The sequence below is a fragment of the Micromonospora sp. NPDC004551 genome (genome assembly GCF_040609975.1).
In the GTDB taxonomy this organism is placed as follows: domain Bacteria; phylum Actinomycetota; class Actinomycetes; order Mycobacteriales; family Micromonosporaceae; genus Micromonospora.
On record NZ_JBEXLM010000001.1, the window covers coordinates 347075 to 402540 of the forward strand.

A 55466-nucleotide genomic window follows, 5' to 3' on the forward strand; every position below is an offset into this window, starting at 1 on the left:
CGGCCGGAGTCGCGGCGGGCTCGCGCGGTCCGGTCCTGGTGCTCGGCACGCGTCCGTTCCGGTGGGTCGGCGACCTGTCCTACTCCCTGTACCTGTGGCACTGGCCGATGCTCATCGTGGCCTCTGCGTACTGGGACGGCCTCTCGGTGAAGCGCGGGCTGGTGGTGGCGCTCGCCTCGGTGGTTCCCGCCTGGATCACCTTCCGGCTCGTGGAGAACCCGCTGCGATACTCGCGGGCGATCTCGAAGTCGCCGCGTCTCGCGCTGAGCCTCGGCGGCAACTTCACCTTGGCCGGGATCTGCGCCGGCCTGGCCCTGGTGCTGACGGCCGCGTGGGCGGCCAACGCGCAGCCGACCCGGAGCCAGTACGCACCCGGCGCGGCCCTGCTGTCGACCTCGCCCGGCACCGCCCCCATCGGCCCGGTCCCGGAGCGGTTCGACGTCATCACGCCGGACCCCCTCCAGATCCGGCAGGGATTCATGGACGTGCCGGTCACCAACCGCGACAAGTGCTTCCAGCAGGTCGTCGGATCCGAGTTGCTGTGGTGCACCTACGGCAACCCCACCGGGGCCACCACCGTCGCCCTCGTGGGCGACTCCAAGATGGACCAGTGGCTGCCGGCGTTCCAGGTGCTCGCCGAGCAGAACGACTGGAAGCTGGTGATCGCCGCCAAGGCGTCGTGCCCGTTCACCAGCGCCCCCGCCCTCAGGGCCGATGACCCCACCAAGCTCTACACCGACTGCATCGAGTGGAACAAGGCGCTGCTGCGCAGGCTGACGGAGGAGCGCCCCGACTACGTCGTCACCTCGCAGGGAGCGGCGCGCGCACTCGACGCCGCGTCCGGCAAGGGGACGGTCGAGGCGATGGTCGCGGGTGTGCGTTCGTCGTGGAAGGCGCTCGACGCCGTGGGGTCGAAGGTCGTCGTCCTCGCCAACAACCCCGGTCCCGGCCCGGCCGTGACGTGCGCCGACAAGAACCGGAACCACCTGTCGGCCTGCGCGTTCGACCGCAAGCGCCACGACCAGGACCCCGCCTATGTGATGCAGCGGAAGGCGGTGGCCGGGGCGCCGAAGGTCAAGATGATCGACCTGTTCGACGCCATCTGCCCGACCGAGAAGTGCCCGGTGGTGTTCGGCAACGTCCTCATCTACCGCGGCGGCTCGCACATCGGCGCGGCCTACGTGAAGACCACGGCCCCGCACCTCGCCCGGGCCCTGTCGGACGTCGGCGTGCCGGCGCGCTTCTTCCCGTCGAAGTGACCGCCGCCGCGCTGCGGCGCGGCGGCGCTCAGACGTAGAGGCGGCTGGCGTAGTCCGGGCCGTAGTGGCGTTCCAGGTCGGCGAGGTTCTCCGTCGGGGCCTCGACCTCCTTGACCAGCCGGGCGCGGGTGGGCAGCACGTCGGGCCGCCAGGTCTCCGGCTTCCACAGTTCCGAGCGGAAGAACGCCTTCGCGCAGTGGTAGAAGATCTGCTCGATGGCCACCTCGACGGCGAGCACCGGCCGGTGCCCCTGCACCACCATGTCGCCGAAGTACGGCGCGTCGCGCACCAGCCGGGCCCGGCCGTTGATCCGCAGCGTGTCGGTGCGACCGGGGATCAGGAAGATCAGCCCGACGTGGGGGTTGGCCAGGATGTTGCGGTAGCCGTCGGCCCGCCGGTTGCCGGGCCGCTCGGGGATGGCGATGGTGGTCTCGTCCAGGACCAGCGTGAAGCCGGCCGGGTCGCCCTTCGGGGAGACGTCGCAGCCGCCGTCCGCGCCGGCCGTGGCGACCAGGCAGAACGGTGAGGCGGCCAGCCACTCCCGGTCCCGCTGGTGCAGCACCGTGCGCTCCTTGTTCCGTGCCCGCTGCGTCGGTGCGCCCAGCAGTTCCGCCAGCTCCTCCGGGCTGGTGATCTCCTGTGTCGTCACGTCTGCCTCCCCCGTCCGTTGACCTTGACGGCGATTCCGGCCCGCGAACGGCTGGTTTCCGCCATGGTCAGCCTAGGAGAGCGCGTCGACGGCGAGGTTTGCCCCCGGACCTCGCGGGTACGGACTGAGCCGCAGCGCGCCCGGACGCGATCGATGGAGGCCCGAGATGGAGAGCCGACTGAAGGTGCTCGGCCATCCCGTGCACCCGATGCTGGTGATGTTCCCGGTGGCCCTCCTGGTGACCGCGGTGATCTTCGACGTGATCGACACCGTCGGCGGGCCGGACTTCCTCGGCGAGGTCGCGTACTGGAACCTCACGGTCGGGCTGATCGGCGGCCTGCTGGCCGCGGCGGCCGGCGCCTTCGACCTGCTGGCCCTGCCCACCGGCACCCGGGCCAAGCGCGTCGGGCTCACCCACGCCGCCGCCAACGTCGCGGTGATCCTGCTCTTCGCCGCGGTCTGGGCGGTCCGGCTCAACGCCGACTCCCGGGCCGCCGGTGGCGCCCTGATCGCCATCGAGGTGGTCGCCGTGGCCATCCTCGGCGTGAGCGCCTGGCTCGGCGGCGAACTGGTGGACCGGCTGGGCGTCGGCGTCGACCCGGAGCACGACCTGAACGCCCCGAGCTCGCTGCGACCCCCCTCGGCGACCCAGCGGATCGGAGACGTGCGATGACGGAACAGAGCGGTGGCGGTCGGGGCTGGCGGGGCCGCCAGCAGGGCTGGGACCCGATGGGTGAGCTCCAGTCGCTGCGGGCCGAGCTGAGCCGCCTGGTCGGTGGCCGCGGCGGCAGCCAGGACGTCGAGCTGACCGAGGCCGGCGACGGGTGGGAGGTGGTCGTCCGGCTGCCCGGCGTGGCCCCCGAGGAGGTGGCCGTCGAGCTCGACGACCGGGAGCTGTGCGTGCGGGCCCGGTCGGAGGCCGAGGTCAACGCCGACCAGGGCATCCCCGGCGGGTTCACCACCCGCGGCTTCGAGTACCGGGTGGACCTGCCGTCCCGGGTGGACCCGGACCGGATCGACGCGGTGATGGACCACGGCCTGCTCCGGGTGCGGCTGCCCCGGGCGGCCCGGCCCGCGCCGCGCACCATCACCGTCGGCCGCACCGGCCCGCACGCCACCTCCGGGGGTACGCGGACGATGGCCGATCCGGCCGCCGACCGGGAGATGCACCACCCGGACACCACGGTCGACGAGATCGACCGGCCGTAGGGGTCGCGTGGGCATCCACTCCAACGCGGCGCCTCTGTCGCCGCGCCGCGACCTGAAGCCGTCGCCGGTGCTCGGCCCGGTCGGCGAGCGCGTCCCCGACGTCCAGCGGATCGCCGTGCTGCGGGCGAACGCGCTCGGCGACTTCATCTTCGTGCTGCCGGCGCTGGAGGCGCTGCGGGCCGCGTACCCGGCGGCGGAGATCGTGCTGCTCGGCGCGCCGTGGCACGCGAAGCTCTGGCGCGACCGGCCCGGCCCGGTGGACCGGGTCCTGGTGGTGCCGCCGGCGCCCGGCATCCGCGAGCCCGGCCCCGACGAGGAGCCGGCCGAGCTGGCGGACTTCGTGGCGGCGGCCCGGAAGGAGCAGTTCGACCTGGCCCTGCAGCTGCACGGCGGTGGCGCCAACTCGAACCCGGTCATCGCCGGGCTGGGCGCCCGGGTCACCGCCGGCCTGCGGGCCGAGGACGCGCCGCCGCTGGACCGCTGGATCCGGTACGTCTACTACCAGCACGAGGTGATCCGCTACCTGGAGGCGGTGGCCCTGGTCGGCGCGGAGGCGGTGACGATCACCCCGGCGCTGGCGGTGACCGACGCCGACCGGGCCGAGGCCCGCGAGGTGCTGGGCGAGGCGGACCGGCCCCGGGTGGCGCTGCATCCCGGCGCCACCGACAGCCGGCGGCGCTGGCCGCCGGAGCGCTTCGGCGAGGTGGCCCGGGCGCTGGCCGGCGACGGCTACGAGGTGCTGGTCACCGGCACCCCCGCCGAGCGGGAGACGGTGGACGAGGTGGTCGCCGCGGCCGGTGTGCCGGTCCGCCCGCAGGTCGGCACGCTGAGCCTGGGCGGGTTGGCCGCCGCGTACGAGGGGTGTGCGCTGGTGGTCTCCAACGACAGCGGCCCGCTGCACCTGGCCGCCGCGGTGGGCGCCCCGACGGTCGGCATCTACTGGATCGGCAACCTCATCAACGGGGCGACGCCGCTGCGCGTCCGGCACCGGCCGATCGCCTCGTGGACCACCCACTGCCCGGTCTGCGGCATCGACTGCACGCGGGACATCTACCCCCACCGGCCGGGCGACGGGCAGTGCCCGCACCGCGACTCGTTCGTGGCCGACGTGCCGGCGGCCGAGGTGGTCGAGGCGGCCCGCGAGCTGCTGGCGGAGTGAGCGTCAGGCCGGCTGCGGGGTGTCGGAGGGCTCGGTCACCACGACCTCCCACGCCTCCACGTCCCGGTCGGTGACCGTGGTCGGCGACTCCAGGTGGTAGGCCCCGCTGGGCAGCACGCCCGCGCCGCCGTGCCGCTCCAGCACCGCGAGCTGCGCGGCGACGTCCTCGCCCTGGTGCCGCTCGTGCAGCCGGCGCCAGAACTCGAAGCCGCCGGCGTCGACCAGCTTGGCCCGGTCGTAGAGCACGCACCCGCCGATCCAGGAGATCTTGTACGCCCGCCACGCCCCGGCCGGCAGCCGGAGCTTCTCGGTGACGTGCAGCAGGTTGGCGGCCGGGTGGATGGACGCCCGCTGCCACTCCGGGGTGCCGGGGCGGATCCGCTCGGGCACCGGGCGGCCCTGCCACTCCTCGTAGTGCCCGTGCGTCTCGGGGCGGACGTCGTCGGCGTAGGAGAGGCCGTGCACGGCGTTGCCGACGAACCCGCAGCCCAGCTCCCGGATGGCGGTGACCAGCCGGGCCACCGTGCCGGGCTCCAGCCAGACGTCGTCGTCGAGGCAGAGCACGTACCGGGCCGCCGACCGGTCCAGCAGGTAGGCGCGGTGCTCGGCCAGCCCGCGCCGAGGCAGCCGCCGGGTCAGCAGCACCGGGTGGCCCCGGTGGCGCAGCGCCCGGACCATGGTGGCCGCGGCCGGGTGCGCGTACGCGGGGTCGCCGTCGGACTGGTCGCTCACCACCACCCCGAAGTCCCGTACGCCCTCCTGCGCGGCCAGCCCGGAGAGGGTGACCGCCAGTTCGGCGGGACGGTTGCGGGTGGGGATCAGCACGTCGAGCAGCCGGGGGCGGCGGAACTCCTCGGGCACGCCGAGGTCGAGCGGTCGGTTCACGCCGGCCTGCCCTCGCCCACGGGCGGGACGACCGGGTGCGCGCGGATCCGGTCGATGATCGCGGAGGTGGAGCGGTCCGGCACGTAACCGAGGGTGCGCACCTGGCCGCCCAGCCGGCGCACCAGCGGGGCCTCCGGCACCATCTCGGGCGGGTAGTCGCCGCCCTTGACGTAGACGTCCGGGCGGACCGCCTCGATGAGCTTCGCCGGGGAGTCCTCCTCGAAGACGACCACGTGGTCGACGCACTCCAGGGCCGCGAGCAGGGCCGTGCGGTCCTCGACCGGGTTGACCGGCCGGTCCGGGCCCTTGAGCCGCCGTACGCTGCCGTCGGAGTTGACCGCCACGACCAGCAGGTCGCCGAGCGCGCGGGCCTGGGTCAGGTAGCGGACGTGCCCGGGGTGCAGCACGTCGAAGCAGCCGTTGGTGAAGACGATCGACCGGCCGGCCCGGCGGTGTTCCGCGACGATCGCGGCCAGTTCCTCGGCGCCCACCTGGGTGGGGTGCCCGGCCTCCTCCGGCCCGCTGCCCAGCGCGTCGAGCAGGTCCTCCCGCCGGCACACGCACGTGCCGGTGTCGGAGACCGTGATGGTCGCGGCGAGCTGGGCGAGCTGCGCGGCGGTCGGCAGGCTCGCCTCCGCCGCCAGCGCCAGCGTCATGGCCGCCAGGTACGCGTCCCCGGCCCCCACGGCGTGGCTGGCCGGGACCGGCGTGCTGTGGCTGCGCCGGGGCTCGCCGTCGGCGCCACCGACGACCGCGCCCTCGGTGTCCAGGGTCACCGCCACGACGTCCGCGCCGGTGTGCTCGCGCAACTCGTCCAGGCGGGACTCGGCCAGCACGGCCCGGTCCACGCCCGCGCCGGCCGCCGCGTTGACGGTCACGCCCGTGCCGGTGACGCTGAGCCCGTCGCCGGTCAGCGCGACCCGCTCCTCACCGGGCGTCGGCTCGCCGGTCGGGCCGGCGAACCCGCCGCCGTGCTCGTCGGCGAGGGCGCCCGAGGTCGGGTGCGGGGTGCCGGGCTCCCGTTCGCCGGCCCCGCCGGGCGCCGCGCCGACGACCAGCTCGGAGGGGCCGTCGGCCGGGTCGGCCAGGTGGTCCAGGTGCAGGTCGGCGGCCGTGGCGCCGCGCGGCGCGCTCCGGTGCCCGGTGCCGAAGCCGGCGGCCGCCCGGGCCAGCAGCCGGGTCGCCTCGGCGAAGCTCGGGGTCACCACGGTCGGGTTGAGGCCGCGCCAGTCGGCCAGGTCGTGCGCGTCGAGCGCCACGGTGGCGTACCGGTCCCGGTTGGCGACCAGCCAGGCGCGCACGGCCGAGGGCAGCGCGCCCAGGCCGTAGTCGCAGACGACCAGGGTGAGCGGCTGCCCGGCGGCCGCCGCGCGCAGCTCCTCGGTGGCGCAGTGCAGCGCGGTCAGCAGGTGGGCCACGCCGTCGTCGTCGAGCGCGTCCTCCGGGTCGCCGGAGTCCTCGCGGAGCAGGATCTGGTTGCCGGCGAGCATCCGCCGCTTCACCGGCGTGGGGCGGCCGGGCTGGTTGACCGTACGGTCCCAGACGGCGGCCCGGTCGAGGCAGTCGTGCAGCTCGTCACCGGCCACGTCCGCGCCGACCGGGGCGACCAGGGCGGCCCGGCCGCCCAGCGCGGCCACGTTGACGGCGGTGTTCGCCGCCCCGCCGGCAGCGGAGATCCGCCGGCGCAGGGTCAGGACCGGCGCGGGCGCCTCCCGGCAGAGCCGCTCCGACTCGGCGAACCGCCACTCGTCCAGCATGGCGTCGCCGACGACCAGCACGGGACGCCCCTGCCAGCCGGCCACGACGGTGGCCAGCCGGCGCTCTTCCGCTGCTGCTCCTGCCATGTCCCTTCGGGTCCCCCGAGCGGGACCGGCCAAACCTGCGGCGCGGGCCACGGACGGCGTCCGGTTTCGGCCGGTCACGCCCGGGAACGGGTTCAGGCAGACCCCGGAGAGGAGAACCACCATGGCAGCGACACTTCAGGGCAAGCGGATCGCGTTCCTGGCCGCCGACGGCGTCGAGGAGGTCGAGTACGTCAAGCCCCGGGAGGCGGTGGAGAACGCAGGCGCACAGGTCGAGCTGGTCTCGATCGAGTCCGGTTCGATCCAGGCCTTCAACCACCTCGACCACGGCAAGCAGTACCCGGTCGACGTGACGACCAGGGAGGCGGACGCGGGGGCGTACGACGCGCTGGTGCTTCCCGGCGGCGTGGCGAACCCGGACTTCCTGCGGACCGACCCCGAGGCGGTGCGGTTCGTGAAGTCGTTCTTCGAGGCCGGCAAGCCGGTGGGCGTGATCTGCCACGGGCCGTGGACGCTGGTCGAGGCGGACGTGGTGCGCGGCCGCACGATCACCTCGTGGCCGAGCCTGCGCACCGATCTCACGAACGCCGGGGCGAACTGGGTCGACCAGGAGGTCGTCACCGACAAGGGCCTGGTGAGCAGCCGCAAGCCGGACGACCTGCCGGCCTTCTGCGACAAGATCGTCGAGGAGTTCGCCGAGGGGAAGCACTGACTTCTTCTCCCACCGGGGGCATGATCCGCCCCCGGTGGGAAAGGAAGCGGGATGACAGCCCAGGCCGCTCGTCCCGTGCTGCACGCCCGCCAGATCCGCCTGCTGATGCTCGGCCTGATGACCGGCATGCTCCTGGCGGCGCTCGACCAGACCATCGTCGGCACCGCCCTGCCCACCATCGTCGGTGAGCTGGGCGGGATCAACCACTACTCGTGGGTGGTCACCGCGTACCTGCTCGCCTCCACGGCCTCGACACCGCTGTACGGCAAGATGGCCGACCTCTACGGGCGCCGCCCGGTCTTCCTGTTCTCGATCGGCACGTTCCTGCTCGGCTCGCTGCTGGCCGGCCTGTCCCAGAACATGACCCAGCTGATCGTCACCCGGGGCGTGCAGGGCATCGGCGCGGGCGGCCTGCTGACGCTGGCGTTCACCATCATCTCGGACGTGGTCCCACCCCGGGAACGTGGCCGCTACCAGGGCCTGTTCGGGGCGGTCTTCGGCATCTCCTCGGTCGCCGGCCCGCTGGTCGGCGGCTACTTCGCGGAGACCAACTGGCGGTGGATCTTCTACATCAACGTGCCGCTGGCCATCCTCGCCATCGTGGTCTGCTACCACGTCATGCGGCTGGTCCCGTTCCAGCGCCGGGAGCACTCCGTCGACTGGATCGGCGCGGGGCTGCTGGTGGCCGGGGTGAGCTGCCTGCTGCTCGCGCTGAGCTGGGGCGGCAACGAGTACGCCTGGGGCTCCGGCGTGATCATCGGGCTGTTCGTGGCCGGGGCGGTGCTCGGCACGCTCTTCGTGCTCCAGGAAGCCCGCGTACGCGAGCCGATCCTGCCGCTGCGGCTGTTCCGCAGCCCCACCTTCGCGCTGGCCAACTCGGCGGGCTTCGTGCTCGGTCTGGTGATGTTCGGGTCCATCATCTTCATCCCGCTCTACCTCCAGCTCGTCAAGGGCGCCTCGCCGACCCGCAGCGGCCTGCTGATGCTGCCCATGATGGCCGGCATCATCGTCACCTCGATCATCACCGGGCGGGCCATGAGCCGGATCGGCCGGTACAAGTGGTTCCCGGTGGCCGGCGCGGCCGTGCTGGTCGCCGGCATGCTGCTGTTCCGGCAGCTCCAGGTGGCCACCTCGCTCTGGGTTGCCTTCGGCTTCATGGTGGTGATCGGCGTCGGGCTGGGCCTGTGCATGCAGTCGCTGATCCTGGGCGTGCAGAACGCGGTCGACCCGCGCGACCTGGGTGCGGGCACCTCCTCGGCGACGTTCTTCCGCTCGCTGGGCGGCTCGTTCGGCGTGGCGATCCTCGGCGCGGTGCTGTCGTCCCGGCTCAGCAGCGAGCTGGCCGGCCGGCTGCCGGCGGCGCTCGCCCAGCTCCCGCCGGACCAGCGGGCGGCCGTTGCGGCCAGCGGCGGCGGGAACGTCTCGATCAACGACCCGGCGACCGTCCTGGCGCTGCCCGGGCCGGTGCGGGCGGCCATCCAGGCCTCGTTCGTGGAGTCGCTGCACCTGGTCTTCCTGACCACCGGGCTGATCGCCATCGTGGCCGTGCTGGTCACCCTGGTCATGCCGAACGAGCAGCTGCGCGGCGCCGGCCCGCAGGGCTCGACCGGCGGCGCGGACCCGCTCGGCGGCCCGGCGGCCGCCCCCGGCGGCAAGCCCCTCCCCAAGGAGTCGAAGGAGGAGGCCGCCGCCGACATGGAGTCCAAGTCGCAGACGATGCTCTGACCGGTCACTCCTACGGGTGGGTGGCGAGCAGGTCGAGGATCAGTGCCAGCGGTGGCCAGGCCGCCCGGCCGCGCCGGGTCACGGCGTACGCGCGCAGCAGGGCCTGCGGCGCGGTCAGCGGCAGCAGGCCGACGCCGGTCACGGTGGGCTGGTCGCCGGGGAGCAGGCCGACGCCCAGCCCGGCGACGATGAGGTCCTGGACCAGGTCGAGGCTGTCGGCCCGGTGCACGATCCGGGGCTCGAAGCCGGCCATCGAGGCGATGGTCCGCACCACCACCTCGTCGGCCGTGTTGCGCGAGTTGACGATCCAGTCCGCGTCGCGGAACCGGTCGAAGACCGCCGGCGCGTCCGCGGCCGGGGTGGGCGCCGCGCCGGACGGGACGCCGTCGGCTGCCGCGCCGGACGGGACGCCGAGGTGCCAGGCCGCCGACCACAGCGGCGTGGCGTCCAGCGTGGGATCCGGCGCGAGCGGGGCCAGGTTGTAGTCGTAGGTCAGCGCGAGGTCGACGTCATCGGCGGCGAGTGCCGCGTACGCCTCGGCCGGCTCGTGCTCGTCGATGCGGAGGCGCACCCGGGGATGGTGCGCCGCGAGCCGGGCGGTGAGCGGCAGCAGCGAGCGCCGGACGGCGGTGGCGAAGCCGGCGACGCGGACCGTGCCGGCCGGCTCGGCGCGTGGGTCCAGGTCGAGCCGGGCGGCGTCGACCGCGGCGAGGATCGTCACGGCGTGGTCGGCCAGCCGGCGCCCCGCCGGGGTGAGCCGGACCCGCCGGCCGTGGGGCTCGACCAGCTCGGTGCCGACCTCCCGGGCCAGCACGGCGAGCTGCTGCGACACGGTCGACGTGGTGACGTGCAGCTCGTCGGCGACCTGGCGCATCGAGCCGAGCCGGGCCAGCTCCCGCAGCAGGCGCAGGCGACGCAGGTCCATGGAACGATTGTTCAGGAAGATCGAATGTTTCGTCCATGAATGGCACGTGGACGCGAAGGGTCCGGACCGGCTCTACTGGCCGTATGAGCACAACCCCGGCCCGCGCGGGCACCGCCATGGCCGTCGCCTCCATGACCTGCGTCCAGCTCGGGCTGGCCGCCTCGGTCGGGCTGTTCGACCGGGTCGGCCCGGAGGGCGCCGCCTGGCTCCGCCTGGCCTGGGCCGGAGTGCTGCTGGCGGTCGTGGTCCGGCCCCGCCCGTCGGCCTTCACCCGCTCCGCCCTGCGGGCCTGCGTGGCGCTCGGCGTGGTGACGGCCGGCGTCACCATCCTGTTCATGGCGGCCGTGGCCCGGCTGCCCCTGGGCACGGCCAGCGCGCTGGAGTTCCTCGGGCCGCTGGGCGTGGCCGTGGCGCGCGGCCGGGGCGGCGCCAAGCTCTGGCCGGCGCTCGCGGCGGTCGGGGTGCTGCTGCTCACCGAGCCGTGGCACGGCGGCGCGGATCCGGCCGGGGTGGCGTACGCGCTCGGGGCGGGGGCCTGCTGGGCCGCGTACATCCTGCTCACACAGCGGGTGGGCGACGAGGTCTCGGGCGTGCGCGGCCTGGCGGTCTCCATGCCGGTGGCCGCCGTGGTCGCCACCGTGGTGGTCGGTCCCTCGGTGTTCGGCGACCTGACCTGGCCGGTGCTCCTGGCCGGCCTGGGGCTGGCCGTGCTGCTGCCCGTCGTGCCGTTCGTGCTGGAACTGCTGGCGCTGCGCCGGCTCACCACGGCCGCGTTCGGCACGCTGATGAGCCTGGAACCCGCGATCGCCCTGGTGGTGGGCCTCGTCGCACTGGGTCAGGTGCCCGGCGTGGGTGCGGTGGCGGGCATCGCCTTCGTGGTGGCGGCTGGGATCGGCGCGGAACGGTCCGGGGCCCGGACTGGCGGCCACACCGGGGCGGCCGGCGACGAGCGGCCCGTGGCGGCCGGCGCCGTCACTTGAGGATGAGGCGGTTGGTCTGCTCGAAGACGTCCAGGTCGGCCAGGGTCTCGATGACGCTGCCGGAGAGCGGGGCGGGCAGCTCCTCCGGGTGGAAGAAGCCGGCGTCGGTGGTCTCGTCGGTCATGCGGGCCAGCTCGCCGTCCCACTCCTCGACCCGGAACGCCGTGGTAAAGACCTGGTAGGTGTGCCCGTACATGTTGGTGTTGGTGAAGTCGGGGCCGGTGTAGAGGGCGAACGCGCACACCCGCAGCGCGCGCAGGCCGGTCTCCTCGCGCACCTCCCGGACGGCGCAGTCGGCGATCGACTCGCCCAGCTCCATGGCGCCGGCCGGGAGCGCCCACTGGCCGTTGTCGGAGCGCTGGATGAGCAGCACCCGCGCGGCGTTGTCCCGGACCACGGCGCGGGCGCCGACGAACATCAGGGTGCGGTCACCGGCCAGGGCCCGGAGCTGGCCCACGTACGAGTCGGCCCACGAGATGCTCACCCGGACAATCTACGCAGCTTCGCGGGCCGGGTCGGCCGTTCCGGGGGTTCCGCTGGTGTGACCGGCGACACTACGTTGCTACCCATGCGTAGCACGATGATGGACGCCCCCCTCCAGGTCGCCCGGATCCTCGAACACGGCGCCACCGTGCACGGCGCGGCCGAGGTCGTCACCTGGACCGGCGCCGAGCCCCGCCGGATGACGTACGCCGAGGTCGGCAGGCAGGCCGCAAGGCTGGCCCACGCGCTGCGCGACGAGTGCGGGGTGACCGGCGACGAGCGGGTCGCCACCTTCATGTGGAACAACAACGAGCACCTGGTGGCCTACTTCGCCGTGCCGAGCATGGGCGCGGTGCTGCACACCCTCAACATCCGGCTCTTCCCGGACCAGGTCGCCTACATCGCCAACCACGCCGAGGACCGGGTGGTGCTGGTCGACACCACGCTGATCCCGCTGCTCGCCCGGGTGATCGGCGAGATGACCACGGTGCGGCACGTGGTGGTGGTCGGCGGCGGCGACCCGGCCCCGCTGCTGGCCGCAGCCGGCGACCGGATCGCCGTGCACCACTGGGAGGCCCTGCTGGCCGGTCGGCCGGACACCTACGACTGGCCCGAGGTGGACGAGCGCGACGCCGCCGCCCTCTGCTACACGTCCGGGACCACCGGCAACCCCAAGGGGGTCGCCTACTCGCACCGCTCGATCTACCTGCACTCGCTCCAGGTGTGCATGCCGGAGGGCTTCGGCCTCGGCCCGAAGGACCGCGAGCTGGCCATCGTGCCGATGTTCCACGCCATGTCCTGGGGTCTGCCCTACGCGGCGTTCCTCTCCGGCGCGTCGCTGATCATGCCGGACCGGTTCCTCCAGGCCGAGCCGATCGCCGCGATGATCGCCGCCGAGCGCCCCACCCTGGCCGGCGCGGTGCCGACCATCTGGACCGACCTGCTGGCCTATCTGGACAGTCACGACGTAGACACCACCTCGTTGCAGGAGGTGATCGTCGGTGGCTCGGCCTGCCCGCCGTCGCTCATGCACGCCTTCCAGGAGCGGCACCACATCGAGGTCATCCACGCCTGGGGCATGACCGAGATGTCCCCGCTGGGCTCGGTCTCCCGGCCGCCGGCCGGCGCGACCGGCGAGGCGGCGTGGCGCTACCGCTACACCCAGGGGCGGGTGCCGGCCGGGGTCGCCGCCCGGATCGTCGGCCCGCTGGGCGAGCCGCTGCCCGCCGACGGGACGTCCGTGGGCGAGCTGGAGGTCCGCGGGCCGTGGGTGACCGCCCGGTACGTCGGCGACGACACCCCGGACGAGGAGAAGTTCCGCGACGGCTGGCTGCGGACCGGGGACGTCGGGACGCTGTCGCCGGACGGCTTCATCACCCTCACCGACCGGGCCAAGGACGTCATCAAGTCGGGCGGGGAGTGGATCTCCTCGGTCGAGCTGGAGAACGCCCTGATGGCGCACCCGGCCGTGCTGGAGGCGTGCGTGGTGGGCGTTCCGGACGAGCGCTGGGACGAGCGGCCCCTCGCCACGGTGGTGGTCCGGGAGGGCGCCACGGTCACCGCGGAGGAGTTGCGGGAGTTCCTGGCGACGTCCGTGGCGCGCTGGCAGCTGCCGGAGCGCTGGGCGTTCATCGACGCGGTCCCGAAGACCAGCGTCGGCAAATTCGACAAGAAGGTGGTGCGTTCCCGCTATGCGGAGGGTGACCTGGACGTACGGGAACTGACCGCGCCGTAACACTTTCCGGCGTAGCGTCGCCAGCACGGGTAGGACATGTTCCTCACGAGCATTCCTCCCCAGAGGGCGGCCCCGGCGTTCGCACCGCGCCGGGGCCGCCCGTCCAATGCGGGGCGACCCGCAATGTCATTCTCGCGAAACTTGTTCGCCTCTGTCCTGATGATGGCGAAATACGTTTCGCGTTCTCACGTCTCGCTGGTCGTGATGAGCACCTTGCCGACCACCGAGTTCTCCACCGCCTCGTGCGCCGCCCGCGCCGCGTCCAGCGTGTGGTGGTGCAGCGGCAGGCCGGCCTCCTCGCCCACCCGGATCGCGCCCTGGGCCACCGCCGCGGCGATGTCCGTCACCGCCTGTGCCTTGGCCGCCTTCGGCGCCGTGTAGATGAGCACGAACTGCCAGCGGGCGTTCGGCATCATGAGCGGCCGGATCGGCAGGGTCACCTGCTCGCCGCCGTCGTCCGCGTAGACACAGACCGCACCCCCGGTGCGCAGGATCTGCACGTCGGCGGCGGCGTTGCGGGCGGCGGAGACCTCGACGATCGTGTGCACCCCGTCGGGGGCGATCTTGCGGACCTCCTCGACCACGTCCTGCTCGCGGTAGTTGATCACGAAGCTGGCCCCGGCCGCCGCGGCGAGCTGTGCCTTCTCCGGGCTGCTCACCGTGGCGATCACGCACGCGTCGGCCCAGCGGGCCAGCTGGATCGCCGCGTTGCCGACCGCGCCCGCGCCGCCCTGCACCAGCACCACGTGGTCGCTCAACGCGCCGGCGTGCAGCTTGTCCGGCATGAACTCGCCGGCCGTCAGGCAGCGGTGCGCGGTCATGAACGGGATGCCCAGCGCGGCGCCCAGGTCGAACGAGGCCGACCCGAGGCTCACCGCGTGCCGGACCGGCACCACCGTGTACTCGCTGGCGGTGCCCCAGGGCCGCTGCCAGGCCGCCTCCCAGAGCCACACCCGCTCGCCGATGAGGATCTGGTCGACGCCCTCGCCGACCGCCTCGATCACCCCGGCACCGTCCTGCCCGGGGATCTGCCAGCCCTGCGGCAGCGGCCAGGCGCGGCGGGCCTTCCAGTCGGTCGGGTTCACACCAGCCACGGCCATCCGCACCAGCACCTTGCCGGGGCCCGGCTCCGGCACCGGCCGGTCCACGAGCTGGAGCACCGAGGCGTCCCCGTTGTTCTCGTACACGATCGCCCTCATCGCCGTCCCCTCCGCCGTCCTGCGGCTGCGCTACCCGGACACCCCGCGATCATTCCGATCCGGCGCTCCCCGGAAACCGTACAACCGGTCGGTCCGCGGACATCGGGCTCAGCCGAGCCGCGCCACCACCTCCGGGGTGAGCGCGCCGATCGAGGGCAGCAGCGCAGCCGTCAGGGCCACGGCGTCCGGATCCAGCGGGTAGGAGCCGTGCGGCACGGCCACCACCCGGCAGCCGGCGGCGGCCGCCGAGCGGACCCCGTTCGAGGAGTCCTCCACCGCCACGCACCGGGCCGGGTCGACGCCGAGCCGCGCCGCCACCGCGAGCCACACGTCCGGCGCGGGCTTGCCCCGGACGGTCTCCTCGGTCGACAGGGTCGCGCCGAACGCGTCGGCCAGGCCCGTCGCGTCCAGCGCCGCCGCGATCAGCCGGGTCGGCGAGGAACTGGCCAACCCGAGCGGCCACCGCGCGGCCGTGCGGCGCACCACCGCGTCGGCGTCGTCGATCAGGGGTACGCGCTGCGCGTACCGCCGGGTCATCTCCGCCACCACCTCGGTGGCGACCTGCTCGGCGGTGCGGTCGACGCCCAGCTCGCCGCTCAGGTAGGCGGCCCACTCGCCGGTGCTCATCCCCATGAGCCGGCGCTGGGTGTCGGGCTGCCAGGTGCCCCCGTGCTCCGCCACGTACGCCCGCCGGACCTCCTCCCACACGGGTTCGGAGTCCACGATCACGCCGTCCAGGTCGAAGAGCACCGCGTCCACCACGTACCCATCCTGCCGGACCGGCCGGGTGAGTGCCGGGCGCTCAGTGGGCTGGGGTCGCCACGTCCTTCGCGCTGCCGCGCTGCGCCGGCAGGCCGATCGGCGCCTTGGGCGGGATGATCGTGCGGCAGCGGGTGGCGATGGGTTCGAGCAGCTCGCGCAGCCGGGCCGTCCGCTCCGCGCCGAGCGCCCGCCACGGCCCGAGGGCCGCCCGGTCGGTGGCCTCCTCGACGGCCCGGAAGGTCGCGGTGCCGTGCTCGGTCGGCGCCCGGCCGGCCGTCAGCCAGCCCGCCTCGACCAGCCGCTCCTCGGCCGCCGCCCACTCCTCGTCGGTCCAGCCCCGGGCCGCCTGGTGGAACTCGCGCGACTGGTCGACCCGGCACCGCCAGGCCACCACCTCCACGGGCGCCAGACCGGTGGTTACCAGCGCGGCCACGTGACCGTCGCCGCGGTGCTCGCGCAGCGTGGTGGCGGCCTGCCACATCCGGGCCAGCGGGTATTCGCCCCGGGGCAGGGCGGCGTTGACCGCGCCGAGCACCCGGCCGGCCGTCTCCACCTGCCCGGCCGCCTCCTCCAGGAGGTCGGCCGCCTCGACCAGGTGCGACTCGGGCAGCTCGTAGGTGAACTCGGCGAGGGCCTGCACGGCGCCGGTGAGCCGGGCACGCAGCGCCTCCTCCGGGGTGGCCAGCCGCCACACCGAGGGCAGCGCCCGGGCCACCATCGACGGCGCGAAGCTGAAGAACGCGGCCACCACGGTCGGCGCGGCGACCGGCCCGAGCGGAGCGGCCCGGCCGGCGAAGTAGCCCCGCCAGTAGCCGCGCAACCCGACCGCCTCGTACGCCGAGCGGGCGCGGGGGTGGAAGTAGGTCACCGCGTGGACCGGCTCGAAATGCGTCCACATGAGCCGGGCCAGCCCGGTGTCGTCCAGCGCCGCCACGTGCACCTCCGCGTCGGTGGGCAGATCGCCGCGGGCGGGTGTACCGCCCACGGTGACCATGAACCTACTGCCGCTGGGTGACCGGACGGAAGCCTGCTGTGAGCTACTGCGCGGCGAGCACGTCGACGACGAAGCGCAGCGGCCCGGCCGGACGGCCGCCCGAGGCGTCGTTGCCGTACGCCAGCTCGGCCGGAATGTCCAGCTGCACCCGGCTGCCCACCGGCACGCCCACGAGGCCCTGGTCCCAGCCCGGGATGACCTGCCCCACGCCGATGGGGAAGGTGGCCGGCTGGCCGTTGTTCCAGGACGCGTCGAACTCCTTGCCGTCCTTGTAGAACACGCCCACGTAGTTGGTGGTGATCTGCTGGCCGGCCTTGACCGCCGCACCCTTGCCCTTGACCAGCGTGGTCACGGTCAGCTTCTTGAGCTCGCCCTTGCCCACCGCGACGGTCGGCTTGGTCTTCAGCGCCGGGTCGATGTCGGCGGGCAGCTGCGGGGCGGGCGGCGCGGTGGGTTCGGCGGCCGGAGCGCTCGCGCTGGCCGAGGCGGCGGTGCTCGTCGGCTTGTCGTCGTCACCGCTGTTCTTCCAGACGATGCCGCCGATCACGAGCGCCACGGCGAGCACACCGGCGGCCGCGCCCAGCATCGACTGCCGACGGCGCCTCGCCTCGGCGGCCTTCTTCGCCGCCAGCTGGGCGGCCAGTCGCCGCTCCGCCTTGGTGCCCGGGCTCTGGCCCGCCGACCGGTTCTCCACGCGCTCGCTCACGTCGACTCCCTGCTGGGTGGGGTGGGTGCGCCCCCGGCGGGCCGCCGCCGAGGCCAGCGCACACGGTACCCGCCCATCCGCCCGCGGTGCTCCCTCGGCCGGTCCCGATCCGGACACCTCACCCCTCGGCGGGCACCACCATGAAGTCGGTGACGAACGACGCGACCCGGTCGTCGGCGGTCCGGCCCACCCAGGTCCCGTAGCAGCCGTCGCCCCAGCCCGACCAGACGGTCAGCACGTTCGCGCCGGTCGCCTCGTCGACGACCGCGTCCACCAGCCCGGGAACCGGGCCCCGGGCCTGGTCGTCGTCCTCGGCGAGGAAGACCTCCTCGACCTGGTCGTAGTCCCAGTCCTCCAGCGGGGCGAGGGCCGCCCGGTCGGCGAGGGTGCCGGTGCCCGCGTCCACGCCGTAGCCGAAGAACCCGTCCTCGTCCAGCTCACCGATGTCCTGGGCGTCCACGAGGGCCAGCTCCCAGCGGGCCACCGGCTCCTCCCGGATCACCAGTTCGAGCGCGGCCACCCGCCGGTCGCTCTCCGCGCCGTCCCGCCGGATCGACGACACCCAGGCCCGGGCCGGGTAGCGGCCGGGCTCGACGGCCACCGTGAAGGGGTCGCTCTCCGGGCCGACCAGCGGGTCGCACCCCACCACGTGCCCGGTCGGCAGCACCACCTCGCCGGCCGGGTGCACCTCCAGCACGTGCTCGGCCTCGCCGTCGAGGAAGCGCGCGCCGGGCGTCAGCAGCCGGTCGAAGTCAGGGGTGTACGGCACGGCGATCGTCCTTTCCGGGGGAATCGGCCGCCGGAGCGTACCTGTGTCGACCGACAGCGACCGGCGTCCATCCGGAGTACCTTCTCGACCATGGCGATCCTCACCGAAGAAGACCTGGCCCTGCTCGCCGAGCCGCAGCTCGCCCACGTGGCGACCATCGAGGCCGACGGCACCCCGCACGTCACCCCCGTGTGGGTGGACACCGACGGCGAGCACATCGTGTTCAACACGGCCAAGGGCCGGCAGAAGTACGTGAACATCGCCCGCAACCCGACGGTGGCGGTCTCCGTGGTGGACAAGGCGGACGACTTCCGCACCCTGTGGGTCAAGGGCACCGCCGAGCTGGTCACCGAGGGGGCGGACGAGCACATCGACCGGATGGCCCAGAAGTACCTGGGCCAGGACACCTACCCGTTCCGCCGCCCCGGCGAGGAGCGGGTGATCGTCCGCATCACCCCGACCGAGAAGCTCGGCCGGGGCTGATCCGCGGCCGTCGAGGGGCCGAAACCGGCCCCTCGACGTCAGGCGGTCTTGCGGGGGGCGGCCTTCTTCTCGGCCGCCTTCTTGGCCGGGGCCTTCTTCGCCGGGGTCTTCTTGGCGGCGGTCTTCTTGGCCGGCTCGGCCTTCTTCTCCGCCGCCTTCTTGGCGGGCGCCTTCTTCGCCGTGGCCTTCTTCTCGGCCGCCTTCTTGGCCGGCGCCTTGGTGACCTTGGCCGCCTTCTGCGCCGAGCGGGCCGCCGAGATCGGGGTCGGCTCGCCCGCCCCGCCTTCCGGCGCCTCGCCCCGGGCCGCCCGGGCCCGCTCGACCGACGCCTTGAGGGCGGCCATCAAATCGACGGCGGCGGCCGGTGCGGCCTCTTCCTCCTCCGGCTGTACCACCTCACGGCCCTCGATCTTCGCGTCGATGACCTCCTGCAACGCCGCCCGGTAGTCGTCGGTGAAGGCGTCCGGCTCGAATTCGCCGGCCATCGAGTCGATCAGGGAGCTGGCCATGGCCAGCTCCGGCGGGCGTACCTTCAGGTCCTCGTCCAGGAAGCCGAAGTCCGGCTGGCGCACCTCGTCCGGCCACAGCATGGTGTTGAGCAGCAGCACGCCCTCGCGGACCCGCAGGGTGGCGAGCTGTTCCCGCTGGCGCAGCGCCACCTTCACGATCGCCACCCGCTCCGAGTCGGCGAGCGCGTCCCGCAGCAGCACGTACGGCTTGGTGGCCGAGCCCTCCGGCTCCAGGAAGTACGCCTTGTTGTAGAGGATCGGGTCGACCTGCTCGGCCGGCACGAACTCCAGCACGTCGATGGCGTGCGAGGTGGTCAGCGGCAGCTCGGCGAAGTCCTCGTCCGTGAGGATGACCATCTCGCCGCCGCCGATGTCGTAGCCCTTGGCGATGTCGTCGTAGGTCACCTCCTCGCCGCAGACCGAGCAGGTGCGCTTGTAGCGGATGCGGCCGCCGTCCTCGCGGTGCACCTGATGGAAGCGGATGTCCTTCTCCTCGGTGGCCGAGTAGACCTTCACCCCGATCGACACCAGGCCGAACGACACCGCTCCCTTCCAGATCGCCCGCATGACGCGCTCCTCTCCCCGGTTCTGACCAGAATCGCAAATGATCGAACGGGACGCACGCGCTTCCGCGTGCAACTACAGTCAGAAGGTGCCCGGCGCGCCGTTGAAGCCGATGCTCGCGATGACCGGGCAGCTCCCGGCCGGTGACGGCTGGGCATATGAGTTCAAGTGGGACGGGGTCCGCGCGCTCGCCGACATCAGCCGCGGCCACCAGCACCTCTACGCACGCTCCGGCGTCGAGATCACCACCGCGTACCCCGAGCTGATCCCCCTGGCCGAGCAGGTCGACGACGCCCTGCTGGACGGCGAGGTGGTGCTCTTCACCGACGGCCAGCCCTCGTTCACCGCCCTCGCCGAGCGGATGCACGTCCGCAACGCGGTCAAGGCCGCGCGACTCGCGGCGGCGTCCCCCGTCACGTACATGATCTTCGACGTGTTGCGGCTCCGCGGCGCGGACCTGACCGGCCGGCCCTACCGGGAGCGGCGCGCCGCGCTGGAGTCCCTGGGGCTCGGCGCGGCCCGGTGGGCGGTGCCGCCGGTGTTCGCCGACGGCCGGGCCACCTACGCGGCGGCCGGCGAGCACGGCCTGGAGGGGGTGATGGCCAAGCGGGTCGATGCGCTCTACCGGCCCGGGGTGCGCTCGCCGGACTGGGTGAAGGTCAAGCTGGAGGTGACCGGCGACTTCGTGGTGGGCGGCTGGCGGCCGGGCGCGCGGAGGATCGGCGGCCTGCTGGTCGGTGTGCCCCGCCCGGACGGCCGGCTCACCTACCGGGGCCGGGTGGGCGGCGGGATCGGCGCGGCGATCGAGCGTGAGCTGCTGCGCGAGCTGGAGCCGCTGCGTACCGCCGGGTCGCCCTTCGGGGGCGACGTGCCGCGCGAGGATGCGCGCGGCGCGATCTGGGTAAGTCCCCAGGTCGTGGTGGAGGTCAAGTACGGGCAGCGCACCCCGGACGGGCGGCTGCGCTTCCCGCGGATCCTGCGCCTGCGCCCGGACAAGCCTGCCGAGGAGGTCGACGATGCCAGCTGACCGCTTCAAGGTGGACGTGGAGGGCCGCGCGCTGGAGCTGTCCAACCTGGACAAGGTGCTCTACCCGAAGGCCGGCTTCACCAAGGGCGAGGTGATCGACTACTACACCCGGATCGCCCCGGTGCTGCTGCCGCACCTTGAGGACCGGGCGCTGACCCGGATCCGCTTCCCCAACGGCGTCGACGGCGGCTCGTTCTTCGAGAAGAACGCGCCCGCCGCGACCCCCGGCTGGGTGCGTACCGAGAACCTGCCCGCCCCCGGGTCGAGCAAGGGGCGCGAGACCATCGACTACGTGGTGGCCGACGACCTGCCCACCCTGGTCTGGCTGGCCAACCTCGCGGCGCTGGAGCTGCACACGCCGCAGTGGAAGGTCGGCGAGCACCCGGACATGATGGTGGTCGACCTGGACCCGGGCGCCCCGGCCGCGCTGCGGCAGTGCTGCCAGGTGGCCCTGCTCATGCGGGACCGGCTCGCCGAGGACGGCATCGACTCTTACCCGAAGACCTCGGGGAAGAAGGGCATGCAGCTCTGCTGCCCGATCGCCGGCACACAGGACGCCGACGACGTGTCCGCCTACGCCAAGCGGATCGCGCAGGAGCTGGAGAAGGCACAGCCGAAGCAGGTCGTCTCGAAGATGGCGAAGAACCTGCGCCCCGGCAAGGTCTTCATCGACTGGAGCCAGAACAACGCGGCCAAGACGACGGTGGCGCCGTACTCGCTGCGGGCCCAGGACGTGCCCTCGGTGTCCACCCCGCTCACCTGGGACGAGGTCGAGGCGGGCGCGGCGGGCAAGCGGCCGTCGACGAAGCCGTACACGGCCACCGAGGTGCTGAAGCGGGTGGAGAAGCAGGGCGATCTGCTGGCCCCGCTGCTCGACGGCGGCCCGGAACTGCCGCTGCGCTGACAACCTTCTGCGGCACCGCCACGTGTCAGGGGCGTGACCGACCAAACGCAACCACTGTCCGCGGCGGACCGGTCGTACGTCGCATTCGTCTGGCAGTCGACGGCGAAGGGCCGGCTCGACAGGGGCACGTTCAGCTCGACGCTCGAACTCTTCGACTACGGCGTCACGGTGACGGTGAAGCGCCCGACCGACGTCGTCAAGGTCAGGAAGTAGCCCGACGGTGAGCTGCCCGCGACCGGAGGGCCGCGGGCAGCTCCGCTCTCGGGGTCAATGGCGGGCGGCGTCCCAGGCGGCGCTGTTCCGGAAGTACGTGTCGTAGAGCTCCTGCACCTCCAGCAGGCTCTCCGGCGGCACCTTGCCGTAGGCGATCCGCTCCAGGTGGCGGAAGTACTCGAACCGCTCCACGCCCGGGGTGATGACGATGAGGATGTCGGCGTTCTCGCCCGGCGCGGCGGCGAACGCGTGCGCCACCCCGGGCGGCACGATCACCAGGTCACCGCGCTCGGCGGTGACGACCTGCTCGCCGGAGAGCAGCTGGGCAGTGCCGTCGAGCAGGTAGAACAGCTCGGCCGAGTTGCCGTGGTGATGCGGCCGGGCGCCGTCCGCGCCGTCGGTCAGGGTGACCCGCTGGGTGGAGAGGGCCCCGCCGGTCGCGCTGCTGTCGGCGAGCAGCCGGATCGTGGTGGGGGCGCGGCCCACCACCTCGGCGTCCGCGTCGCGAACGATGACGGACCGGTCGAAGTCGGGCGTGATCAGGGACATCGCGCTACTCCTGTCGTGGCGTGTGCCTGTCGTGGTGTGGGTCAGAGGGCGAACAGCAGGACGGCGTCCAGCAGGACGGCCACGGCGGTGGCGAAGTGGATGCCGAAGGCGACGGCCTTCGTCCCGCCGTGCCGCAGCACGATGACGGTGTCTGCCAGCGGGCAGAGCGCGACGACCAGCATGTACCAGGCGACGGCGTCGGCGCTGGTGAAGGCGATCAGCGCGAGGCCCAGCAGGCCGTAGCTGAGGTCGCGCACGCCCTTGATCGTCAGGTAGGCGGAGTCCCCGTCCTTGGCCGGCACGCCGTAGCCGGCGGCGGAGGCCTGCGGCGCGAAGAGGAACCGCGCGCCGATGAGGACACAGAAGAGGCTGAGGACGACGGCGAGCCCGTAGGCGATGGCGCTGAGCATGTCTGGCTCCGAAGGCTAGCAGTGCTAGATGCGAGAGCGACGCTAGCAGAGCGGCGGCAGATTGGCTAGCGGTGCTAGAGTTCCGGTCATGTCGATTCAGGCGCGGCGCGAACGGGAGCGGGCGGAGCGGGAGCGGGCGATCATCGCCGCGGCCCGGGACCTGGCCGAGTCGGAGGGCTGGGACGCGGTCACCACCCGCCGGCTCGCCGCCGAGATCGAGTACAGCCAGCCCGTCCTCTACAGCCACTTCAAGGGCAAGGACGCCATCATGGCGGCGGTCGCCGTGGAAGGCAGCGGTGACCTGGCCGTCGAACTCGCCGCCGCCCGGGCCGCCGCGACCGACCCGCGGCAGGCGGTGGCCGGCATCGCCACGGCGTACGCCGCGTTCGCCGAACGCCGGCCCGCGCTCTACGACGCGATCTTCAACCTTCCCGTCGCCCTGTCCTTCGCCAGCCAGGACACGCCGGTGGAGCTGGCCCGGGCGTTCGCCGAGCTGGCCGAGACCCTGCGCCCCTTCGCCGGTGACGACAACCTGGAGACATTCACCGAGACGTTCTGGAGCGGGCTGCACGGCCTGGTCACGCTGATGCGCAACGGCCGGCTCCGGCGGGAGGAACACGAGCGGCGGCTGGCCATCCTGGTCGACCGGTTCACCCGGCTAGGGTGAGCTGACCACCAGGGAGGAGTCACCCGATGGCCGACCACCCACCCGTCGCCGTCGCGACCGGCGACCCGCTGCTCAGCTACCTCGACGGCGCCACCGGCGAGCGCACCGACCTCACGGCCCAGCAGTTGGGCGCCTGGGCGGCCCGCAGCGCCGGGCTGCTCCGGGACGGCTGCGGCCTGCGCCCCGGCGACCGGGTCGCCGTGCTGCTGCCGCCGCACTGGCGCACCGCGGCCGTGCTCATCGGGGCCTGGTCGGTCGGGCTGGCGGTCTCGTTCCGCCCCCGGGCCCTGGCCGGGCTGCCGGTCCTCGAACCGGGCGCCGACCTGCCCTACGACGCCGTGTTCGTCACCCCGGAACGCCTCGACGACTGGCTGGAGGACGTGCCCGAGGGGACGCACCGCTACCTCGTCGGCACCGGCCCCGGCCCGCTGTCCTCGGTGCCGCTGGGCTGGCTGGACTGGTCCACCGAGGTGCTCCGGCATCCCGAGATCGCCCCCGACCTGGGCGCCCTCCGCCCCACTGACCCGGCCAGCCCGGACGGCACCAGCTACGGCGAGTGGGGCGCGGTGGCCCGGGAGTACGCCACGCAACTAGACCTGCGCGCCGGCGACCGGCTGCTCGTCGACGCGGCCGAACACGAGCAGCCGCTGAAGTGGCTGCTCGCCCCGCTCGCGGCCGGCGCATCCGTGGTGCTCTGCGCCAACCTCGACCCCGTCGAGCGGGACGCCCGCCTCGCCGAGGAGCGGGTCACCCGGGTGCTGTGAGGGCGGCCTGAAACGGCGGGGCGGATCCTAGCCATCCCGGAGCCGCCGGTATCGCCTTCTCCGGAACGCCGCCCACGGCCGTCGCCCGGCTCTAGCGTGCAGACGTCGGTGGGGCGAGCACGAGGAGCGGCCGGTATGAACGCCAGCGGATCGTCATCGTCGTTCGGCGACCTGCGGCAGGTCGATGCCGGTCTGCTGAACGTCGGATACGTCGACGCCGGGCCACCGGACGGGCCGGCCGTGCTCCTGCTGCACGGGTGGCCGTACGACATCCACAGCTTCGCCGAGGTCGTACCCCGGTTGACGGACGCCGGTCACCGCGTGCTCCTGCCGCACCTGCGCGGCTACGGCACGACGCGGTTCCGGTCGGCCGACACCATGCGGAACGGTCAGCCGGCGGCCCTGGCCCTCGACGCCGTGGCCTTCCTGGACGCCCTCGGCGTGCAGGAGGCGACCCTCGCCGGGTTCGACTGGGGCGCCCGGACGGCCGACATCCTCGCGGCGCTGTGGCCGGAGCGCTGCCAGGGACTCGTCTCGGTGAGCGGCTACCTGATCGCCGGCCAGGAATCGGGGCGGAAGCCGCTCCCTCCGGAGGCCGAACTCTCCTGGTGGTACCAGTTCTACTTCGCGACCGACCGCGGCCGGGACGGGTACGAGAAGAACCTGGACGCCTTCGCCAGGCTGATCTGGCGGACCGCCTCCCCGAAGTGGGCCTTCGATGACGCGACCTTCAACCGGAGCGCGGCCTCGCTGCACAATCCCGACCACGTCGATGTCGTGATCCACAACTACCGCTGGCGGCTCGGCCTCGCCGCCGGCGAGCCGCAGTACGACGAGGTGGAGCAGAAGCTGGCCGCGAACCCGAGCATCGCGGTGCCCACCATCACCCTCGAAGGCGACGCCAACGGCGCACCACACCTCGACCCGTCCGTGTACGCCGGGCGCTTCTCCGGCCCGTACGAGCACCGGACGGTGAGTGGCGGCGTCGGGCACAACCTGCCGCAGGAGGCGCCGGAGGCGTTCGCCGACGCGGTGGTTCAGGTCGCGAGCTGACCCCCTGAGGCGTCCGTCACGGATCACGGGCATCCACTGTGCCCGCGCGCTGTGCAAGGCTGGTGATCATGACGAACGCGCTCGTACTCGCCGGTGGCGGCGTGGCCGGGATCGCCTGGGAGCTGGGCGTCCTCCGCGGCCTCGCCGACGCCGATCCCACCCTCGCCGACCGGATCCTCGCCGCCGACCTGATCGTGGGCACCTCGGCCGGCTCCGCGGTCGCCGCGCAGATCACCAGCGGCGTCGCGCTCGACGACCTGTACGCGGCCCAGCTGCGCCCCGAGACCGCCGAGATCGAGGTCGACGTCGACACGGAGAAGCTCTTCGCCGACTACGCCGCCGTGCTGACCGGCGTGTCCGGGCCGCAGGAGGCCCGCCGCCGGTTCGGCGAGCTCGCGCTCGCCGCGCGGACCGTCGACCCGGCCCTCCGGCTCGCCGCGATCGACGCCCGGCTCCCCGTGAAGCAGTGGCCCGACCGGCGCCTGCTGCTGCCCGCGGTCGATGCGGAGACCGGTGACGAGGCGATCTTCACCCGTGAGTCCGGCGTGACCCTGCGCGACGCCGTGGCCGCGAGCTGCGCCGTACCCGGCATCTGGCCGCCGGTCGCGATCGGCGACCGCCGCTACGTCGACGGCGGAGTGCGCTCCATGACCAACGCCGACCTGGCCGTCGGCGCCGACCGCATGCTGGTCATCCAGCCGGCCCTCGCGGACACACCGCAGCCGTGGGGCGACCTCGACGCCGAGATCGCCGCGCTCGCCCCGGCCACCGTTCACGTGATCAGCGCCGACCAGGCGTCCGTCGACGCGTTCGGCACCAACGCGCTGTCACCCGCGACCCGTGCGGCATCCGCCCACGCCGGGCGGGCCGTCGGCGCGGCACACGCCGCCGCCGTCGCGGCCGTCTGGAACTGACGCGCCCCTGCGTCACCAGAGACGGGCACAAGACGTTCGCCGACGCGCTGTTGCAGGTCGCGACCTGACCTGCCTCCGGTCAGCGTTGACTGGCCCGGTCGACGCCCTTGTGCAGGACCGTGCGGTCGACCAGCTCGAGTACGACAGCGAATCCGGTTGACACCCGCCAGGCGTGCGGTGCCTACTGCCTGCCGGGCTTCGTCACCGGCCGGCACATGGTCGTGGTGGTCGGTGGGCGATTGACGACAGGGGTAGGGATGGCCGGGACGGACACGCTGACCTGGAAAGAGTTCGGCGAGGACCACCTTGCGGAGCTGACCCGGCTGGCCGAGGCGTGCCTGGCCGCCGACGGTGGGCTACCGCTGTTCGCCCGTACCCCGTTGTTGCGGGCGCGGCTGCTCCAGACCCGTACCCTCGGCGCCTGGCACGACGGCGGCCTGGTCGCGGCCGTGGGGGTCGGACTGGGCGGGCAGCCGGCCACCAGCACCGGCCTGGTGCACCCGGACTGGCGGGGGCGGGGTCTCGGCGGGCGGCTGCTGACCTGGGCCGGCGAGCAGGCGGGCGACGCCGACCTGCTGCTGACCACCGAGTCGTGGAGCCCGGGCGCGGACGTGCTGTTCACGGGGCGCGGCTTCGAGCGGACGTTCACCGAGTGGGTGCAACGGCACGACCTCCACGCCATCCCTTCTGTCGCCCGTCCGGAATCCGTGACCACCGAGCCGGTGACGCTTGGTCCCGAGCTGTTCGAGACCTACTCGGCGTCGTTCGCCGACCGGCCCGGCTTTGCCTCGCCCAGCGCGGAGGAGTGGCTGGGTGAGCTGGGGGAGGACGACGAGTACCGGGCGGACCTGTCGCTCATCGCGCGTGGTCCCGACGGTGCCGCCGTCGGCTTCGTCAACGTTACTGACAACTGGGTCGACCAGGTGGGCGTCGTGCCCGGATGGCGGGGGCGGCGGGTCGGGGCGTATCTCGTGGCTTGTGCGCTTCGTGGGCTGGCCGGCGACGGGGTGGGGGAGGCGTGGCTCTGCGTCAACGACAACAACCCGGCCGCTGAGCTGTACCGGCGGCTCGGATTCCAGGACGCCGGCCGGCGGGCGCGCTACCTGCGCCGCCGTTCGTAGCCTTGGGCGCGCTCGGCCTTCTGGAGGCCGAGCGCGCTGTCTTCACCGGACGGGTCCGGGTGTCGGGCTTACTGGAACAGCCGGCCGGGCCGGGTGGCCTTCGCCTTGGTGATCAGGGAGTCTCCCCGTTCGCGGCGCACCTGGATGGTCTTTGTCGCCCGCTTGATCGGGGTGAGAATTCTGTCCTTCATCGCGTGCCTCTTCTCTTCCGAGATGGCGTCTCCGCAGCAGGGCGTCTCCCGACCTGCCTCCAGTGCGCGTACCCGCTGGGTCGGTCACCATTCCGTCAGCACTGGCCGCGGCGTCGCTCGTGCTCAACGGCGGGCGAGCCAGGGCGCCCACCGTGCGCAGGGCGAGGTGTGGGAATCATCCAGCAGTTGACTAGCCGCGGCCCTTCTGTCCGGCCCGAGGCTACGCGACGTGCACCCAGGGCGGCGGACTACACCGAGCGCCGGCCCATTGGTGCAGGTGGGCCGGCGCTCAGGTGTTATCAGCAGTTGGTGTAGCTGCCGCTGCTGCCCCAGGAGCAGGAGTCGATGGCGGTGCCGGCGGAGTTGCGCAGATAGGCGGTGTCGCCGGTGTTGTTCCAGATGTAGGCGCCGGAACCCCAGTACCGGTGGGTCGAGGTGTTGGTGCCCTTGCCGGTGTGGATGTACACGCTGGCGCCGGCGCCGAGCTTGAAGTCGCTGGCGAACTTGTAGACGTGGTTCGACTTGTCGCGCAGGGTCCAGTACTTGAGGTTGATGGTGGAGCTGCGCTTGTTGGTCAGCCGCACGTACTCGGCGTTCAGGCTGGTATTCGATCCGGTGTCGCTGCCAGGCGAGTTGTAGTAGGCCTTCGTGATCATGACGGCCGGCGTGGCGGCCTGCGCCGGGGCGGCGGCGGCCAGCGACCCACCGACGGCGACGACGAGCGCCGAGACGAGCCCGGTCAGCCTCTTGCTCAAGTGGTCCCCCTTCATTGGACATCGACGCCGACGTGAACCCGTCGCCGGCCAGATGCCTCCATGACGTCACATGCGCGCAAGATCGTAACCACGGAAAGCCGCACTTTCTCTCCAGGAAGAACGTGCCTGGAAAACGATGCCCACCTGGACGGCCAGGGCGCAGCCATCTGGCTTCATCTGTGGATCAGTTGTCGGAGCCGCACCGTGTACAAGCGGTCGGTCCAGTTCGTCCACATGCTGACCGGGGTTCGGCGGCTCAGTCGATCGTCGGCAGCTTCGGGCCGAGGACGTCGTCGGCGTCCACGATGGTGTACGCGTACCCCTGCTCGGCCAGGAACCGCTGCCGGTGTGCCGCGTACTCCGTATCGATCGTGTCGCGGGAGACGACCGTGTAGAAGTGCGCCTGCCGTCCATCGGCCTTCGGCCGGAGCACCCGCCCCAACCGCTGCGCTTCCTCCTGCCGAGAACCGAAGGTCCCCGACACCTGGATAGCGACGGCAGCCTCCGGCAGGTCGATGGAGAAGTTCCCGACCTTGGAGATGACCAGCGTCTTCACCTCACCCGACCGGAAGGCGTCGAACAACCGCTCCCGCTCCTTGTTGGTCGTCGACCCCTGCACGATCGGCGCGTCCAGGTACTCCCCGAGCTGGTGCAGCTGGTCGATGTACCCGCCGATGACGAGCACCTGCTCGTCCGGGTGCCGCTCCACGAGCGCCCGCACCACCGGCAGCTTCGTCCGGGCCGTAGCCGCCATCCGGTAGCGCTCCTCGGCCTCGGCCGTCGCGTACGCCATCCGCTCCGCGTCGGTCAGCGTCACCCGGACCTCGGTGCACTCGGCCGGGGCGATCCAGCCCTGCTGCTCGATGTCCTTCCACGGCGCGTCGTACCGCTTCGGGCCGATCAGGCTGAACACGTCGCCCTCGCGGCCGTCCTCGCGTACCAGAGTTGCCGTGAGGCCGAGCCGGCGGCGGGCCTGGAGGTCCGCGGTGAAGCGGAAGATCGGCGCGGGCAGGAGGTGCACCTCGTCGTAGACGACCAGGCCCCAGTCGCGGGCGCCGAACAGGTCGAGGTGGGTGAACGCGCCCTTCTTGCGGGAGGTGAGCACCTGGTACGTGGCGATGGTGACCGGGCGGATTTCCTTGCGCTCGCCCGAGTACTCGCCGATCTCGTCCTCGGTCAGCGACGTGCGGGCGATCAGCTCGCGCTTCCACTGCCGGCCGGCGACCGTGTTGGTGACCAGGATCAGCGTGGTCGCCTTGGCCTCGGCCATGGCCGCCGCCCCGACGAGGGTCTTGCCGGCGCCGCAGGGGAGCACCACCACGCCGGAGCCGCCGGCCCAGAACGCCTCGACGGCCTCCCGCTGGTACGACCGCAGCGTCCACGGCTTGCCGCCGTCCTTGCCCGCCTCGGCCAGCTCGATGGGGTGCGCCTCGCCGTCGACGTAGCCGGCCAGGTCCTCGGCGGGCCAGCCGAGCTTCAGCAGCGCCTGCTTGAGCCGGCCCCGCTCGGAGGGGTGCACCTGGATGGTGTCGTCGTCGAGCTTCGCGCCGAGCATCCCGGCGAGCTTCTTGCTCTTGGCGACCTCGACCAGCACCACCCGGTCCAGGGCGCGGAGCACCAGGCCGTGCGCCGGGTCGTTGGCGAGCTGGAGCCGGCCGTAGCGGTCCATCGTCTCGGCCACGTCGACCAGCAGCGCGTGCGGCACCGGATAGCGGGAGTACTTGATCAGCGTGTCCACCACGCCCTCGGCGTCGTGGCCGGCGGCCCGGGCGTTCCACAGGCCCAGCGGGGTGAGCCGGTAGGTGTGCACGTGCTCGGGGGAGCGCTCCAGCTCGGCGAAGGGCGCGATGGCCATCCGGCACGCCTGGGCGTCGGGGTGGTCGATCTCCAGCAGCAGGGTTTTGTCCGACTGCACGATCAGTGGTCCACCGCTCACGCCAGCGTCCTCTCCTGGGCCGGAAATTCTCGCCCGCACGGCGGCTGACCTGCCGAAGGCGGACCATCCAGTGTTGCACGCCGACAGGTGTCCGGAAAAAGTCTCGCTGGACCTGCAACGTCACACTGCTCCCGTACGTCTAGCAAGCGGGACAACTGTCCAGGGGGAGGGCCCATGAAGCGTGTCCGGTTCGCCGTCCGGGCCGTCTGCCTGGCAGCGGTCGTGCTGGTCGGCGTCGGTGCGTGCGCGCGCGATCCGCAGGGCGACGGGACCGGGGCCGCCGCCCCGGCGCCCGTCGGCGTGACGGAGGAGGCATCGGGGGCGAGCGCGCCGCCCACGCCGGAGCAGCCGGCCGCGTCCCCGACGGCGACGCCGAGCCGGTCGGCCACGCCGAAGCCCAGCCGCACCACACCGAAGCCGGCCACGCCGAAGCCGTCGAAGCCCGCCGGGTGCCCGCAGGGGGAGCAGCAGAAGGCCGTGGAGACGTATCTGAGCCGGCTGGGCGGTTTCGGGACGCTGAGCGTGGACGGTGAGCAGTCGGCCGCCGACTGCGCCGCGATCAAGAAGTTCCAGATCCGGTACGGGATCAGCCCGGCCACGGGTCGCGCCGGCCCCACCACGTACGACGTGGCGAAGCGGTTGGCGAACACCGACACGGAACGCTGCAACGCGGGCTCCCGCACCACCTTCTGCGTCGACCTGACCCACCAGACCGTCTGGGCGATGCGCGGCGGCAAGGTGGTCATGGGTCCGACGGTCACCCGCACCGGCATGGCGGGCTACGCCACCCCGACCGGCACCTACTCGGTAGGTGGGAAGAACATGCGTGAGTGGTCCAACCCGTACGAGGTGTGGCTGCCCTACTGGCAGCGGTTCAACGGCGGGATCGGCTTCCACGAGACGACGACCTACCTGCACAACTCCTCGATCGGCTCGCACGGCTGCGTGAACCTGCTGCACCGCGACGCCGTACGGCTCTGGGAGCTGGGCTCGGTCGGCACCCGGGTGGTCGTCTTCGGCCACCGCCCCGGCACCTGACACCCCACACCGTGACCCGCGCGCCCGGTTCAGGGTTTTATCCCCTGTCCGGGTGACCCCCTCCGGTGCCACGCTGGAGGCCGGGTCCACCACGGTGCGGGGAGGGGCTGCAGATGACGGTCGACCACGACGTGCTTCCCGAGGACGACCGGGCGCGCCGGCCGGAGGTCACCCCGGCGGCCCTGTTCGGCTACGCGGCCGCCGCCACCGGCATCTTCGGCTGGTTCCTGTTCGGGCTGCTGGTGCAGCGGCAGGGCTTCGTCGACTCGGTCGGCGAGTCGGCCGGCGCCGCGTTCGCCCTGCTGCTCGCCGTCTCGGTCGTCGGCACCCTGCGCCGCAACGGGGACTAGTCCTCCAGCACCGCCGCGGTGATCCGGTGCAGCGCGAAGGTGTGCAGCATCTCGGTCCGTTCGTCCTCGGCGCGCAGGTAGCCGGCCCCGATCGAGACGGGCCGGACCAGCCGGGACGCGGTCGCCCCGTGCGCGTCGACGTAGCCGACCCAGACCAGCGCCTTGTCCCGTACCGCCTGCTGGAGCACCGCCAGGGCGTCGCTGTGGGTGTGCGCGGGCCCCGGCCCCTTGCGCGCCGTCCCGCGGACCACGTCCGGTGCACGCCGCGCCGCGCGGGCCGCCGCGTCGCCCCGGCGGATCTGCTCGACCACGCCGAGCAGCCGGGGCATCGGCAGCCGCGGCGCCGCGAGCGGGTCGAGGCTCCGGCCCGCCGCGTGCACCCGGGCCGGCGCCCGCCGGGTCTTCGGCCGCGCGAGCACGGCCGCGCCGCCGGCGTCCTCGGCCACCGGCGCGTAACCGGCGTCGCGCAGCGCGGTCAGCATCCGGTTCACCTGGTACGGAGTGATCAGCACCGTCGGGGCCAGCCGGCGGAAGGCCAGCGGCTCCAGCCGCTTGTCGGACTGCACCTCCGTGAGCAGCGCCTCGTCGTCGCTGCGCACGTAGCCACCGGCCGAGCCGACCCGCAGCCCGCCGTGCTTGCGCGCCACGTCGTCCACCAGGTAGGTCAGCCCCTGCGGCACCGGGGTCCGCGACCGGCGGCGGAACAGCGCGTGCAGGTCGTCGGCCGAGTAGCCGGCGTCCAGGGCCCGCCGGACGCTGGCCGTGGTGACCCGGTAGACACTCGCCCCGCCTGCCGACTCGTGCTCGGCCACCACGTCCAGCTCGGTGGCGAGCGCCGGATCGGGCGGGCCGGGCACCACCACGGTCAGGTCGGCCTGCACGAGGAAGTGGTCGACGGGGGCGGGCAGCAGCGCGTCCAGCGCCCGCACGGCGGTGGACGGCTCGCCCGACTCGGCCTCGGAGCGCAGCCCGAGGGGGTCCGCGGCCCGCTCGTCGGCGTCGCTCAGCTCGGCCAGCAGCAGCCGCCCGTACGAGGTCAGCGCCCCGAGCCCGGTCACTCCGAGCTGGGCGGCCTCGGCCAGCACCTCGCGGTGCGCCGCCTCGCGGCCCCGCGCGCGGCGGGGCGCCCGCCAGTCCAGCAGCTCCAGCACCTCGTCCGGGGTCGGGGCGGTGCCCGGAGGCAGGTCGGCCAGCTCGGCGAGCACCGAACGCCGGGCGGCCGGCGCCCCGGCCCGTTCCGCCTCGGCGGAGAGCACCGAGATCGGCCGGTCCCGGTCGTCGCGCTGGCCGATCAGGCCCACCTGGCGGGTCATGGTCAGCCACGCCCGGGCCAGCTGCTCCCAGCGCTGGGCCAGCGAGGCGGCCCGCCACACCTCGTAGCCGCCGGTGGGCAGGATCTGCTGGTCGCCCCCGTACCGGGTGGTGACCGCCCCGCTCAGCTCCAGCTCGCCGACCAGCCCGGCCGCGTAGGCCACCTCGAAGATCAGCGCGGTGGTCGGGTCGTCCAGCCCGAGGACGCGGGCCAGCCGGCGCAGGTCCCGCACGCCCACGCCGCCGGAGCGCAGCACCGGGGCCGGTTCGGCGGCCAAGGCCTCCAGCAGCGCCTCGGTGTGCCGGACCACCTCCATGGTCTGCCCGGCACCGGCCGAGTCGACGGACTTGGCCTCGCGTGGCGGGCTCGGCACCGTCGGCGGGCTGGTGCGCAGCGGGCCGAGCGGGCCGGTGTCCCGCCGCAGCAGCAGCCCCACCTCGCGGGGCAGCTCGACGCTGCCGCCGCCCTTGACGGCCGACATCCGGACGAGCAGCCGGTGCTCCACCAGCCACCGGATCGGGGAGCCGGTGGCCGCCCCGCCGTTGACCAGGTCCGGCGGGAGGATGTCCTCCTCGCCGGTGGCGGGGGCCTCCAGCGCGCCCGCGGGCACGGTGCCGACCGGCGGGCCGGCGGCGAGCCGGTCGAGGATCGCCCGGGCCGAGGGCGGCGCCGCCAGCAGCGTCCGCCGCAGCTTCGCCGGGTCCGTGCACACGGCCGCCGCGCGCGGGTCCAGCTCCGCGGCCGGTCGGCCCAGACCCGCGAGGTACGGGGACACCTCGTCGACGCCACCCACCACGCGCAGGTCGTGCTCCGGCCCGTACAGGAGGAAGAGCGCACGGAGCCGGTTCACGGCGCCGCGGACCGCGGCCGGGGCGGGCGGCTGTGGGCCGGAGGTGGCCAGGGCCAGGATGGCCTCGGTGGCGGTGCCGCCGCCCTCCGGGTCCCGGGTGAGCCGGGCGGCGTCCAGGATCTGGAGGGTGAACTGGTCCAGCCCGTCGAGCGCCCGCGCCACGGAGACCCGCGACTGGGCGCGGATGGCGAGGGCGGAGACGTCTGCCGGCACCGGTACGACGAGGTCCGGCCGCAGCTGGAGGAGGGCGGCCAGGGACTCGTCGGGAAGGGTCCGCAGATGGTCGGCGAATGAGGTGGTCATCGTCGTTCCACGCTAGCCCGGCCGGGGCCGGTCGCGCCCCTCGGACGGGTACGTTCTCCGCATGCCCTCGCTCATGGTCGGATTCGACCTCGACATGACCCTGGTCGACTCGCGCCCCGGCATCGCGGCCGCCTACCGGGCGCTGACCGCGCAGACCGGCGTCCCCGTCGACGCCGAGCTGGCGGTCTCCCGCCTCGGGCCGCCGCTGCGCACCGAGATCGCGCACTGGTTCCCACCGGAGCAGGTCGAGGAGGCGGTGCTCGCGTACCGGGAGCTCTACCCCGCGTACGCGATCACCCCGACCCTGCCGATGCCCGGCGCGGAGGCCGCGATCGAGGCGGTGCACGCGCGTGGCGGTCGCGTCATGGTGGTGACCTCCAAGATCGGCCGGCTGGCGAAGCTGCACCTGGACCACCTCGGTCTGGCCGTCGACGAGCTGGCCGGTGACCTGTTCGCCGAGCAGAAGGCGACCGCCTTGCGGGAGCACGGCGCGACCCTCTACGTCGGCGATCACGTGGCCGACATGGCCGCCGCACAAGCTGCGGGAATCCCAGGCGTGGGAGTGGCAACCGGCCCGTGTTCACGGGACGAGCTGAGCGCCGCCGGAGCGCACGTGGTGCTCGATGATCTCGCCGGATTCCCGGCGGCGCTGGACCGGATCATCGGGCTAGCCTTGGAGGGGTAGAGGTTCCGAGCGAAGCAGAGGTTTTCAGGTGCCGACGGGTCGAGTGAAGTGGTATGACGCGGCCAAGGGATACGGGTTCGTCACCAGTGACGAGGGTGGCGACGTGTTCCTGCCCAAGGGCGCGCTACCGGCGGGTGTCGCCGACCTGAAGGGCGGCCAGCGGGTCGATTTCAGCGTGGTGGACAGCCGGCGGGGCGCCCAGGCCATGGGGGTCAAGCTGCTGGAGGCGCCGCCCTCGGTGGCCGAGCTGCGCCGCCGGCCGGCCGAGGAGCTGCACGGCCTGGTCGAAGACATGATCAAGGTGCTGGAGGCGAAGGTCCAGCCGGACCTGCGCCGGGGCCGCTTCCCGGACCGGAAGACCGCGCAGAAGATCGCTCAGCTGGTCCACGCGGTGGCGCGCGAGCTGGAGGTCTGAGGGACGAGCCCGGCGTCGGCGGCCCGGCCCAGCAGTGCCTCCACGGCGGCGAAGCCGGCCTCTCCGAGGTCGGCGGTGAACTCGTTGACGTAGAGGCCGATGTGCCGGTCCACCACGTCGGGCTCCATCTCCTGCGCGTGCGCGAGCACGTACTCCCGGCTGGCCTCCGGGTCGGCCCACGCCTGGCGGACCGACTCACGGATCCAGGCGGCCGCCTCGACCGGGTCGACCGCGCCCTTGCGGGCCAGGATCGCGCCGAGCGGGATGGGCAGCCCGGTGTCGCCCTCCCACCACTCGCCCAGGTCGACCAGCGCCGTCAGCCCGTGCCGCGGGTAGGTGAAGCGTGCCTCGTGGATGACCAGCCCGGCGTCGTACCGCCCGGCCGCCACCCCCGGCATGATCTCGTGGAACGGCACGACCTCGATCCGCGCCGGCGGCTGCTCCGCAGCCCAGAGCCGGAACAGCAGGTACGCCGTCGTCCGCTCACCCGGCACCGCCACCGTCGCGCCGGAGAGGTCGCCTCGGTCCCCACGGGTGAGCACCAGCGGGCCGCAACCCCGGCCCAGCGCCCCACCGCACGGCAGCAGGTGGTAGTCGTCGAGCAGCCACGGCAGCGCCGCGTAGCTGACCTTCACGAGGTCGAACGCCCCACGCTCGGCGGCCGTGTTGGTGACGTCCACGTCCGCGTAGGTCACCTCGACGGCCGGCGCGCCGGGCACCCGGCCGTGCACGAGGGCGTCGAAGACGAAGGTGTCGTTGGGGCAGGGCGAGATCGCAAGGGAGAGCGCCACGCCCCCACCGTAACCCCGCCCGGTTGCGCCCCCGCCACCCCCGCCCAGGGGGTGTGCCGGGCGACGTCGCCGGGCGCCTCGCTCCCGCCCCCCGCGCGTCTCCTCAGCCGCTAGCAACTTGATGGCGTGAATGGATCGCGGCAACGGTTGACCGGCTTACCCTCGGTGTCCAGCGCCCGGCCCCGGCTCCGTGCGGGGTGGACGAGAGATCGGTCCTGCGGGCGTCGCGATCGGGGTCGAGGCCCTCGTCCAGCCGCTAGGAACTTGATGACGCGGATGGATCGCGGCAACCCGCTGGCGCCGGTCGCTCGGTGCCGGGTGCTGGACGCGGGATGCGGATGCCGGGGCCAGTGCGGTGCCGGGCGCTGGTCCTCGGCGGCTCGGGGCCGCCGGGCCGCCGGGCCGCGGGGCCGCGGGGCCGCGGGGCCGCGGGGCCGCGGGGCCGCGGGGCCGCGGGGCCGCGGGGCCGCGGGGCCGCGGGGCCGCCGGGCCGCGGGGCCGTGGAGCCGAGGAGCCGGGCCGCCGGCCGCCGGGCCACAGGGCCACAGGGCCGCGGAGCCACGGGCCGCGGAGCCGAGGAGCCACGGGGCCGTGGAGCCGGAGGCGATGAGGTCATGAGTCACCCACGTCATCAAGTTTGTAGCCGCCAGCGACATCACTCGTCCCCAGCCGGCGCGGTTTTCCACATGGTTATCCACAGGTGGACTTCCCGGGTTGAGGGAGGCCAGGACGTCGGCCCAACATGGCCCGGTGACCGACGCCGGATCAGTGACCGACTTGGCGGCGACCCTGCGGGCGCTGCGCCGTGCGGCTGACCTGAGTCAGCGGGAGCTGGCCGGCAGATCCGGGGTTCCGCAGGCCACGATCGCCCGCATCGAGTCGGGCCGGTCATCGGATCCGAGCTTCCGGACCGTCGAGCGTCTCGTCGGTGCCGCGGCCGGTCGGATCGTGCTCCGCGGGCCGGTGACCGGTGAGCTGACGACGGTGCCGCACGAGGACCTGCGGGACGCGGCGGGGCGGCACTGCCCCGCCCACCTGGACGGCCGGGCGGTGCGTGTGCCGAAGGACTGGCCCGGCGCCTGGTGGGCGCACTGGTTCAACGTGCCACGAGACCGCTGGCCGCAGTTGCCAGCCGTGACGTTCCGGCTCGATCGCCCCGCGCGGGACCGTGAGCGGCTGCGTGAGCAGGTGCGCCGCGATTATGTGATCCGCCGCTACGTCGATCCGGCGCTGCCATCGACCTCCTGGCGGTTCGTCGCCGAGCTGCCGGACGGCGATCTGGTCGGCGAGCTGCGTGCGCACGAACGCAGCACCGACCTGCTCATCGGGCATCCCGAGCTGGGCCGGCGGCAGATCGTGCTGGACGGCGTGCTCGTGGCGCCGGCCTACCGCTTGCTGGGCATCGGACGGCGGCTCGTCGCCGCGCTCCTGGCGGAGATGGACCGGGTCGGCGTGCGGTCGGCACACGCGATCGCCGAGAGCGGTGGCGCGAGCTTCCTGCTGGCGTGTGGATTCGAGCTGGAGGCGAGCCGGCCGGCGGCGCTGCGGTTCGACCGGCCGATCAGCCAAGGGCAACCAACGCGGTCAGCGGAGGGCGGCGACCGCCGGTGAGCGAAGGGCCGCGTGGGTCAGCGGAGAGTGGCAACCGCTGGCAAGCGCAGGCCGCTCCGGCGAAGGGTCGCCGCTGATCAGCGGAGGGCGGCTGCGGCCGCGGTGAGCGCGGCGAACGCCTCACGCATCCGCCACGAGCCGCGGTCGCGCGGGCCGATCGGGTTGGAGACCGTCCGCAGCTCGGCGAAGGGCAGGCCGGCCTGGGTGGCGGCGACGGCTACGCCGTACCCCTCCATGGCCTCGGCCACCGCGTCGGGGTGACGGTCGGCCAGCGCTGCGGTGCTCGCGGCGGTGCCGGTCACCGTGCTGACCGTGAGTACCGCGCCGACGGTGGCCGCCGGCAGGGCGGTGCGCAGGGCGCCCAGCAGGCCGGGATCGGCGGGTACGACGCTGCCGCCGCCCAGCAGTTCCGCGGGCATGCCCAGATCCTCCACGGGGATGAAGCCGGTGGGGGATTCAGCGCCCAGGTCGGCGGCGACGCTGCGGGTGGCCAGGACGGTGCCGCCGACCGGCGCGCGGCCGACGAAGCCGCCCGCGATGCCCGCGCTGACCACCGCACGGTACGGGCGTCCGGCCGCCTCGGCGAGCGCCAGCAGCCGTGCGGTCGCGGCGCCGGCGACGGCGGGGCCGACCCCGACCGGCGCGACGGTGACCGTGGGGTCGGTGAGGCCCGCCCGGACCGCGTCGGCCTCGGCGGGCACCGCGGTCACCACCAGCAGTCCGCTCACGCCACCGGTCCCCGGGGCTCCCGCCGGTTCTCCTCCTCGCTCCCGCCCGGTCCGCCGACCGAGGAGGAGGGGCGGTAGATGTGGAAGCCGGGTGGGGCCAGTTCGTCGTCGCCGTTCGTTGGCGGCGGGGTGGCCCGGTGCGGGGCCGGCGTGGTGGGGGTGGGGTCGTCGAACTCCGTACCCGCCTCGGTGGCCAGTTCGTCGTCGCCGAGCGGGCGGCCCACCAGGTGCTCGCCGCGCAGCCGGGTGGCCACCAGCACCCCGCGGGCGGCCACCAGCGCGCCCACGCCGGCGGCGACGGCCACGCCGACCGGGCCGGTGAACGGGACCAGGCCGAGCCCGCCGCCGGCCACGAACGCCAGCATCAGCGCGGTCTCCGAGTGGGCGAACGAGCTGGCCCGCAGCCGCTCCGGGATCCGCTCCTGGATCGAGGCGTCGACCGCGAGCTTGGCGATCCCGCTCATCAGCGAGGTGACCAGGCAGAGCAGCGCCACCATGGGCAGCGAGAACTTCAGCGCGGCGAGCACCGCCACCCCGGCCACGATGATGGTGCCGCTGGACTGGATCGCCACCGGGCGGTGGATGCGCAGCCGGGTGCCGATCGCGGTGGCCAGGAACGTACCCACCGCCAGGGCGCCCCCGACCAGGCCCAGCGCGCCCTGGGCGCCCAGGTTCCGGCCGAAGAAGTCGGTCGTCAGATCACCGGCCTTGATCGCGAAGGCCAGGAAGAGCAGCAGGAAGCCGTAGAGCCCGCGCAGCGCCGCCGCGCCGATCAGCGTGGCGATCACCAGCCGGCCGGCCGGGCGACCCCGGCCCAGCGGGCGTTCCCCCTCCCGGCGGCGCAGCGCCCGCAGCGGCCGGGGCACCCGCTCCGGCGGCTCCGAGTCGGCCCGCGGCGGCAGCCGCAGCGAGATCACCATGCCGACCAGGAAGATCACCGAGGCGACCCGGAGCGGCCACTGCGGCCCGAGCCAGAACGCGGCCAGGCCGATCGGGGCGACCAGGCCGCCGGCCACCGTGCCGTAGACGCTCGCCCGGGCGCCCACCTGCGAGAGCCCGATCCCCTCGGGCAGCAGCCGGGGCACCGCCGCCGAGCGGGCCACCCCGTACGCCCGGGAGAGGGCGAGCACCCCGAACGCGGCCGGATAGAGCCCGAAACTGCCGATGTAATCCGAGATCAGCCAGGCCAGGAAGGCCCGGCCGAGCATGGTGGCGGCGAGCGCGTAGCGGCGGCCGTGCCGGAAGTGGTCCAGCAGCGGGCCGACCACGGGGGCGAGCATGGCGAACGGGACCATGGTCACCAGCAGGTAGAGCGCGACCTTGTTGCGCGCCTCGCCCAGCGGGACGTCGAAGAAGATCGTGCCGGCCAGGCCGATGGCGATCAGGGTGTCCCCGGCGCAGGACAGGGCGTGCAGGTCGAAGAGGCGGACCATGCCGACCTCGTTGCCGGCACTGCGGGCCCGGGCCGTGCCGGCCCGCCGGGTCATCCACCGTCCGCCGTGCAGCGAGCCCCGGAGCAGCATGCGGGTGGCGCGGATGCCGGTGCCGACGGTTCGCCCGAGGACGGACCGGCCGGAGCGGGAGGACAGCGGCATGCGTCCCATCCTCGCCCATCTGATCCACGCGCGCCGCATCACCCGGAGAGAACGACTCCGGGGAGTGCCTGTCACTCGACCGCGGGCATGGGGAACAATGGTCCGGTGACCAGGCCCGCCTCCGCCCGCGCTCCCCGGCTCGACCAGGTGTGCGCCGCCGCCGTCGACGTGGCCCGTGCCGCCATCACCGAGGTGGACCCCGCCGACGTCGGCGAGCACCTCCAGGCCGTCGCCGAGGGCGACCGGCTCGTCACCCACTACTTCGAGTGCCGCCTGGCCGGCTACCGGGGCTGGCGCTGGGCCGTCACGGTCACCCGGGTGCCGCGCAGCCGCACGGTCACCATCTGCGAGACGGTGCTGCTGCCCGGTGCCGACGCGCTGCTCGCCCCCGGCTGGGTGCCGTGGCAGGAGCGGCTCAAGCCGGGCGACCTGGGCCCCGGTGACCTGCTCCCCACCCCGGCGGACGACGAGCGGCTCGCCCCCGGCTACCTGCTCTCCGACGACCCCGCCGTCGAGGAGACCGCCTGGGAGTTGGGCCTCGGCCGTGCCCGGGTGCTGTCCCGCGAGGGGCGCGCCGACGCGGCCCAGCGCTGGTACGACGGCGACCACGGCCCGGACGCCGCGATCTCGATGGCCGCGCCGGCCGCCGCCCGCTGCGGCACCTGCGGCTTCTACCTGCCGCTCGCCGGCGCGCTGCGGCAGTCCTTCGGCGCCTGCGGCAACTTCTACGCTCCCGACGACGGCCGGGTGGTCAGCGCCGACCACGGCTGCGGCGCGCACTCCGAGACGCTCATCGAGGCGGCCGAGACCCCGGTCGACGAGCTGCCCACGGTCTACGACGACAGCGCGGTGGAAGCGGTGTCGGTGAGCCGGGCCCCGGGCTCGGTCGAGGCGGCCGAGCCGGCGGAACCCTACGGTCACCCCTGACGGATCAGCCCTGACGGGCGGTGGCGGCCCGCCGGCGGCGCCGGTTGGCGTCGTGCCGCATCATCACGGCCAGGCCGGGAAAGCCCCACAGGAAACCGGCGAGGCAGGTCCAGAGCCAGTTCTGGTGCCCCTGCGCGGTGAGCCAGTCGCGGAAGAAGAGCAGTAGCACCAGCCCGGCCACCGCCCAGGCGATCAGCCCGGCGACGGCGAACGGCACCATCGGCGGGTCGAGCGGCTCGGGCCGCGGGGGTTCCTCCTGGGGCACCCGCCCAGCGTACGCGATCGTTCTTCCCTGCCCGCGAGTCATCTGGGACGATGCGCGCGACACCACGGTCGATCAATATGTGAGGACCCGATGGCCATAGCGCCGCCGCCCGACCACGGCACCCCGCCCGACCCCGCGCACCCGCGTAACGCCTTCGACCGCTTCTTCGAGATCTCCGCCCGCCGGTCGACACCGGGCCGGGAGATCCGGGGCGGGCTGGCCACGTTCTTCACGATGGCGTACATCGTGGTCCTGAACCCGCTGATCCTGGGCAGCGCGGTCGACGGCGACGGGCGCAAGCTGGCCATCCCGGCGCTGGCGGCGGCCACCGCCCTGGTCGCCGGCGTCATGACCATCCTGATGGGCGTGGTGGCCCGGTTCCCGATCGCGCTGGCCGCCGGGCTGGGCGTGAACGCGCTTGTCGCGTTCGAGATCGCACCGCAGATGACCTGGGCGGACGCCATGGGCCTCGTGGTGATCGAGGGTGTGCTGATCGGCATCCTCGTGCTCACCGGGCTGCGCACGGCGGTGTTCCGCTCGGTGCCGACCCAGCTCAAGACGGCGATCGGCGTGGGCATCGGCCTCTTCCTGACGATCATCGGCCTGGTCGACGCCGGCTTCGTCCGGCGCGTGCCCGACGTGGCGAACACGACCGTGCCGGTCGGGCTGGGCATCGGCGGCAAGATCGTCAGCTGGCCCCTGCTGGTCTTCGTGGTGGGCCTGCTGCTCACCCTGGTGCTGGTGGTACGCCGCGTACGCGGCGCGATCCTCATCGGCATCCTGGTCTCCACCGTGCTCGCGATCGTGGTGGAGGCCATCGGCAACATCGGCCCGTCCTTCGTCAACGGGAAGCCGAACCCCAAGGGGTGGGCGCTCAACGTGCCGGAGTTGCCGAAGAAGGTGGTCGACATCCCCGACCTCTCCCTGCTCGGCAACTTCAACGTGCTGGACTCGTGGACCCGGGTCGGCTGGCTGGTCCCGCTCATGTTCGTGTTCACGCTGCTGATCACGGACTTCTTCGACACCATGGGCACGATGGTCGCCATCGGCCAGGAGGGCGACATGCTCGACGAGCGGGGCACCCCGCCGCGGGCCCGGGAGATCCTGCTGGTCGACTCGATCGCCGCCGCCGCGGGTGGCGCGGCCTCGGTGTCGAGCAACACGTCGTACATCGAGAGTGCCGCCGGTGTCGCGGAGGGCGCCCGGACCGGGGTGGCCAACCTGGTCACCGGCGGCCTGTTCCTGCTGGCCATGTTCCTGGCGCCGCTGTCGGCCGTGGTGCCCTTCGAGGCTGCGTCGACCGCGCTGGTGGTGGTCGGGTTCCTCATGATGACCGCGGTACGCACCATCGACTGGACCGACTACGAGATCGCCATCCCGGCGTTCCTCACCATCGTGCTGATGCCCTTCACCTACTCGATCTCGAACGGGATCGGCGCCGGCGTGATCAGTTACGTGCTCCTGAAGCTGGCGAAGGGTCAGGCGCGCGAGATCCACCCCCTGCTCTACGGGGTGACCGCGCTGTTCATCCTCTACTTCCTGCGCGGACCGATCGAGTCCGTGCTGCTCTGACCCCTCTGACCCCTGGTGAGCCTGGTCATATCGCATGTCGTTAGCCAGGCTCATTAGTTAAGCTAACTACTGTGACGGAGCGGACGGTGACGGCGAAACGCGTGCCACCGGCGCAGCTGGCCCCTCAGCTGCGTGATGCGATCACCCGACTCAACCGGCGGGTCCGGCAGGCCCGGCCGGTCGGCGACCTCACGGTCACCCAGCTCTCGGCGCTCACCAGCCTCAATCTGGCGGGCGCCCTGACACCCCGGGAGCTGGCCGATATCGAGCGGGTGCAGCCGCCCACGATGACGAAGATCGTCGCGAAGCTGGAGGACCGCGGCCTCGTGCAGCGGACCCCCCACCCGACCGACGGACGGCAGGTCATCCTGGCGGCGACCGAAGGAGGAAGGGCCGTGCTCGACCAGTTCGAGCGGGCCCGCAACGAGTGGCTGGCCAGCAGGCTGGCCGCCCTGACCGAGGAGGAACGCGACACGCTACGGCGCGCCGCCGACATTCTCCAGGGCATCGCTCGCGCCTGAGCGGGTACCCGCGTCCCGCGGTCCGCTTCGTCCGCTGTGGATGAGGCGTACCTGATCGCGAGGAGGCGCACCTAGAGTGCAGGCCAAGTTGAGCACGATGTTCCAGTCCCTACGAGTCCGCAACTACCGACTCTTCGCCACCGGACAGCTGATCAAGTTGATCGGCGTCTGGATGATGTACATCGCACAGGACTGGCTCGTCCTCGACCTCAGCGGCAACTCCGCGACCGCGCTCGGCGTGGTCACCGCGCTCCAGTTCACCCCGGTACTGCTGCTGACGCTGATCTCCGGCCGCCTCGCCGACCGCTACGACAAGCGCATGCTGCTCTTCGTCGCCAACGTCTTCTGGACCGTGCTGGCGCTGGCGATGAGCCTGCTGGTCGTCACCGGGCTCGTGCAGCTCTGGCACGTCTTCGCGTTCGCCGCCCTGCTCGGGGTGTTCAACGCGGTGGAGACCCCGGTCCGGCAGGCGTTCGTCTCCGAGCTGGTCGGCATGCCGCTGCTGCCGAACGCGCTCTCGCTGAACGCGGCCACCTTCAACTCGGCCCGGATCCTCGGGCCGGCCGTCGCCGGCCTGGCCATCGCCGCCTTCGACGTCGGCCCGGTCTTCCTCATCACGGCGTTCAGCTCGATCGCCCCGCTGGTCAACGTGGTGCGGATGCGCACCGACGAGTTGTACCGCAAGGACCTGCCGCCGGCCGGCGAGCGCGATCAGGCCCGGGTGGTCGACGGCCTGCGGTACGTCGCGCGTCGCCCCGACATCCTGCTGCCGATGGCGCTGATGTCGGTGGTCGGGATGACCCTGTTCAACTTCCAGCTCACCCTCGCCGCGCTGGCCAAGACCGTGTTCAAGACCGGCGCCGCCTCGTTCGGCCTGTTCACCACCGCGCTGGCGGTGGGCGCACTGGTCGGTGCCCTGGCCGGCACCGGGCGGCGCAGCCGCCCCACCGTGTGGCTGGTGCTCGGCGCCGCGGTCGGCTGCGCCAGCTTCGGCACCCTGGTCGGGCTCGCCGGGGCGTACTGGCTGGTGGTGGCCCTGCTGCTGCCCACCGGGTTCTTCATGGTGTTCTTCGCCCAGGCCGCCAACCAGCGGGTTCAGCTCGGTGTCGACGCCGCCTTCCGGGGCCGGGTCATGGCGCTGTGGGTGCTCGTCTTCCTGGGCACCAACCCGGTCGGCGCGCCGATCATCGGCTGGGTGGCCGAGACGTTCGGCGCCGGCGCGAGCATCTGGATCGGTGGCCTGATCTCGCTGGCCGCCGCCCTGCTGGCGCTCACCTGGCAGCTGCGCCGCTCCGGCGCGCGGCTGCGGATGCGGGTGCTGCCCATGCCGCGCTTCTACGTGGTGTCGCCCGGGACGGAGTGACCCGCAGACCACCGGAAGGACCGGTACCCGCCCGCGGGTACCGGTCCTTCCTTATTCATTCGCGCCAGATCTCGCCAATCGGGTGGCGGGCGGCGACGGCGCGGCTTAGCGTCGATATGTGGGAGTGGGGCGGGGACTGCTGCTGATGCTGGCGATCCTCGCCGTCTGCTGCCTGCCCGCGCTCTTCGCGCTGGTCTTCTGCGCCGACGAGATCCTCGACCGGGTGGCCTGCGGATGGGCCGAGTGGCGCGAGCAGCGGCGGGAGCGCCGCACCATCGAGCGCTTGGACCGGGCCATCGAGGCGGAGTCGCTCACCCGCGACATCGACCTCACCGAGTTCGACCGCGAGGGCCGCCGCCCGCTGGAACAGCTCGCCGTCGACCTGCGCCGCTTCGGCGGCCACCGGCTCGCCGCCGCCGACCGATCGGTGGTGTGGCACGGCGCGGTCATCGACGCGTACGACGAGCGGCTGCGGGCGGCCTGCGGTGCGCTCGGCATCGTCGAGCACCTGGCCGAGCTGGAGGGCGTCGACCGGGAGATCGAACGGGTACGCGTCGAGGGCCTCCTGCACGCCGCCGGGCTCACCCTGCCCTCCGCCCGCCCGGGCCACCACCAGCGGCACCGCTGACCGGTGCGGCTCTTCGTCGCGGTCTACCCGCCGAAGTCGGCTGTCGACGACCTGAGCGCCCAGGTGGCGCGGCTGCGCACCGGAGCCGCCGCGGCCGCCGGCACCAACGTCCGGCTGGCCGACCCGGCCAACGCCCACCTCACGCTGGCCTTCCTCGGCGACGTCCCCGACGACCGGCTAATCGACGTGGAGAGCGCGCTCGGCCTGGCCGCACAGACCTTCCGCGACGCCCGGGGCAGCTCCCCGAAGCTGCGCCTCGGCGGCGGGGGCAGCTTCGGGCGCGGCCGGTTCACCGTGCTCTGGGTGGACGTGCGCGGCGAGGTCGACGGGCTGACCGTGCTGGCCCGCCTGATCCGGTCCGGGCTGCGCCGGGCCCGGCTGCCGCACGACGAGAAGCCGTTCCGGGCCCACCTGACCATCGCCCGCCCCGGTGACCGGATCGACCGCGCCGACGTGCTCGCCGACCGGGAGACCCTGCACGACTACCTGGGCCCCGAGTGGAGCGCCGACGAGCTGGTCCTGATGCGCAGCCATCCGGGCCCCCGCCCCACCTACGACCGCCTCGCGGCCTGGCCCGTCTGACGCACCGACCGGGTTGACCGGAGAGGCCCGGCCAACCCGGTCAGCGGCTCACCAGGCCCAGGCCTCCGGGCCGGGGCCGCCGTTGCCGAGCGGGGGGAAGAGCTCGTCGAGCTTCTTCAGGGTCGCCTCGTCGAGCTTCACGTCCAGCGCACCCAGGTTGCGGTCGAGCTGGTCCATGGTGCGCGGGCCGACGATCGGGGCGGTCACGCCCGGCCGGGAGAGCAGCCACGCCAGCGCCACGTCCGCCGGGTCGTGGCCGAGGTCGGCGCAGAGCTTCTCGTACGCCTCGATGGTGGACCGGTGCTCGGCGAGCGCGTCGGCCGACCGGCCGCTGGTGCCGCGGGCCGCGCCGCCCTCGGCCATCTTGCGGATGACCCCGGAGAGCAGCCCGCCGTGCAGCGGCGACCAGGGGATGATGCCCAGCCCGAAGTGCTGCGCGGCCGGGACCACCTCCAGCTCGACGTGGCGGGTCATGAGGTTGTAGATGCACTGCTCGGAGACGAGGCCGAGGAAGTTGCGGCGGCCGGCCGCGGCCTGCGCCTGGGCGATGTGCCAGCCGGCGAAGTTGGACGAGCCGACGTAGATGACCTTGCCCTGGGCGACCAGGGTCTCCATGGCCTGCCAGATCTCCTCCCACGGCGTGGTCCGGGAGATGTGGTGCATCTGGTAGAGGTCGATGGTGTCGGTCTGGAGCCGGCGCAGCGAGTCCTCGCAGGCCCGGATGATGTGCCGGGCGCTCAGGCCCTGCTCGTTGGGCCACTCGCCCATCTTCCCGTAGACCTTGGTGGCCAGGACGACCCGGTCGCGGCGCCCGCCGCCCTGGGCGAGCCAGCGGCCGATGATCTGCTCGGTGACGCCCTCACCGAGCTTCCAGCCGTAGACGTTCGCGGTGTCGAAGAAGTTGATCCCGTGTTCCAGCGCCCGGTCCATGATGGCGAAGCTGTCCGGCTCGTCGGTCTGCGGCCCGAAGTTCATGGTGCCGAGGCAGAGCCGGCTCACCGAGAGGCCGGTGCGTCCCAGGTTCGTGTACTCCATGGATCCACCCTGGCACGCGGGCACTTAGAGTGCCTCGCGACGCGAGGGTCAACCAGCGGGTGTGACCAGGCCGCTCTCGTACGCCACCACCACGAGCTGGGCCCGGTCCCGGGCGTGCAGCTTGGCCAGCAACCGGCCGACGTGGGTCTTCACCGTGGCCATGCTCAGGTGAAGCTCCGCGGCGATCTCCGTGTTGGACAGTCCGCGCCCGATCAGGATGAGCACCTCCTGCTCCCGCTGGGTCAACCCGTCCGGTGCCCGGCCCGGACCCCGACCCGGCCTGGGCCGCCTGGTGAACTCCTCGATCAGCCGCCGGGTCACACTCGGGGCGAGCAGCGCCTCGCCCGTGGCCACCAACCGGATCCCGGCGATGAGGTCGGCCGGCAGGGTGTCCTTCAGCAGGAACCCGCTCGCCCCGGCGCGTAGGGCGCCGTAGACGTATTCGTCCAGGTCGAACATGGTCAGGATGAGCACCCGGGTGCCGGCGGTCTCGGGAGAGCCACAGATGTGCCGGGTCGCCTCGATACCATCCATCCGGGGCATCCGGACATCCATCAGCACCACGTCCGGCCTTTCCCGCCTGGCCAGGGCGACCGCCTCGGCCCCGGTGCCGGCCTCCCCGACGGCGCTCAACCCGGCGGTGTGCTCGATCAGCAGCCGGAAACTCGCCCGTAGCAGCGCCTGATCGTCCGCGACCAGCACCCGCACCGGCGTCACGCGGCGCCGCCGTACGGGAGGGTGGCCAGGACGACGTACCCGGCCCCGTCGCTCGGGCCGGCCTGGAACTCGCCGCCGTACAGAGCCACCCGCTCCCGCATGCCGACCAGGCCCTGGCCGGCCGGATCGCGCCGCCCGAGTGGCGGGTGCCCGTCGTCGCGCACCTCGATGCGTACCTCGCCGGGGGTGAGTGCGACCTCGACCCGGCAGCGGGCGCTGCCGGCGTGCTTCACCACGTTGGTCAGGGACTCCTGCACGATGCGGAACACCGCGAGGCCGACCGCCTCCGGCACCTCCGCCGCGCCGCGCAGGCGCAGATCCACCGGCACCCCCGCCGCGCGCGTCCGCTCGACCAGCGCCGGCAGGTCGGCCAGCCCCGGGATGGGTTCGAGGTCCGGTTCGGGGCGCAGGGTGCCGAGCACGCGTCGTAGCTCGGCCAGTGCTCCCCGGCTGGTGGACTCGATCACCCGCAGCGATTCCCGGGCCTGCTGGGGGCGCTCCTCCGCGATGTGGTTGGCGACCGCCGCCTGCACCGCGATCAGCCCCATGCCGTGCGCGACGATGTCATGCACCTCCCGGGCGATCCGTAGCCGCTCCTCCTGGACGGCCCGTTCCGTGCTCCGCCGGGCCGCGGCGCGCCGCTCCCGCACCGTCCAGCCGACGCCCCAGGCGGCACCGAGCACGAGGGCGGCGAACGCCGTGCCCAGGGAGCCCGGCCCGAACGGTGAGGGGGTCACCGGCAGAAGCGCGACGGAGGTCACCACGACGCAGACGGCCAGGACCGGGAGGGAACGGCGGGCTGGCCGGGAGAGGGCGACGGCGTAGAGGACGCTGCCCGCCGCGGTCAGCGGCGCCGCCACCGCGTAGTCCGGGATGACACCGGTGACCAGCGTGGCCGCCACCCCGACGAGCACCACCGCGGTGGCGATCAGCGGGCGCTGCCGGCGCAGCGCCACCGGAGCGCCCAGGGCCAGACCGGCAAGCGCCGACACCAGGGGCGGCTCGTGCAGTCCACTCGCCGGCGGCTGCGGCACCTCGATCGCCGCGTACCAGCAGAGCGCGGCGACCGCCCCGGCCAGGAGCAGATCCGCCAGGACCAGCCCGACCGGGCTGAGGTGGCGCATCGGCAGCGGCGGGGCGGCGGCGGTCACGCCATCGACAGTAGTGACCGGCCCGTCCATGCGCGTCAGCCCTGGGTCGGACGTTCCCCGGGCCGAGCCGGGCGGCCGGCTCCGACCCGGGTACGAGGTCGAACTGCCCATCCCGGCCCGATGTCTCCGCCGCCCGCGGTGACGATCCTCGGTGCCATGACCACAGCAACCGTTTCTCTCCGCGACGTCCGGAAGGTGTACGGCAGTGGACCGCGTCGCGTGCTCGCCCTCGACGGCGTGACGGTGGACTTCGCGCCGGCCAGCTTCACCGCCGTCATCGGCCCATCCGGTTCGGGCAAGTCCACCCTGCTGCACTGCGCCGCCGGGCTGGACCGCCCGACCGCGGGCCGGATCACGATCGCCGGCCTCGACGTGGGCAGCCTGGACGAGGCCGGGCTGACCCGGCTGCGCCGGGACCGGATCGGCTTCGTGTTCCAGGAGTACAACCTGGTCTCCTCCCTGACCGCCGAGCAGAACGTGGCGTTGCCGGCCCGGCTCGCCGGCCGGCGCCCGAACCCGCCGGACGTCGCCGCCGCCCTCGCCGCGGTCGGGCTCGCCGCGCGTGCCGGCCACCGGCCGAGCGAACTGTCCGGCGGTGAGCAGCAGCGTGTCGCCATCGCTCGCGCCCTGTTCGGCAGGCCCGGGGTGGTCTTCGCCGACGAACCGACGGGCGCCCTCGACAGCCGGGCCTCCCGGCAGGTGCTCCGCCTGCTGCGCGCGCTCGTCGATGAGCATGGGCAGACGGTCGTCATGGTCACCCACGATCCGGCGGCAGCGACCGTCGCCGACGAGGTGCTGGTGCTGACCGACGGTCGGCTGCTCGACCGCCTGTCCGGGCTGGACGCCGAGTCGATCGTCGCCCGGATGGCCGCGTGGGAGCCGACGTGCTGACCGCCGGTCCGGGAGGGTTCCGTCGTGCCGCCGGTCCGCACCGGGGCCGGTTCGCGGCCTTCTGGGCGGTGCTGACCGGAACCCTCCTCGTCACGGCGAGCCTGCTGCTCCACGCCTCGGCCGGCACGCGGGTCCCGGACCGGTTCGCCGGTACGGCGGTGGTGGTGCGCAGCCCGGACGTGACCACTGCCGCCGACCCGATCCCCGTCCCGCGCCCCTGGTCAGCCGGGGAAGCGGCGGCCCTGACGCGGCGACTGGCGGCGGTCCAGGGCGTGACGGCAGCCGTCCCCGACCACAGCTTCTACGCCCAGCCGGTACGCCGCGGGCGGGCGGTGCCCGGGCTGACGGAGGGCCAGGGGTGGGCGAGCGCCGCCCTCGCGCCGTACCGGCTCATCGCCGGCACCCCACCGCAGCGTGAGCGGGAGGTGGTCGTCGACCGCGCGCTCGGCGTACCGGTCGGTGACGGACTGACCGTGCTCACCGCGACCGGGGCGTCGAGGTGGACGGTCACCGGCCTGGTCGACGCGGCCGCGCTGTACGTCTCCGACGCCGAGGCCCGGCGCCTGGCGCCGGGAGTGCGGGCGATCGGCCTGCTCGGAGCCCCGCGACTGCCTGCGGTGAACGCCGTGGTGGGTGCCGCCGGAACGGTGGTCACCGGAGTGGAACGCGGGACGCTCGAGCCCCGCGCGGACACCCGCCTGCGGTGGATCGGGACGCAGGTGCTCACCGCGGTGTCCGCCCTCGCTGCCTTCGCCTGCGTCTTCGTGGTCGCCGCGACCTTCACCTTCACCGTCAACCAGCGGCGGCGGGAGCTGGGGCTGCTCCGGGCGCTGGGTGCCACCCCCCGCCAGGTCCGCCGGACGGTCTACCGGGACGCCCTCCGGATCGGGGTGCCCGCCGCGGCGCTCGGTGTGCTGCTCGGGGCGCTGGTTGCCCTGCCGGCCGACGACCTGCTGGTCGACGCCCGGCTCGAGCCCGCCGGCTTCCAGGTCGCGCTACGGATCTGGCCCCTGCTCGTCGGGCTCACCGTGGGGCCGATCGTGGCCCTGCTGGGCAGCGGCGCCGCCGCCCGCCGAGCGGCGCGGGTCCGGCCACTCGAAGCCCTGCGGACGGCCGAGGTGGAGGAACGGGCGATGAGCCGTACCAGGTGGGCCGCCGGACTGGCGGCGACGGCCGGAAGCGGTCTCGCCGGGATCATCGCCGTGACCACCGAGAACCTCTCCGACCTCGCGACGGCCGCGCTGCTGGGCGCCATGGCGCTGGTCGTAGCGGCGACCCTGCTCGCACCGGCGGTGGTGCCGGTCCTGGTACGGGCGCTCGGCCAGGCGATTCCCGGGGTGCTCGGCACGGTGGTCCGGGGCAGCGCCCGGGTTGCGGTACGGCGGACCGCCTCGACCGCCACCCCGGTGCTGCTGACCGTCACCTTCGCGGTCTTCATCCTCGGCAACGTCCAGACCACCACCGGCGCGTACGCCGCTGCTCGCGGGGCGGCCGTCCGGGCGGGGGCGGTGCTGGTTCCGGACGGCACCCCGGGGCTGACCGACGCCGCGGTGGCCGGCACGCATGGCACCGTCCTCCTTCCCACCAGGGTCTACGTGGCCGACACCGTTCTCACCGCGGTCGGGACCGATCCGGACCGGCTCGGTGCGGCGGCGTCCCGGCTGTCGGTGCTGTCCGGTTCCGTCGCCGAACTGGCCGAGCCGGACACCGTCGCGGTCCGCCGGTCGACGGCGGAACGGTTCGGGTGGTGGGTGGGCACGTCGACGCGGGTGGCCTTCGCCGACGGTCAGCCCACCCCGCTGCGGGTGGTGGCCGTCGTCGCCGACGAGGGCGTACCGGCCGAGCTGCTGCTGGACCGCCGCATGGTCCGACAGCGCGACCCGTCGGCGCTGGCCACGGCGGTCCTGCTGCCCGGTCCGGGACCCTCGGCGACGCCCCCCGGTGCGGCGGTGGTGGACGTCGCCACGTACGCGGCCCGCGCCGACGCCGAGGAGGATCGGCTGGTCTGGGTCTTCACGCTGCTGCTCGTCGGGGTCTCCGCCGGGTACGGCGCACTGGCGGTGGTCAGCACTGTCGCCCTGGCCACGGTGACCCGAGCACGTGACCTGCGGGTGCTGCGGCACGCCGGAGCGACCCGCCGGCAGGTGCTGGTCGCCGTGGCGGCCGAGTCCGCACTCGCCGCGGCGATCGGCGCGCTGCTCGGCGGGTTGGCCGCGCTGCTCGCCCTGCTCGGCTCCGTGGGCGCACTCCGCGAACAGACCGACGCGCACGTCGACCTGGTCGTGCCGTGGCCGATCGTGGCCGGGATCGTGGTGCTCTGCCTGACGCTGGCGGCCGCCGCCGGGGTGGTACCCGCTCGCCGGGTGGTCGCGGGTTCGTTGAGCCGCCCTGCTGCGGGCCGCTGAGAGCCACGGATGACAACGGCTCGGCTCGCGGCGAACGCCGTGAGCCGAGCCGGGTCAGGAGGACTCGCGGGCCGCCGGGCCGGTGCCGAAGAGGACGTCGTCCCAGCTCGGCAGGCGCTTGCGCGGCTTGCCACCGGCCTCGGTGGACTCGGTGCCGCCGGTCGCCGCCGGGGCGCCGGTGCGCCGCGGCCGGAGCACGGCCAGCGACGGCACGGCCGGGATCTCCTTCGGCGCGTCCGAGTCGTCGTCGAACGCGGAGCCCTGGCCGCCCCCGAGCAGCGCGGCCGCGCCCCCGGTGACCGCCCGCTGGCGGGGTGCGTCGGATGCGGCCAGCGCGGCCGGGGAGCGGGTGTCCAGACCGCGACCGGACGTGCCGCCGAGCGGCCGGTCCAGCGAGGCGAGCAGCGCGTCCCGGCCGGCGCGGATCGGGTCCCGCCCCGGGCGGGCGTGCTCGCCGGGCGACGGCAGGCCGTGCCCGCCCCGGCTCGGCTCGCCGCGCGACGGACCGGGCAGCGCGTGGCCGCCCCGCTCCGGCGCCGGCTCCTGGCCGAGGATCGGCGTGGGGCGCTCGGCGCACAGGTACTGCGCCATGTCATCGTGCGGGCTGACGTTCTGCCGGGTCTTGTCGAGATCCCAGACCGCCTGCGCCGTGGCCTTGCCGGACGGCCAGGTGGCGATGATGCGCCACGTGCCGTCGTCGCGGCGGTAGGCGTCCCAGGAGATCTTCTCGGTGTCGATCCCGTGCTGGGCCAGCCGGCCGTTGACCACCTCGGCCAGCGGGGTCGGCTTCTCCGCGCCCTTGAGCCGGGTGCGGCGGGCGTGCTGGGCGAGCATGGCCCGCTCCTGGAGCACCGGGCCGGCGTAGCGCAGGACGCGGTCGACCGGCACGCCGGCGATCCGGGCGACGTCCTCGGCGGACTCGCCGGAGCGGATCCGGGCCTGGATGTCGCGCGGGGAGAGCGACGGCGTCGGATCGGCGGCGCTCGGCACCACCGCGAGCGGGGTCGCGCCCGGCTCGGCGTGCAGCGCCGTGGCGATGCGCTCGTCGATGGGCAGGGCCAGCAGGCGCCCGACCTCGTCGGCGAGCACCAGAGCCTGGCCGTCCTCGGAGAGGGCGACGAAGCGTACTGGGCGCATGGGCTTGCCTCCGTCCCGCTTCGCTGGCCGTCACGCCACGAGCCGGCCACCCGGGCGTCTCGGACCACCGTACGCTCATCTACCCGAAGCTGGGGGATGCGACACTCGGCATGTCGCGACTGAGCTGCGGTGATGATCACGGTGGGTGGTCGCCGGAGCCCCGACGACCACCCACCGTCACCAGATGATCAGAGTCGCTCGACCACGTAGTCGATCGACGCGGTGAGCGCCTCCACGTCGGCCGGCTCGACCGCCGGGAAGAGCGCGACGCGGAGCTGGTTGCGACCCAGCTTCCGGTAGGGCTCGGTGTCGACGATGCCGTTGGCGCGCAGCGCCTTGGCGATCGCCGAGGCGTCCACCCCGTCGGCGAAGTCGATGGTGGCGACCACGTTGGAGCGCAGCGCCGGGTCGGTCACGTACGGGGTGGCGAACGAGGAGCGCTCCGCCCAGCCGTAGACGATGCCGGCGCTCTCGGCGGTGCGCTTGGCCGCCCAGGCCAGCCCACCCTGCGAGTTCATCCAGTCGGTCTGCTCGGCGGCCAGGAAGATGGTCGCCAGGGCGGGCGTGTTGTAGGTCTGCTCCAGCCGCGAGTTGTCGATCGCGGTGACCAGGTCGAGGAAGGCCGGGATGTAGCGGCCCGACTCCTTGATCTCGGTGGCCCGGGCGAGCGCGGCCGGCGACATGAGGGCCAGCCACAGGCCCCCGTCGGAACCGAAGCACTTCTGCGGGGCGAAGTAGTAGACGTCGGTCTCGCCGACGTTGACCTCTAGGCCGCCGGCGCCGGAGGTGGCGTCGACCAGCAGCAGCGAGCCCTCGTCGGCGCCCGGCACCCGGCTGATCGGCACCGCCACGCCGGTGGAGGTCTCGTTGTGCGGGGTGGCGTAGACGTCGACGCCGGCCTCGGCGACCAGGGTCGGCGCGCTGCCCGCCTCGGACTTGCGCACGGTCGGCTCGCCCAGGAACGGCGCGTCCTTGACCGACTTGGCGAACTTGGCGCCGAACTCGCCGAAGCTGGCGAACTGCGCCCGGTCGCGGATCAGGCCGAAGGTGGCGACCTCCCAGAAGGCGGTGGTGCCGCCGTTGCCGAGCACCACCTCGTAGCCCTCGGGAAGGGCGAAGAACTCGGCGATGCCCCGGCGCAGCCGGGCCACCTGGTCGCGGACCGTCTTCTGCCGGTGCGAGGTGCCCAGGTAGCTGGTGGCGACGTCGGCGAGCGCGGAGACCGCCGCCGGACGGACCTTGGACGGCCCGCAGCCGAAGCGGCCGTCGGCGGGCCTGATGTCGTCGGGAATCCGGATGGTCGGTGCGTCAGCCACGGTTGTCTCGATCCTTCCGCATGGGCGAGGGCGGGCCCTTTCAGCGGGGCGCGGAGCGACGGCGGCCACGCGCGGGCGCGCGGCGGAGCCGGGTCCGAGCCCGGTCCGGCGGCACTGCCGGCCTTCATCCTCGCACCCGCGCCACCCGCTCCGACGGCTGGTCCCACGACCGGGGCTGAGGGATGCGCCACAACGCGCCAGGGCCCGGTCCGCGACGGACCGGGCCCTGGACGGGGTACGGGAGAGGTCAGACGCCGTGCGGGATGGCGTCCCAGCCCTCGACCTCCTGCGGCTTCCGGCTGCCCGGGCCGACGTAGCGGGCCGACGGGCGGACCAGCCGCTGGAGCTTCTTCTGCTCCAGGATGTGCGCGGACCAACCGCCCATCCGGGCGCAGGTGAACATCGAGGTGAACATGTGCGCCGGCACCTCGGCGAAGTCGAGCACCACGGCCGACCAGAATTCGACGTTGGTGGCGAGCACCCGGTCCGGGCGGCGGGCCTGGAGCTCGGCCAGGGCGGCCTTCTCCAGCGCCTCGGCGATCTCGAAGCGCGGCGCGCCCAGCTCCTTGGCGGTGCGGCGGAGCACGCGGGCGCGCGGGTCCTCGGCCCGGTAGACCCGGTGGCCGAAGCCCATGAGCCGCTCGCCCCGGTCGAGGACGCCCTTGACGTAGCCCTCGGCGTCGCCGCTGCGCTCGACGGCCTCGAGCATGCTGAGCACCCGGGACGGCGCGCCGCCGTGCAGCGGGCCGGAGAGCGCGCCGATGCCGGAGGAGATGCAGGCCGCGGCGTCGGCGCCGGTGGAGGCGACGATCCGGGCGGTGAAGGTGGAGGCGTTCAGGCCGTGCTCGGCGGCCGAGATGAAGTAGGCGTCGACGGCCTTGACGTGCCGCGGGTCGGGTTCACCCCGCCAGCGCTTCATGAACCGCTCGACGATGGTCTCCGCCTTGTCGATCTCCTTCTGCGGCACGGCCGGCAGGCCGAGGCCGCGGGCGGACTGGGCGACGAAGGAGAGCGCGGTGACCGACACCCGGGCCAGGTCCTCGCGGGCCTGCTCGTCGGAGATGTCGAGGAGCTGGCTGAGCCCCCAGTACGGGGCGAGCATGGCGACCGCGGACTGGACGTCGACGCGGATGTCGCCGGAGTGCACCGGCACCGGGAACGGCTCGGCCGGCGGCAGGCCCGGGCCGAAACGCCCGTCGACCAGCAGCGCCCAGACGTTGCCGAAGGAGACCTGACCGATCAGATCCTCGATGTCCACGCCGCGG

57 protein-coding genes (2 of these 57 running past the window's edge) are annotated in these 55466 nt (G+C 73.6%); 30 read left to right on the top strand and 27 right to left on the bottom strand.

Translation table 11 applies throughout. The features are described 5' to 3' along the window. A protein-coding gene (locus ABZW14_RS01705; RefSeq protein WP_355338089.1) for an acyltransferase family protein crosses the window boundary here: on the top strand, positions 1-1259 show its 3' portion. The gene continues 778 nt to the left of window position 1, outside the view; 1259 of the gene's 2037 nt are visible here — the last part of the coding sequence; its start codon lies beyond the left edge, outside the window; its stop codon occupies positions 1257-1259. Between the two features lie 28 nt (positions 1260-1287). On the opposite strand, the gene ABZW14_RS01710 is transcribed toward ABZW14_RS01705, so the two are convergent. Then, positions 1288-1908, bottom strand: coding sequence for a pyridoxamine 5'-phosphate oxidase family protein (locus ABZW14_RS01710; protein WP_355338092.1), 621 nt, complete (start codon positions 1906-1908; stop codon positions 1288-1290). 166 nt (positions 1909-2074) lie between these two features. Between ABZW14_RS01710 and ABZW14_RS01715 the strand changes: the two genes are divergently transcribed. Genes ABZW14_RS01715 through ABZW14_RS01725 form a run of 3 tightly spaced genes read left to right on the top strand, consistent with a single transcriptional unit; the run spans position 2075 to position 4276 of the window. Beyond that, complete coding sequence (locus ABZW14_RS01715; protein WP_355338095.1) at positions 2075-2581, top strand: DUF2231 domain-containing protein; 507 nt, start codon at positions 2075-2077, stop codon at positions 2579-2581. Next, positions 2578-3117 (top strand): Hsp20/alpha crystallin family protein, encoded by a 540-nt coding sequence (locus ABZW14_RS01720; protein WP_355338098.1) that lies wholly within the window; start codon positions 2578-2580, stop codon positions 3115-3117. The genes ABZW14_RS01715 and ABZW14_RS01720 overlap by 4 nt, the downstream gene beginning before the upstream one ends. Before the next feature lie 52 nt (positions 3118-3169). Next, complete coding sequence (locus ABZW14_RS01725; protein WP_355339370.1) at positions 3170-4276, top strand: glycosyltransferase family 9 protein; 1107 nt, start codon at positions 3170-3172, stop codon at positions 4274-4276. 3 nt (positions 4277-4279) lie between these two features. Here ABZW14_RS01725 and ABZW14_RS01730 read toward each other — a convergent pair whose 3' ends face one another. Both ABZW14_RS01730 and rfaE2 read right to left on the bottom strand, forming a co-directional pair. Beyond that, on the bottom strand, positions 4280-5161 hold the full coding sequence (locus tag ABZW14_RS01730) for a glycosyltransferase family A protein (RefSeq protein WP_355338101.1): 882 nt from the start codon (positions 5159-5161) through the stop codon (positions 4280-4282). Next, positions 5158-7005, bottom strand: coding sequence for a D-glycero-beta-D-manno-heptose 1-phosphate adenylyltransferase (gene rfaE2 / locus ABZW14_RS01735; protein WP_355338104.1), 1848 nt, complete (start codon positions 7003-7005; stop codon positions 5158-5160). Before rfaE2 ends, ABZW14_RS01730 begins: the two co-directional genes overlap by 4 nt. A gap of 121 nt (positions 7006-7126) precedes the next feature. Here rfaE2 and ABZW14_RS01740 point away from each other — a divergent pair, with 121 nt between their 5' ends. Next, complete coding sequence (locus tag ABZW14_RS01740; protein WP_355338107.1) at positions 7127-7675, top strand: type 1 glutamine amidotransferase domain-containing protein; 549 nt, start codon at positions 7127-7129, stop codon at positions 7673-7675. A 51-nt stretch (positions 7676-7726) separates the two neighbouring features. Beyond that, positions 7727-9400 (top strand): MDR family MFS transporter, encoded by a 1674-nt coding sequence (locus tag ABZW14_RS01745; protein WP_355338110.1) that lies wholly within the window; start codon positions 7727-7729, stop codon positions 9398-9400. Positions 9401-9410: 10 nt separating this feature from the next. On the opposite strand, the gene ABZW14_RS01750 is transcribed toward ABZW14_RS01745, so the two are convergent. Continuing rightward, a complete protein-coding gene (locus tag ABZW14_RS01750) occupies positions 9411-10325 on the bottom strand; it encodes a LysR family transcriptional regulator (protein ID WP_355338112.1) in 915 nt (304 codons plus the stop codon). 83 nt (positions 10326-10408) lie between these two features. Between ABZW14_RS01750 and ABZW14_RS01755 the strand changes: the two genes are divergently transcribed. Then, positions 10409-11305, top strand: coding sequence for an EamA family transporter (locus ABZW14_RS01755; protein WP_355338114.1), 897 nt, complete (start codon positions 10409-10411; stop codon positions 11303-11305). On the opposite strand, the gene ABZW14_RS01760 is transcribed toward ABZW14_RS01755, so the two are convergent. Continuing rightward, the gene (locus ABZW14_RS01760) at positions 11298-11789 is read right to left on the bottom strand and encodes an NUDIX domain-containing protein (RefSeq protein WP_355338117.1); all 492 of its coding nucleotides are present in this window, start codon (positions 11787-11789) and stop codon (positions 11298-11300) included. The genes ABZW14_RS01755 and ABZW14_RS01760 overlap by 8 nt on opposite strands. 84 nt (positions 11790-11873) lie before the next feature. Between ABZW14_RS01760 and ABZW14_RS01765 the strand changes: the two genes are divergently transcribed. Then, complete coding sequence (locus ABZW14_RS01765) at positions 11874-13523, top strand: fatty acid--CoA ligase (RefSeq protein ID WP_355338119.1); 1650 nt, start codon at positions 11874-11876, stop codon at positions 13521-13523. A gap of 185 nt (positions 13524-13708) precedes the next feature. Here the strand turns inward: ABZW14_RS01765 and ABZW14_RS01770 are convergent, their stop codons facing one another. The 5 genes from ABZW14_RS01770 to ABZW14_RS01790 all read right to left on the bottom strand — a co-directional run bounded on the left by ABZW14_RS01770 (position 13709) and on the right by ABZW14_RS01790 (position 17953). Continuing rightward, the gene (locus ABZW14_RS01770) at positions 13709-14722 is read right to left on the bottom strand and encodes an NADPH:quinone reductase (protein ID WP_355338122.1); all 1014 of its coding nucleotides are present in this window, start codon (positions 14720-14722) and stop codon (positions 13709-13711) included. Positions 14723-14830: 108 nt separating this feature from the next. Then, entirely contained in the window at positions 14831-15484 is a 654-nt protein-coding gene (locus ABZW14_RS01775; protein ID WP_355338125.1) for an HAD family phosphatase, read from the bottom strand. Positions 15485-15524: 40 nt separating this feature from the next. Further along, positions 15525-16382 (bottom strand): hypothetical protein, encoded by an 858-nt coding sequence (locus ABZW14_RS01780; protein ID WP_355339373.1) that lies wholly within the window; start codon positions 16380-16382, stop codon positions 15525-15527. 139 nt (positions 16383-16521) lie between these two features. Further along, a complete protein-coding gene (locus ABZW14_RS01785) occupies positions 16522-17184 on the bottom strand; it encodes an FKBP-type peptidyl-prolyl cis-trans isomerase (protein WP_355338128.1) in 663 nt (220 codons plus the stop codon). Positions 17185-17302: 118 nt separating this feature from the next. Next, a complete protein-coding gene (locus tag ABZW14_RS01790; RefSeq protein WP_355338131.1) occupies positions 17303-17953 on the bottom strand; it encodes a DUF4241 domain-containing protein in 651 nt (216 codons plus the stop codon). Between the two features lie 90 nt (positions 17954-18043). Here ABZW14_RS01790 and ABZW14_RS01795 point away from each other — a divergent pair, with 90 nt between their 5' ends. Further along, positions 18044-18436, top strand: a complete 393-nt coding sequence (locus tag ABZW14_RS01795; protein WP_355338134.1) for a PPOX class F420-dependent oxidoreductase — start codon at positions 18044-18046, stop codon at positions 18434-18436. A 38-nt stretch (positions 18437-18474) separates the two neighbouring features. On the opposite strand, the gene ABZW14_RS01800 is transcribed toward ABZW14_RS01795, so the two are convergent. Then, positions 18475-19512 carry a Ku protein gene (locus ABZW14_RS01800; protein WP_355338137.1) on the bottom strand — a complete coding sequence of 346 codons (1038 nt, stop codon included), beginning with the start codon at positions 19510-19512 and terminating at the stop codon, positions 18475-18477. Positions 19513-19597: 85 nt separating this feature from the next. Here ABZW14_RS01800 and ligD (ABZW14_RS01805) point away from each other — a divergent pair, with 85 nt between their 5' ends. Genes ligD (ABZW14_RS01805) through ABZW14_RS01815 form a run of 3 tightly spaced genes read left to right on the top strand, consistent with a single transcriptional unit; the run spans position 19598 to position 21653 of the window. Continuing rightward, positions 19598-20536, top strand: coding sequence for a non-homologous end-joining DNA ligase (gene ligD, locus ABZW14_RS01805; protein WP_355338140.1), 939 nt, complete (start codon positions 19598-19600; stop codon positions 20534-20536). Beyond that, the gene (gene ligD / locus ABZW14_RS01810; protein ID WP_355338144.1) at positions 20526-21440 is read left to right on the top strand and encodes a non-homologous end-joining DNA ligase; all 915 of its coding nucleotides are present in this window, start codon (positions 20526-20528) and stop codon (positions 21438-21440) included. Before ligD (ABZW14_RS01805) ends, ligD (ABZW14_RS01810) begins: the two co-directional genes overlap by 11 nt. A gap of 33 nt (positions 21441-21473) precedes the next feature. Then, on the top strand, positions 21474-21653 hold the full coding sequence (locus ABZW14_RS01815) for a hypothetical protein (protein WP_355338147.1): 180 nt from the start codon (positions 21474-21476) through the stop codon (positions 21651-21653). A gap of 54 nt (positions 21654-21707) precedes the next feature. Here the strand turns inward: ABZW14_RS01815 and ABZW14_RS01820 are convergent, their stop codons facing one another. Both ABZW14_RS01820 and ABZW14_RS01825 read right to left on the bottom strand, forming a co-directional pair. Continuing rightward, a complete protein-coding gene (locus ABZW14_RS01820; RefSeq protein WP_355338150.1) occupies positions 21708-22202 on the bottom strand; it encodes a cupin domain-containing protein in 495 nt (164 codons plus the stop codon). Between the two features lie 41 nt (positions 22203-22243). Then, positions 22244-22612, bottom strand: coding sequence for a DUF4267 domain-containing protein (locus ABZW14_RS01825; RefSeq protein ID WP_355338153.1), 369 nt, complete (start codon positions 22610-22612; stop codon positions 22244-22246). 88 nt (positions 22613-22700) lie between these two features. On the opposite strand from ABZW14_RS01825, the gene ABZW14_RS01830 reads away from it, so the two are divergent. The 5 genes from ABZW14_RS01830 (at position 22701) to ABZW14_RS01850 (ending at position 27131) form a co-directional block, all read left to right on the top strand. Then, positions 22701-23279: a TetR/AcrR family transcriptional regulator gene (locus tag ABZW14_RS01830; RefSeq protein ID WP_355338156.1), complete on the top strand. Its 579-nt coding sequence runs from the start codon at positions 22701-22703 to the stop codon at positions 23277-23279. 26 nt (positions 23280-23305) lie between these two features. Continuing rightward, complete coding sequence (locus tag ABZW14_RS01835; RefSeq protein ID WP_355338159.1) at positions 23306-24043, top strand: TIGR03089 family protein; 738 nt, start codon at positions 23306-23308, stop codon at positions 24041-24043. A 135-nt stretch (positions 24044-24178) separates the two neighbouring features. Beyond that, a complete protein-coding gene (locus ABZW14_RS01840) occupies positions 24179-25096 on the top strand; it encodes an alpha/beta hydrolase (RefSeq protein ID WP_355338162.1) in 918 nt (305 codons plus the stop codon). Between the two features lie 68 nt (positions 25097-25164). Continuing rightward, a complete protein-coding gene (locus ABZW14_RS01845; protein WP_355338165.1) occupies positions 25165-26010 on the top strand; it encodes a patatin-like phospholipase family protein in 846 nt (281 codons plus the stop codon). Positions 26011-26267: 257 nt separating this feature from the next. After that, positions 26268-27131 (top strand): GNAT family N-acetyltransferase, encoded by an 864-nt coding sequence (locus ABZW14_RS01850; protein ID WP_355338168.1) that lies wholly within the window; start codon positions 26268-26270, stop codon positions 27129-27131. 68 nt (positions 27132-27199) lie between these two features. Here ABZW14_RS01850 and ABZW14_RS01855 read toward each other — a convergent pair whose 3' ends face one another. The 3 genes from ABZW14_RS01855 to ABZW14_RS01865 form a co-directional block, all read right to left on the bottom strand. Next, positions 27200-27322 carry a hypothetical protein gene (locus tag ABZW14_RS01855; RefSeq protein WP_355338171.1) on the bottom strand — a complete coding sequence of 41 codons (123 nt, stop codon included), beginning with the start codon at positions 27320-27322 and terminating at the stop codon, positions 27200-27202. Between the two features lie 299 nt (positions 27323-27621). Continuing rightward, positions 27622-28077, bottom strand: coding sequence for a lamin tail domain-containing protein (locus ABZW14_RS01860; RefSeq protein WP_355338174.1), 456 nt, complete (start codon positions 28075-28077; stop codon positions 27622-27624). Between the two features lie 256 nt (positions 28078-28333). After that, a complete protein-coding gene (locus ABZW14_RS01865) occupies positions 28334-30013 on the bottom strand; it encodes a DNA repair helicase XPB (RefSeq protein ID WP_355338177.1) in 1680 nt (559 codons plus the stop codon). Positions 30014-30187: 174 nt separating this feature from the next. Here ABZW14_RS01865 and ABZW14_RS01870 point away from each other — a divergent pair, with 174 nt between their 5' ends. Continuing rightward, positions 30188-31051, top strand: coding sequence for a L,D-transpeptidase family protein (locus tag ABZW14_RS01870; RefSeq protein ID WP_355338180.1), 864 nt, complete (start codon positions 30188-30190; stop codon positions 31049-31051). Between the two features lie 113 nt (positions 31052-31164). After that, on the top strand, positions 31165-31401 hold the full coding sequence (locus tag ABZW14_RS01875; RefSeq protein ID WP_355338183.1) for a hypothetical protein: 237 nt from the start codon (positions 31165-31167) through the stop codon (positions 31399-31401). Here ABZW14_RS01875 and ABZW14_RS01880 read toward each other — a convergent pair. Beyond that, complete coding sequence (locus ABZW14_RS01880) at positions 31398-33866, bottom strand: helicase-associated domain-containing protein (protein WP_355338186.1); 2469 nt, start codon at positions 33864-33866, stop codon at positions 31398-31400. The genes ABZW14_RS01875 and ABZW14_RS01880 overlap by 4 nt on opposite strands. 61 nt (positions 33867-33927) lie before the next feature. On the opposite strand from ABZW14_RS01880, the gene ABZW14_RS01885 reads away from it, so the two are divergent. Next, entirely contained in the window at positions 33928-34551 is a 624-nt protein-coding gene (locus tag ABZW14_RS01885) for an HAD hydrolase-like protein (RefSeq protein ID WP_355338189.1), read from the top strand. A gap of 28 nt (positions 34552-34579) precedes the next feature. Continuing rightward, positions 34580-34966: a cold shock domain-containing protein gene (locus tag ABZW14_RS01890; RefSeq protein ID WP_026267952.1), complete on the top strand. Its 387-nt coding sequence runs from the start codon at positions 34580-34582 to the stop codon at positions 34964-34966. Here ABZW14_RS01890 and ABZW14_RS01895 read toward each other — a convergent pair. Next, on the bottom strand, positions 34927-35757 hold the full coding sequence (locus tag ABZW14_RS01895; RefSeq protein ID WP_355338192.1) for a 1,4-dihydroxy-6-naphthoate synthase: 831 nt from the start codon (positions 35755-35757) through the stop codon (positions 34927-34929). The genes ABZW14_RS01890 and ABZW14_RS01895 overlap by 40 nt on opposite strands. A gap of 750 nt (positions 35758-36507) precedes the next feature. On the opposite strand from ABZW14_RS01895, the gene ABZW14_RS01900 reads away from it, so the two are divergent. Further along, the gene (locus tag ABZW14_RS01900; protein ID WP_355338195.1) at positions 36508-37368 is read left to right on the top strand and encodes a GNAT family N-acetyltransferase; all 861 of its coding nucleotides are present in this window, start codon (positions 36508-36510) and stop codon (positions 37366-37368) included. 77 nt (positions 37369-37445) lie between these two features. On the opposite strand, the gene ABZW14_RS01905 is transcribed toward ABZW14_RS01900, so the two are convergent. Both ABZW14_RS01905 and ABZW14_RS01910 read right to left on the bottom strand, forming a co-directional pair. Further along, positions 37446-38096: a futalosine hydrolase gene (locus ABZW14_RS01905; RefSeq protein ID WP_355338198.1), complete on the bottom strand. Its 651-nt coding sequence runs from the start codon at positions 38094-38096 to the stop codon at positions 37446-37448. Next, positions 38093-39691 (bottom strand): MFS transporter, encoded by a 1599-nt coding sequence (locus ABZW14_RS01910; protein ID WP_355338201.1) that lies wholly within the window; start codon positions 39689-39691, stop codon positions 38093-38095. Before ABZW14_RS01910 ends, ABZW14_RS01905 begins: the two co-directional genes overlap by 4 nt. An 87-nt stretch (positions 39692-39778) precedes the next feature. Here ABZW14_RS01910 and ABZW14_RS01915 point away from each other — a divergent pair, with 87 nt between their 5' ends. Then, a complete protein-coding gene (locus tag ABZW14_RS01915) occupies positions 39779-40618 on the top strand; it encodes a DUF3027 domain-containing protein (protein ID WP_355338204.1) in 840 nt (279 codons plus the stop codon). Between the two features lie 4 nt (positions 40619-40622). Here the strand turns inward: ABZW14_RS01915 and ABZW14_RS01920 are convergent, their stop codons facing one another. Beyond that, a complete protein-coding gene (locus ABZW14_RS01920) occupies positions 40623-40883 on the bottom strand; it encodes a DUF2530 domain-containing protein (RefSeq protein WP_355338207.1) in 261 nt (86 codons plus the stop codon). Between the two features lie 90 nt (positions 40884-40973). Between ABZW14_RS01920 and ABZW14_RS01925 the strand changes: the two genes are divergently transcribed. The 5 genes from ABZW14_RS01925 (at position 40974) to thpR (ending at position 45549) form a co-directional block, all read left to right on the top strand. Next, complete coding sequence (locus tag ABZW14_RS01925; protein ID WP_355338210.1) at positions 40974-42455, top strand: NCS2 family permease; 1482 nt, start codon at positions 40974-40976, stop codon at positions 42453-42455. 71 nt (positions 42456-42526) lie between these two features. Then, positions 42527-42976, top strand: coding sequence for a MarR family transcriptional regulator (locus ABZW14_RS01930; protein ID WP_208602683.1), 450 nt, complete (start codon positions 42527-42529; stop codon positions 42974-42976). A 76-nt stretch (positions 42977-43052) separates the two neighbouring features. Then, on the top strand, positions 43053-44339 hold the full coding sequence (locus ABZW14_RS01935) for an MFS transporter (protein WP_355338214.1): 1287 nt from the start codon (positions 43053-43055) through the stop codon (positions 44337-44339). A 118-nt stretch (positions 44340-44457) separates the two neighbouring features. Further along, a complete protein-coding gene (locus ABZW14_RS01940; RefSeq protein WP_355338217.1) occupies positions 44458-44967 on the top strand; it encodes a hypothetical protein in 510 nt (169 codons plus the stop codon). Between the two features lie 3 nt (positions 44968-44970). Continuing rightward, positions 44971-45549 (top strand): RNA 2',3'-cyclic phosphodiesterase, encoded by a 579-nt coding sequence (thpR, locus tag ABZW14_RS01945; protein WP_355338220.1) that lies wholly within the window; start codon positions 44971-44973, stop codon positions 45547-45549. 48 nt (positions 45550-45597) lie between these two features. Here thpR and ABZW14_RS01950 read toward each other — a convergent pair whose 3' ends face one another. The 3 genes from ABZW14_RS01950 to ABZW14_RS01960 are packed head-to-tail and all read right to left on the bottom strand — an operon-like array spanning position 45598 to position 48452. Further along, on the bottom strand, positions 45598-46584 hold the full coding sequence (locus tag ABZW14_RS01950; RefSeq protein WP_355338223.1) for an aldo/keto reductase: 987 nt from the start codon (positions 46582-46584) through the stop codon (positions 45598-45600). A gap of 48 nt (positions 46585-46632) precedes the next feature. After that, the gene (locus tag ABZW14_RS01955; protein WP_355338225.1) at positions 46633-47301 is read right to left on the bottom strand and encodes a response regulator transcription factor; all 669 of its coding nucleotides are present in this window, start codon (positions 47299-47301) and stop codon (positions 46633-46635) included. Then, entirely contained in the window at positions 47298-48452 is a 1155-nt protein-coding gene (locus ABZW14_RS01960) for a sensor histidine kinase (protein WP_355338228.1), read from the bottom strand. Before ABZW14_RS01960 ends, ABZW14_RS01955 begins: the two co-directional genes overlap by 4 nt. A gap of 156 nt (positions 48453-48608) precedes the next feature. On the opposite strand from ABZW14_RS01960, the gene ABZW14_RS01965 reads away from it, so the two are divergent. Continuing rightward, a complete protein-coding gene (locus ABZW14_RS01965) occupies positions 48609-49343 on the top strand; it encodes an ABC transporter ATP-binding protein (protein WP_355338231.1) in 735 nt (244 codons plus the stop codon). Next, on the top strand, positions 49325-51748 hold the full coding sequence (locus ABZW14_RS01970) for an ABC transporter permease (RefSeq protein WP_355338234.1): 2424 nt from the start codon (positions 49325-49327) through the stop codon (positions 51746-51748). Before ABZW14_RS01965 ends, ABZW14_RS01970 begins: the two co-directional genes overlap by 19 nt. 54 nt (positions 51749-51802) lie before the next feature. Here the strand turns inward: ABZW14_RS01970 and sepH are convergent, their stop codons facing one another. The 3 genes from sepH to ABZW14_RS01985 all read right to left on the bottom strand — a co-directional run. Then, positions 51803-52885, bottom strand: coding sequence for a septation protein SepH (gene sepH, locus ABZW14_RS01975; protein ID WP_355338237.1), 1083 nt, complete (start codon positions 52883-52885; stop codon positions 51803-51805). Between the two features lie 188 nt (positions 52886-53073). Continuing rightward, positions 53074-54201, bottom strand: a complete 1128-nt coding sequence (gene serC, locus ABZW14_RS01980; RefSeq protein ID WP_355338240.1) for a phosphoserine transaminase — start codon at positions 54199-54201, stop codon at positions 53074-53076. A 247-nt stretch (positions 54202-54448) separates the two neighbouring features. Beyond that, a protein-coding gene (locus tag ABZW14_RS01985; RefSeq protein ID WP_355338243.1) for a citrate synthase 2 crosses the window boundary here: on the bottom strand, positions 54449-55466 show its 3' portion. The gene runs 89 nt beyond the window's last position; only the last 1018 of its 1107 coding nucleotides appear in the window; its start codon lies off the right edge, out of view — the gene reads right to left on this strand; its stop codon occupies positions 54449-54451.

What these genes read in the sequence shown, in the direction of transcription:
- ABZW14_RS01765 (WP_355338119.1), top strand. Translation starts at nt 11,874, where the DNA reads ATGCGTAGCACGATGATGGACGCCCCCCTCCAGGTCGCCCGGATCCTC.
- ABZW14_RS01875 (WP_355338183.1), top strand. Translation starts at nt 31,165, where the DNA reads ATGACGGTCGACCACGACGTGCTTCCCGAGGACGACCGGGCGCGCCGG.
- ABZW14_RS01925 (WP_355338210.1), top strand. Translation starts at nt 40,974, where the DNA reads ATGGCCATAGCGCCGCCGCCCGACCACGGCACCCCGCCCGACCCCGCG.
- ligD (WP_355338144.1), top strand. Translation starts at nt 20,526, where the DNA reads ATGCCAGCTGACCGCTTCAAGGTGGACGTGGAGGGCCGCGCGCTGGAG.
- ABZW14_RS01910 (WP_355338201.1), bottom strand. Translation starts at nt 39,691, where the DNA reads ATGCCGCTGTCCTCCCGCTCCGGCCGGTCCGTCCTCGGGCGAACCGTC.
- ABZW14_RS01715 (WP_355338095.1), top strand. Translation starts at nt 2,075, where the DNA reads ATGGAGAGCCGACTGAAGGTGCTCGGCCATCCCGTGCACCCGATGCTG.
- ABZW14_RS01850 (WP_355338168.1), top strand. Translation starts at nt 26,268, where the DNA reads ATGGCCGGGACGGACACGCTGACCTGGAAAGAGTTCGGCGAGGACCAC.
- ABZW14_RS01820 (WP_355338150.1), bottom strand. Translation starts at nt 22,202, where the DNA reads ATGTCCCTGATCACGCCCGACTTCGACCGGTCCGTCATCGTTCGCGAC.
- ABZW14_RS01840 (WP_355338162.1), top strand. Translation starts at nt 24,179, where the DNA reads ATGAACGCCAGCGGATCGTCATCGTCGTTCGGCGACCTGCGGCAGGTC.
- ABZW14_RS01830 (WP_355338156.1), top strand. Translation starts at nt 22,701, where the DNA reads ATGTCGATTCAGGCGCGGCGCGAACGGGAGCGGGCGGAGCGGGAGCGG.
- rfaE2 (WP_355338104.1), bottom strand. Translation starts at nt 7,005, where the DNA reads ATGGCAGGAGCAGCAGCGGAAGAGCGCCGGCTGGCCACCGTCGTGGCC.
- ABZW14_RS01885 (WP_355338189.1), top strand. Translation starts at nt 33,928, where the DNA reads ATGCCCTCGCTCATGGTCGGATTCGACCTCGACATGACCCTGGTCGAC.
- ABZW14_RS01835 (WP_355338159.1), top strand. Translation starts at nt 23,306, where the DNA reads ATGGCCGACCACCCACCCGTCGCCGTCGCGACCGGCGACCCGCTGCTC.
- ABZW14_RS01950 (WP_355338223.1), bottom strand. Translation starts at nt 46,584, where the DNA reads ATGGAGTACACGAACCTGGGACGCACCGGCCTCTCGGTGAGCCGGCTC.
- ABZW14_RS01745 (WP_355338110.1), top strand. Translation starts at nt 7,727, where the DNA reads ATGACAGCCCAGGCCGCTCGTCCCGTGCTGCACGCCCGCCAGATCCGC.
- ABZW14_RS01915 (WP_355338204.1), top strand. Translation starts at nt 39,779, where the DNA reads ATGGGGAACAATGGTCCGGTGACCAGGCCCGCCTCCGCCCGCGCTCCC.
- ABZW14_RS01870 (WP_355338180.1), top strand. Translation starts at nt 30,188, where the DNA reads ATGAAGCGTGTCCGGTTCGCCGTCCGGGCCGTCTGCCTGGCAGCGGTC.
- ABZW14_RS01720 (WP_355338098.1), top strand. Translation starts at nt 2,578, where the DNA reads ATGACGGAACAGAGCGGTGGCGGTCGGGGCTGGCGGGGCCGCCAGCAG.
- ABZW14_RS01780 (WP_355339373.1), bottom strand. Translation starts at nt 16,382, where the DNA reads ATGTGGACGCATTTCGAGCCGGTCCACGCGGTGACCTACTTCCACCCC.
- ABZW14_RS01750 (WP_355338112.1), bottom strand. Translation starts at nt 10,325, where the DNA reads ATGGACCTGCGTCGCCTGCGCCTGCTGCGGGAGCTGGCCCGGCTCGGC.
- sepH (WP_355338237.1), bottom strand. Translation starts at nt 52,885, where the DNA reads ATGCGCCCAGTACGCTTCGTCGCCCTCTCCGAGGACGGCCAGGCTCTG.
- ABZW14_RS01965 (WP_355338231.1), top strand. Translation starts at nt 48,609, where the DNA reads ATGACCACAGCAACCGTTTCTCTCCGCGACGTCCGGAAGGTGTACGGC.
- ABZW14_RS01825 (WP_355338153.1), bottom strand. Translation starts at nt 22,612, where the DNA reads ATGCTCAGCGCCATCGCCTACGGGCTCGCCGTCGTCCTCAGCCTCTTC.
- ABZW14_RS01800 (WP_355338137.1), bottom strand. Translation starts at nt 19,512, where the DNA reads ATGCGGGCGATCTGGAAGGGAGCGGTGTCGTTCGGCCTGGTGTCGATC.
- ABZW14_RS01855 (WP_355338171.1), bottom strand. Translation starts at nt 27,322, where the DNA reads ATGAAGGACAGAATTCTCACCCCGATCAAGCGGGCGACAAAGACCATC.
- ABZW14_RS01880 (WP_355338186.1), bottom strand. Translation starts at nt 33,866, where the DNA reads ATGACCACCTCATTCGCCGACCATCTGCGGACCCTTCCCGACGAGTCC.
- ABZW14_RS01795 (WP_355338134.1), top strand. Translation starts at nt 18,044, where the DNA reads ATGGCGATCCTCACCGAAGAAGACCTGGCCCTGCTCGCCGAGCCGCAG.
- ABZW14_RS01740 (WP_355338107.1), top strand. Translation starts at nt 7,127, where the DNA reads ATGGCAGCGACACTTCAGGGCAAGCGGATCGCGTTCCTGGCCGCCGAC.
- ABZW14_RS01755 (WP_355338114.1), top strand. Translation starts at nt 10,409, where the DNA reads ATGAGCACAACCCCGGCCCGCGCGGGCACCGCCATGGCCGTCGCCTCC.
- ABZW14_RS01845 (WP_355338165.1), top strand. Translation starts at nt 25,165, where the DNA reads ATGACGAACGCGCTCGTACTCGCCGGTGGCGGCGTGGCCGGGATCGCC.
- ABZW14_RS01770 (WP_355338122.1), bottom strand. Translation starts at nt 14,722, where the DNA reads ATGAGGGCGATCGTGTACGAGAACAACGGGGACGCCTCGGTGCTCCAG.